A 56,847-nucleotide genomic window follows, 5' to 3' on the forward strand; every position below is an offset into this window, starting at 1 on the left:
CAGGAACTTGCAGCGCGCAAGTCCGCTCGCAAATCGGCCTGCGCCAAAACTTAGCCCCGGTCCGGGAAATACTCCACGGATCGGGGCTTTTATCAACCTTTGGACCGCACACACAAAAGTTACCGTTCAAAAAGTCGCCGCATATTGTTTGGATGAGTTGAATCACGGTTATAACCCGACTAATACAGGAAATAATGCAGGAGGTAGGAGAGCCTTAGAATAATTTTCGGCAGTGGATTAAAATTACGTTATGGAAATGTAACACGTGTGGTGATACAATAAGAGTCAAAATGATATTCTCAACATTCCTAACTGCCAGAAATGCTTATGCCTTCGGGCAGAAAGGGCGCAAGATGCCTTCATTATCGAAGCTAATTTGGAAAGATTTGAGGAGGACGAATCATGACAACCGAACATAATCAAACGATTGACAACTTGTCTATCGCGACCATCCGGACCTTGGCGATCGACGCCATCGAGAAAGCCAATTCCGGTCACCCGGGTATGCCGATGGGCTCCGCGCCAATGGGCTATCAGCTGTTCGCGAAGACGATGAACCATAACCCTGACCAGCCGGCGTGGATTAACCGCGACCGTTTTGTCCTGTCTGCAGGACACGGCTCGATGTTGCTCTACAGCTTGCTTCACCTGAGCGGATATGACGTAACGATTGACGATCTGAAGCAATTCCGTCAATGGGGCAGCAGAACGCCGGGCCATCCGGAGTTTGGTCATACAGCAGGCGTTGACGCAACGACAGGTCCGCTGGGACAAGGTGTAGCGATGGCCGTGGGGATGGCGATGGCAGAAGCGCATCTGGGTGCTACCTACAATAAAGATGATTTCAATGTGATTGATCACTATACGTACGCAATCTGCGGTGACGGCGACATGATGGAGGGCGTGGCTTCCGAAGCGGCTTCTCTGGCCGGACACCTCAAGCTTGGCAAGCTGATCATGCTCTATGATTCCAACGACATCTCCCTTGATGGCGAATTGAATCTTGCGCTCTCCGAGAACGTAGCGAAGCGCTTTGAAGCGTATGGCTGGCAAGTGTTGCGCGTTGAAGACGGCAATGATCTGCCTGCGATTCAGCAAGCGATTGAAGAAGCACAAGCGGATGCCGACCATCCGACGCTGATCGAAGTCAAGACCGTAATCGGTTACGGAAGCCCGAACAAGCAAGGGAAGGGCGGCCACGGCGGTACGCACGGTTCCCCGCTTGGAGCTGATGAAGCGAAGCTGACGAAGGATTACTACAAGTGGGTATATGAAGAGGATTTCTATGTGCCTGAGGAAGTACGCGAGCATTTCGGCCAAGTGAAGGCGCGCGGCGTGTCCGCATACGAGGCTTGGGTCGATCAATTCGCTAAATATAAAGAAGCCTTCCCAGAGCTGGCTGCGCAATTCGAGCGCGGCGAATCCGGCGAGCTGCAAGAGGGATGGGACCAAGACCTTCCAACTTACAGCGTAGAGGATAAGGCTGTCTCCACGCGTGTGGCGTCCGGTAAAGCGCTCAACGGTCTTACGGCAAACGTGCCGCAACTGCTGGGCGGCTCTGCTGACCTGGAAAGCTCCACGATGACACACTTGAACGGTTTGCCGAACTTCACGGCGAATAGCTACGAAGGCCGTAACGTGTACTATGGCGTGCGCGAATTCGCGATGGCTGGTGCCATGAACGGGATTGCGCTGCATGGTGGCTTGAAGATCTTCGGAGGTACGTTCTTCGTATTTACCGACTACCTGCGTCCGGCGATCCGTCTGGCGGCGATCATGAAGCTTCCGGTTACTTATGTGCTGACCATGACAGCATCGCTGTCGGGGAAGATGGTCCTACGCATGAGCCGATCGAACAACTGGCTTCCCTGCGCATTATTCCGGATCTGACAGTGATCCGTCCGGCCGATGCGAATGAAGCGTCCGCGGCTTGGGCCTATGCGATCGAGAACACGGACCGCCCGGTGGCGCTCGTGTTGACACGTCAGAACCTGCCGATCTTGGCGGGTACGGCCGAGCTTGCTCGCGAAGGTATTAAGCGCGGTGCTTATGTCGTGGCTGACGCAGCAGAAGGCAAGGTTCAGGCACAGATCATTGCAACAGGCTCCGAGGTACAGCTCGCCGTGAAGGCTCAGAAAGCACTGGCTGAAGAAGGAATTGCCGTCCGCGTGATCAGCATGCCTAGTTGGGATCTGTTTGACGCTCAAGAGAAGGGCTACAAGGACTCTGTCCTGCTTCCCGACGTCAAAGCACGTTTGGCGATTGAAATGGCTCATCCGTTCGGCTGGGAGCGTTATGTCGGCGACCAAGGCGATATTCTTGGCATTACGACGTTTGGTGCCTCCGCTCCGGGAGACCGGGTTATCGCCGAGTACGGCTTCACGGTTGAGAATGTCGTTAGCCGCGTAAAAGCACTGCTCTAAGAGATTAACCCTATATAGATTGTCCGGCACCCGCTTGATGCGGGTGTCGTTATATATCCAGCTACATATTTAGAGGGGGAGTGTTCTACGATGTCGCAGTTCAAGAATGCAACGATCACCAAAGCAGCTAACGTTTATTATGAAGGGAAGGTCACCAGCCGAACGGTTGTGCTGGAAGACGGCCAGAAGGTAACACTTGGCATTATGCTGCCAGGCAGCTATGAATTTGGAACCGATGGTCCGGAGATTATGGAGATCCTGTCCGGCGATCTGCGCGTGCTGTTGCCAGGCGAGCAGGAATGGCAGGAGATTCAGGGCAGTGCAACTTTTGATGTACCAGGTAACTCCAGTTTCAAATTAGAAATACGAACCGTTACGGACTACTGCTGCTCTTATCCTACTTCATAAAAACTCACGCTTTGTGGGAGGACAAAATGGGAGCGGCATGACCAAAGAGCCCGAAGCATACACCTCGGGCCTATCTACACATATCCATGCGATGATTTGAGGAACTTATGATTGATTGCTGCCGGTGCCGATCTTTTGGCCGATCCAGGCTTCATAGCATTTCACGACAGCGGAGAGGTCTTCTTCGCCATAACCTTCACTGGCTCCGGCCTGAAACAGGCTTTTGGCCAGATTCAGCATCGGGGACGGCATGCCGATTCCATCGGTGAGCGAGGAGGCGAGCTTGAGATCTTTCAGCATGAGGGCGAGTGAGAACTGATTGCTGAAGTCGCCGTCGATCATTTTGCGACCTTTCAATTCAGCAGCTTTACTTCCGGCTGATCCAAGCTGTACGAGTTCCAGAAAGTTATCAGCCGGGATGCCGGATTTAGCCGCGATGGCAAAGCCCTCGGCCAGCGCCAGGTTATTAATGCCGACAATCGTATTATGCGCAAGCTTGGCGACGGCACCGCTGCCGTTAGGACCCATGTGGATCACTTTTTTGCCGAGTGTATCGAATACGTCCGCTTGCGCCTCGATAACGGCCGCATCTCCGCCTACCATGAATACCAAGGTTCCGTCGATGGCAGCAGGTTTGCTGCCGGTCACCGGCGCATCGAGGAATGAAGCGTCTAGAGCGTTGACGGCCGAAGCGATTTCTTTCACGAGACTTTCGGAGATGGTGCTGCAGTCGATCACGGTCATGCCGCTGGTCAATGAGCCGAATAGTCCCTTCTCTCCGTAGAATACATCGCGAATCGATTGGTCATTGCTTACCATCGTAATGACAAGGTCTGCACCTTCGGCTGCTTCACGCGGACTGTCGGCGATGGAAGCACCTTGTTCAGCAAGCGGACGGCATTTCTCAGGCGTCCGGTTGTACACGGTTACGTCATAATCCTGCTTGAGCAGGTTGGAAGCCATCGGAGCACCCATGGTGCCCAGGCCGATAAAACCGATCTTCTTCATATCATATCACCTTCACTGTGGATTCCTGATCGACTCTATCTTAGCATGGGTTGATGAAACGCATCTAGTAATAAGGATGAGATTGGAAAATGAAGGGCGAAGTGTATGAAGAATGCATGACAGATCGTTCCATAAGCTTGCGGACGTTATGAAATTAAAGTATTCTAATTCTAAATTTCTCAGGAGGTTACACGGATGACGAACAAGATCAAGTTTGATTACAGTAAAGCACTGACTTTTGTCCAGCAACATGAAATCGATTATTTTGCTGAGCCGATTCGTACGGCTCACGAGCAGTTACATAAAGGAACAGGTGCAGGCTCCGATTATCTCGGATGGATTGATCTGCCTACTGCATATGACCGGGAAGAATTCTCCCGTATTCAAAAAGCTGCCGCCAAAATTCAAAGCGATTCCGATGTATTGATCGTGATCGGCATCGGTGGTTCTTATCTCGGGGCACGCGCCGCGATCGAGATGCTGTCCCATTCCTTCTATAACGAATTGCCGAAGGACAAGCGCAAGACGCCGGAAATCTATTTTGCAGGCAACAATATCAGTTCGACGTATGTGACCCATTTGCTCGATCTGATCGAAGGCAAAGATTTTTCGGTTAATGTTATCTCGAAATCTGGTACGACGACGGAGCCGGCAATCGCATTCCGTATCTTTCGTGCGGAACTGGAGAAGAAATACGGCAAGGAAGAGGCTCGCAAACGGATCTATGCCACGACCGACCAAGAGAAGGGTGCACTCAAGAAGCTGGCCACGGAAGAAGGGTACGAGTCCTTTATTATCCCTGACGATGTGGGCGGACGTTATTCCGTGTTGACTGCGGTAGGCTTACTTCCGATCGCTACAGCCGGCATTAACATTGAAGAGATGATGCAAGGGGCGGCAGATGCTTCCAAGGAATACAGCAACCCGAACGTAGCGGAGAACGAGGCCTATCAGTATGCGGCTGTTCGCAACGCGCTTTATCGCAAGGGCAAGGGCATCGAGATTCTCGTCAACTACGAGCCTTCCCTGCATTTCGTATCGGAGTGGTGGAAGCAGTTGTACGGCGAGAGCGAAGGCAAGGATTACAAAGGAATCTATCCAGCTTCCGTCGATTTCTCTACCGATCTGCATTCGATGGGACAATTCATTCAGGAAGGTACGCGCAACATCTTCGAGACGGTCATTCAAGTCGAGAATGTGGCGGACCATATTTCAGTGGAATCCGATCCGGATGACCTGGACGGATTGAACTTCCTGACCGGGAAAACATTGGATTTTGTTAACAAAAAGGCTTTCCAAGGCACGATGCTGGCCCATACCGACGGTCAAGTACCGAATTTGATTGTGACAATTCCAGATTTCACTCCCTATTCGTTCGGATATCTGGTATACTTTTTCGAAAAGGCCTGCGGTATCAGCGGCTATCTGCTAGGTGTCAACCCGTTTGATCAACCGGGCGTAGAGGCGTACAAGAAGAACATGTTCGCTCTGCTCGGCAAACCGGGATTCGAGGAAGAGAAGGCGAAGCTGGAAGCAAGACTTTCCGAATAACGACGCTTTGATTAGGATTTGACGTAAGACGCTGAAGGAAGCAGTTCACCGGCAGGCAATGCGCCGGGGACTGCTTTCTTGATAATTAGTTATGCTAGGTGGTTGTCATTTCATGTTGGATCGTTACCAAACGGTAAGACAGGCGGGCTCGAAGGAAATCGTAATTAAGAAATCGAGATTCATCGGCCATGTCATGCCTGTTACGACCGAGGAAGAAGCTGTTGCTTTTATTGAAGACATCAAGAAGAAACATTGGAATGCGACACACAATTGTTCCGCTTATATGATCGGCGAGCGGGATGAGATTCAGAAGCAGTCGGATGACGGTGAGCCGAGCGGAACGGCTGGCAAGCCGATTCTGGAGGTTATTCGCAATCAAGGGCGTAAGAACGTCGCCATTGTAGTTACAAGGTATTTTGGCGGTATCATGCTGGGAGCAGGTGGACTGATTCGTGCTTATACGGACGGGGCAGTTGCAGCTATTGAGTCGGGTGAACCGATAACCAAGGTATTACACCGGCAGATCTTGGTGGAACTGGATTATACATGGCTGGGCAAGGTGGAGAACGAGCTTAGAAATCGCAACATACGCATGGGAGAGACCATCTTCGCCGACACCGTAACTTTGATTTGCTTGCCGTTTGATCATGATGCGGAGAGCTTCACGTCTTGGATGGTGGATTTGACGCAGGGGCAGTCCTTGATCACGGAGGGAGAGCGGCTTTATTTTATTGAAGGGGAATAAAATAATATGGCAAGAAGAGCAGTTGAACGCGAGTTGTCGAGGGAGCGGATACTAGAAGCAGCCAGGCATTTGTTTATAACCAAAGGCTATCGGGCCATTTCGATGCGAAGCATCGGACAGCATCTGGGTTATAGTCATGGCTCCTTGTACTATCATTTTAAGGAAAAGGCGGAGCTATTCTACGCCATCGTCATGAAGGATTTCAATGATCTGAATGATTTGCTGTTGGAGGTCTCGTTGAAGCCCTCCTGTGACGGAGTATCGAAGCTGGAGCAGCTAATGATGGAATTCGTCCGATTCGGAATGGATAATCCTTACCAGTACGAGATCATGTTCATGATCCGGGACGAAGAGCTGCTATCCTACTGTCGCTCTGAGCAGGGGCGCTGTTTTGAAATGTTTGCTATGCTGGTGCGTCAATATTTGCTGGAGGAGAACTACAGCGAAGAAGAACGGCGTACTGTTCCGTTGACCTTGTTTTTGTCGTTACATGGATTCATATCCTATTATATTCAAGATAGAATCGGATTTGATGAGATTAAACCTGCCGCTCTTACCCATATTAAAGTGTTGAGCCGGAGCCTGTACAGCAAAGTATGATTCGTAAGGCTTCATCGTTACTGGAGCGATCATAAAGCAGACGTCGATAGACGTTTTTATTTATCCATTCATGCTTCATTTCATTACAACGATCTAGCGTTGAAACGTCAAAATATACATCTTATACACATGGGCAGACCGTCACAAGCCCCTAGCATGTGACGGTCTGTTTTTTGTTGCCTCTTATCAGATAAGGCCATCCCATGTACAGCGAAGTATCTAGCCCTCCATAATCTTCACATGGTATTGGCGCTGTCTTGGACCGTCAAATTCACAGAAGTAGATCCCCTGCCATCTTCCGAGCAGGAGATGTCCATTATGAATGATGACGGTTTGTGACGGACCGCATGTAATGGATTTCAGATGGGATGCCGTGTTTCCCTCGCATGCCGATATTTGGGGTGCTCCCATGGGTATGCTTCGTCCAGCGACATCAATACGTCCCGTTTCACATCCGGGTCGGCGTTCTCATTGATTGCGATGCCGGCCGTTGTATGCGGACAGTAGATCAGCACGGTTCCCTGCTGGACGCCGCACTCTTTAACATAAGAGGCAATCTCTCTCGTTATGTCTCTCATCTCATCTCGGGTTTGCGTTTTTAATTCTCCGGTGTACAGCATGTTTGATTCCTCCTCAATTTTTTCCCATTTCTATTATTTTACCCGATTAATTGCAAAAGATGGATTGACGACTAGATTCAGCATTTGGTAAAGTATGTGATAAGTTAAGTAAAACCAAGTATACAAATAGGAAATATAAAGATGGTTTGTTGTGGAGGAGTCGACCGGATTACCATCCGGAGGCGGGAGGGATATCAAGATGACAGCTTTGATTCGTCATAAAGGTTGGACATGGGGTTTTCGGAGCACGGTATTGCTTTATTTTCTTGCCTTAATCGTACTTCCAATCTTCGGAGTTTACGTACAGTCGTTCTCGGCCGGTTGGTCTTACTTCGCGGAGAGCGTGCTGGACCCGATTGCGTGGAAGGCGGTATTACTGACCATCAGGTTGGGTCTGATCTCGACGGTTATGAATGTACTGATTGGTACGATGATTGCCTGGGTGTTGGTACGGTACCGATTTCCTGGCAGAACGCTGCTGAATAGTCTCGTCGACCTGCCGTTTGCACTGCCCACGGCCGTGGGCGGTCTGATGATTATGCTGCTTCTCGGACCGGGAAGCATGCTTGGAGGACTGGCAGAGCGGCTGGGATTCGAAATCGTATTTCATCAACCAGCGATTGTAATTGCGATGTTGTTCGTTACGTTTCCGTTCGTCATACGTGCCGTGCAGCCGCTGCTGGAGGAACTGGATCCTCTGGAGGAGGAAGCAGCCTATACCATGGGAGCATCCCGGGTCAGAACCTTCTTCAAAGTGATTCTTCCTTCGATGCTGCCTGGTATTATCAGCGGCGGTATGCTCGCCTTCTCCAGGGCACTTGCCGAATTCGGTGCCGTAGTACTGGTGGCTGGCAATATCCCGGGCAGAACGCTGATTGCTTCGGTCTTTATCTTCGGTGAAGTTGAGAGCGACAACCCGGCCGGAGCAGCAGCGGTATCCATTCTATTGCTTACGCTCTCGTTCCTGATACTGTGGGTGATTAATGCCGTACAGCAGAGGGGGAGACGAGCATGAGACGGTTATGGATCGGGTTAACCTTTGCGGTATTTCTCGTGCTGCTGATCATCCCGTTGTCTCGGATCGCTATCGGGGCATTCGAGCTTGGACTGGATGGTTTTCTTGAGGGGCTGCTTAGGCCCGAAGCGCTGCATGCGCTCATGATGACCGGACTGATTGTGGTATGCGTGACGGCATTAAATACTTTTTTTGGCATTATGATGGCTTTATATTTGGTACGGGCGAACTGGCTCAGCCGCAAAATCAAAGGGGTTCTCAATAGCATTGTTGATTTGCCCTATGCTGTGTCTCCGGTCATTGGCGGATTGATGATTGTACTTCTGCTAGGGCCAGATAGCATTATCGGCGGTTTTTTTGAAGGCATCGGGTTCAAGGTGGTCTACGCGTTTCCAGGTATGGTGATTGCAACCTTGTTCGTTACATTTCCACTGATGGTGCGAGAAATCATGCCTGTCTTGCAGGAGATCGGCAACGACCAGGAGCAGGCGGCGGCGACACTCGGCGCTTATGGATGGACTACGTTTCGTAAAGTAACCTGGCCTTCGATCCGCTGGGCTGTCGTCTATGGATTGGTGCTAACCGTGGCTCGTTCTCTCGGCGAGTTCGGGGCGGTGTTGGTCGTGTCAGGCAACATCATGAACAAGACGCAGACGGCGACAACGCTTGTATATCAGGACGTGGAGAACTTTAATGTGGCTGCAGCTAACGGCGTTGCTTTGGTACTGGCCGCTTTCTCCGTGGGGCTGTTGCTGATAATGGAATGGGCCAAAAAAAGAAAGGAAGTGCATTGATATGCATATAGAAGTGCGTGATTTGAACAAACATTTTGGCAATTTCCATGCGGTGAAGGATGTCAGCTTTCAGATTGAGAAGGGGCACTTGATCGGCCTGCTTGGTCCGAGCGGCGGCGGCAAAACTTCGATCCTTCGCATGCTGGCGGGACTAGAGAATCCGGATTCCGGGCAGATTTCCTTTCATGGACAGGTGGTGAATGATCTGCCGCCGCAAGAGCGGGGGATCGGATTCGTATTCCAGAACTATGCGTTGTTTAAACATATGACCGTGTTTGATAATATCGCCTTCGGTTTGAAGGTGAAGAAGGCTGCCAAATCCAAGATTAAGGATCGTGTGATGGAATTGGTGGAGCTGACCGGGTTAAAAGGCTTCGAGAACCGTTATCCGCATCAACTGTCCGGCGGTCAGCGGCAGCGTGTCGCGTTTGCCAGGGCGCTAGCGCCCGAGCCGCAGCTGCTCTTGCTGGATGAGCCGTTTGCTGCGATCGATGCAAAGATTCGGCAGGAGCTGCGCTCCTGGCTTCGCGAGCTGATCGAGCGGGTGGGGATTACTTCTATTTTTGTAACGCATGATCAGGATGAGGCGATTGAAGTAGCGGATGAAATCATGATTATTAATCAGGGAAGCGTCGAGCAGAAGGGAACGCCGTGGGATATTTACAAGGAGCCCAAGACCTCGTTCGTTGCTTCATTCATCGGTGAATCGACCGTCATATCAAGCGCAGCGGATCTGAAGGGGTTTGACTCGGCTGCCAGCCAAGCGAATACACGTGCATTGATTCGTCCTGAATATATTGAGATCGGCGCGGAGCATGAATTCAGCGTACTGTCCGCGACGGAGACGGGTGTTGTACGGCATCTGCATTTTCGGGGCAGTGAATGGTTGATTGAAGTCGATGTAAAAGGCCATAAGCTGATCACTTACCGTTCGCTGGAGAAAGAGACGCTTCAGCCTGGTCAAGAAATTCGGGTGCTGGTTCACCGGGCGTATCTATTTAATGATGAGCATAGCTGGATTGAGGAGAATGCACTCAAGGTAGATCCGATGCCGATCATGATCTGAATGTATATTGAAGAAGGGAAGGATGCTCATGCCTGTTCATAGCCCAAACCGAGTTTCATTGCTGCTGATATGCATGGCGCTTCTCTTCGGGCTCGTGCTCTCTGGCTGTTCCGATGAAGAAGAGGCGCAACATGTATCCGCCCAGCCCGGGGAACGGACGCTGGTCCTAGGTGCTTATAGTGTGGTGAAGGATGCAATGAAAGAGATCATCCCGGCGTTCCAGGCGGAGTGGAAGCAGCAGACCGGCGAGACGATTCACTTCCAGGAATCCTATGAGGCTTCGGGCACGCAAGCACGGGCAATCGCCGGTGGTTTCGAAGCGGATGTCACGCTGTTAGCGATGGAGGGGGATATCGATAAGCTGGTCAGAGGAGGATTGGTGGATGCGGAGTGGACCGTTCAGCCTTATGGCGGCATGATTACCCGTTCGATCGTCGTTCTGGGTACGCGTGAGGGCAACCCCAAAGGCATCCGGGATTTTGAGGATCTTACGAGACTGACGTTAAGGTGCTCTACCCTAATCCGAAAACATCCGGCGGTGCGCAGTGGGATATCAATGCGATCTATGGCGCAGGTTTGAAAATGTCGGAAGAGCGGGGGCAGCGCGATCCCGGATTTGCCAAGTCTTTTCTTGAGGATGTGCACCGCAACATCGAATCGCTGGATAAGAGCGGCCGCGCTTCGATGGCCGCCTTCGAATACGGCGTAGGTGACGTGATTGTGACGTATGAGAATGAACTGCTTGCCCGGATTGCCCAAGGCGTTGCGTATGATATCGTTGTGCCCGAACATACGATGCTGATCGAGAATCCGGCGGCGGTCGTGAAGCGTTATGCGCAGAAGCATGGTACGGAGGACGTGTCAGCAGCCTTCGTGGAGTTCTTGCGAACGCCGGAAGCTCAAGAGATGTTCGTGAAATACGGATTTCGTCCGGTTGAAGAGACGGTGCAGGAACAAACCAAGGGGCAATTCACCATTCCTCCGGGTCTATTCGATATCACGTATCTTGGAGGCTGGGACGAGGTAAGGGAAACGTTGTATTCCAGACGCGGAGTCTGGTACCAAGTGCTGGCGGGAATTTAAGCCATTAGATTCATATGAGCGATTCAGGAGGAAGTGCCTCTCGAATCGGCTCATTGTTATTGGGTTGAAGAATGGCCGTGCAGATGCTCCCATTCTTCTCTGAGAACGCCCATCCGGATAGAATCGTAATACACACCGTCATAGTAACGGCACTTGCGCATGCGGCCTTCGAGCTGCAGTCCGACTTTCTCTGCACAACGCATCATTCTTGGATTGCCAGACCAGGTCGTGATGCCAACCCGGGCAATGTCGAGTTGCCGGAACAAGCAGGTGATCCACAACGTGAGCGCCTCCGTACCATATCCGCCGCTCCAGTGCGCCGAGTCATAAATGATAATGCCGGCTTCCAGCCAACGTGAGGGTTCATGCTCCCAGTAGAACGTGACGATCCCGATTGTCTTGCCGTTGGCTTCAATCAGGAGATCGGTTGGAAAGCTGTCGGTTTCAAAGTCTCTGTCCCATTGGATGGCGAATACCTCGTATGTAACAGACTGCAGGGGAAAGTATGGTGCATCGTATTGTTTCCATTCGGGATTGTCCTGTTCATAAACCAGGTTGTACAGCACCGGTGTATCCTCCGGTGTTCTTGAGCGCAGCGTGACTTTATTTCCTGTAAGTGTAATGTTCTGCATGACGTTAAGGTGTCCTTTCATTGTCGCTGGTAGCGAAGTAGAAATCATGATCCCGGCGTTTCTCAATTGTAGCGCTCATCCTGCAGATTGCCAATTTAATCAGACTCATTCATCCAGGTATTGAAACATTATGCGAATATGAGGCGTCTGAAGTCAATAAACCATGTTTGCGGCGAAAGGGGAGTCTCGCTATGAAAAAATGGTCATTGATCATTGGTGTATGTCTATTGATGGGATTGACGGCTTGCGGTCAGGGAGAGGGAGAAGTGCAGCCGGCGGATTCGAAAGGGATTGAACACCGGGGGAACTCGAAGCCGAAGTCGGTTGTGAAGGAATTGACGGACAAAGAACGCCAGCAGGTGCTGTCCAAGGTGAATAGCGGAATGGTACAAGCCCAGAACAGCTTTGGGCTACGACTGCATGAAGCATTGCATCAAGAGCTTGAAGAAGACAATCTAATCATATCTCCGTATAGCATTACGCAGGCGCTGGCGCTTGCCTATAATGGAGCAGCGGGGGATACTGCCTCGGAAATGGCCGCGGTGCTGGGCTGGGAGGAGCAAGACATCGCGAGTGTGAATGACGGCAATCAGCAATTGAAGCTACTGCTTGAACGCGGGAGCGGTGTCGTATTGAATGCAGCCAATTCGGTGTGGTACAACCGAGGGATTCAGATGAAACCCGCCTATTTGGATGTGATGAAGAATCATTATGCCGCCGCCGCCCAGGCGACTGATATGGAAAGCGAAGAGGCCAAGGACGCGATCAACAAGTGGGTGGAGAACAATACGGGCGGCATGATCCCGATGATCTATGATAAGCCGCCAGGCGGCGTTGCGGCGTTGATCAACGCGATTTATTTTAACGGAGGCTGGAGCAACGAATTCAATGCGGCCGATACGACGGATCAGGATTTTACGTTAATGGATGGCAGGAAGAAGAATGTCCGCATGATGAAACAGGAACGGAAATATGACTACAAGGAGGGAGAATCCTGGCAAGCCGTACGTATACCTTATGGAGATGGCCGTATGCACATGCTGGTCATTTTGCCGAAGGAGTCCTCATCGCTGAATGAACTGCATCAACAGCTCTGGCAAGATACTTCGTTGTGGAAGGACGACTTTGGCTATGAGACGGTCCAGCTCGAGTTACCCAAGTTCAAGGTGGAGCAAACTTTCGAGCTTCCGGACGCATTGAAAAGCCTGGGCATGGTGAAGGCGTTCAGCGAAACAGAGGCCGACTTCAGCGACATGGCCAATGACGGCGATGAATTCTACGTCAATTATATCAAGCACAAAACCGTGGTTGACGTGAGCGAGAAGGGGACGGAGGCTGCTGCGGTCACAGCCGTTGGCGTTGATACTACGTCGATGCCTTTAGAGCCGATTCAGATGCAGATCAACCGTCCATTTTTCTTCGCCATTGAAGATCGGGACACGGGTACCTGGTTATTTATGGGGTCGGTGATGAATCCCTAGCATATAATAGATCAACACGTTATTGGCATAATTTCCACCCAAATATAGGCAACTTTGTTATAATGGTCGAATAAGACTAAAAATGTATAACAGAGGAGAACAGGATGTGCCTATGTCCATACCGAAGCCGAATTTATTCATAGGCTCCTCCAGAGAAGCGATCAAATATGCACGGGCGGTCCATGAGCAGATCAAACGAACAGCGCAAGTCACGCCTTGGTATGGCGGAACGTTCGGGGCCAACCTGTATACGATGGAGGCTCTGGAGAAGCAGCTGGCGTCCAGTGATTTTGGTGTGTTCGTCTTTTCCCCGGACGATGTGGCGTTAATTCGAGGCAAGCACGTATTCGTGACGCGAGATAATACGCTATTTGAGATGGGGCTGTTCTGGGGCAAACTCGGGCGACGAAGGGTATTCTGCATTATACCGGATCAAGTAGAGCCTGACAGCCATTCCCTGCAGGACGTTATCGTGAAGGAGTACCATCTATTGTCTGACCTGCAAGGCATTACGCTACTGGAATATGAGCTGCGCAGCGACAATGATTACAAATCTGCAGTGGACGTTGCTTGCGGTCATATCATGAACGCCATTGAGGCCGAGGGCGATTACCACAATCCGGCGGCGGTGATCGAGCAGAAGGAAGCAGAGCTGCGGCGGAAGCAGAGCGTGCTTCATTTCTTCTGGGAATATAATCGCAACGTGAACGTGATTGACGAGACCGAGAAATATCATGCTCTCAGCGAAGCGGTGCGTAACTCCCTTCTCCCGCCAGCCGCTGGCGACTATCGCGTGACGGGGGCGGCTTTTTGGAAACGAAGAGGAGATGAAGGCATTGCCCAGATTGGGGGTAATGTAGGTAGAGGAAGATTTTTTTCGTTTGACGGGAAAGGCGAAGCTTCACCTAGCAACCAGTCCATCTATGTCATGGATGTTTATCATAGCGGGAAATGGGCATTTTATCACGAAGAGGAAGTTGCGCAGGTGTATGTGTTCTGCTATCCTTTAGGTGTGAATCATGTGCTGTCGGTGCATTTTACGGGACATAAGATTCTTACGGATGAAGACCTCGCGGAGATTGTGGAACAGAATCGGGAGTTGCTTCGTACGATCAGGCATTTAGTCGGAGGGGATTCGCCATGAACAGGAATGATAAGAAGAGAACTTCAGGACATACACAAGGTTCCAGCCAAAGTGGTAGCTGGGTGGTTCGTGGGCCGATACCGATGATGAATACACCTAAATCCCGTAAGCGTTCGGTGCGACGTCAGAGCAAGAATAACGTATATATCGGTCCTTCCGTTGAAGGCGTCGACAAGAAATATGTGAAAGTCATCAGCGGTGCTGTTGACGATAATAAGCCCTCATTCGCTTAATAAACCTAGTGATATGAATATTGCTGTACGTATAGCATGGCATGATATGAGACCGTTCGGTAGGATTGCGACCCGGACGGTCTTTCGTATAGTTTGGAACATGAGAGAGATGGAGGGATTGGTTTGAGTAGGGACGTATTAACCTTCTTGGGAACTGGAGATGCGATGGGTGTGCCAAGAGTATACTGCGATTGCGAGGTCTGCACAGAGGCACGAAACACCGGGATGAATCGGAGATTTCGTTCTGCTGTATACGTGGAGAGCCTGCATCGTGATGGTGATCATGGGGTCCATTCCTTCATGATTGATTGCGGGCCGGATTGGCGTACGATGATGGAAGGACGAGGGCAACGCAAGCTGAGCGATATGCTCGTCACACACGCCCACTTCGATCATATCGGCGGTTTGCCAGAATGGGCGGATGCATGCCGCTGGTTGGGGGAGAAGGGGCGATTGTACGCTCCGGCCGAGGTGTTGGAGCAGATTGTCCGTCAGTACCGTGGCTTGGCCGACAGATGGACATGATCGCCGTGGATGATGGTTTGAACCTCGCGGGTTGGGACATTACCTGCTGGAAGGTGAATCATGGGAAGAATGGTTTTTCCTATGCTTACCGATTCGAGAAGGAAACCTTCGTCTGGGCCTATAATTCCGACTCGATCAACTTGAATGAGCAGGAGAAGCAGCCGCTGTATGGACTCGATCTGCTGGTGCTCGGGACAAGCTTCGTTCACGAAACGGCCAGATTCGAATCTCGCTCGGTATACGATATGAAGGAGGCGGCGGAATTACTGGCCGAGGTGAAACCGCGCCAGACCGTCTACACCCACATGTCTCACGCCGTGGATGTTCGAGCTGATCTGGCACTGCCAGAGGGCGTAAGCCTGGCAATAACCGGGGCTCAGGTGAGTCTCGCCAAGTGAGAGGAGAATTTGGTTGATGCTCTGAGAGCCTTAGTCCGGTCGCTCGGCAGCGCCTTCATGGATCATGCCGTATCGATCCGGATAAACAAGCTTGAATCCTGCGTTTTGGTACATCTTGATGCCATTCAGATCGGTCATGACCGCAATCTCGGCTTTAGTTGTTGAAGTCGAAGCGTTCTCGTATAGAGCTGATAAAAGCTTTTCCAGCATCTGGTCGGAGATATCCCGCGCTGAAGAGGTCACGATATGATCCACGATGTGATAATAGAGAGCACCGTCGCCTACGACTCTTGCCATGGCGATCAACTCGTTCTGGTCGTTTCGAACGAGAATCGACAAGAGCGTATGGGAAAGCGCGCGCTCAACAAGCGATTCATCGACTGTAGTCCGCCCAGCCTTGGCTTGTAGATGGATATATTCCTGAATGGTTGGAAGTTCGAACGTTATCTTCATGTTTTATCCTCGCCTTTCTTCGAATGATTTCTAGGCAAATCAATTCCTGTACAAACCCAATATACAACATGCATGCAAGTGACAAGGTTCCTGTCTAAGGGAAGCTGTTATTTTGAGACATACATAATACAACCTTACAACATCACTTTAAGGTTAGAAATTAAGGTTTGACGGGTATCTCATGCTTCTGCTAAAGTAGGTTCTCGACCGATTCGAAGGAGGGGACATATGCAATATTACAAGCCTATCGAAATCGCCAAGGAGCTGCATATCAGTACAAGTGCGCTTCGGCATTATGAATCTTGGGGTGTAGTCCCCGCACCGGAGCGTGACAAGAACGGATATCGGTTATACACTCGGTACATCTGGCTTATTTTCGTTGCTTGCGGGCTATGTTTCCGGGGTTTGGCTATGCCGTAACCTATGAGGTGGTTCGTCACGTTCAGAACCATGAGCTCGATCGTGCACTCTGGCTCGTAAATGGAGAACAGGTCAAGCTTCAGCAGGAGAAGAGCGTGTCGGATGATACGCTGGCGCTGCTCGAGAACCCTGCGCTCGAGTTATTGCAGGACAAGCGAATGAAACCTCGGATGACGATTGGTGAAGTTGCTCAAATCACGAATGTGGAGACTTCAGCCATCCGGCACTGGGAGAAGGAAGGACTCATTACACCGGAGCGCAATGCGGAGAACGGTTACCGTCTGTATACACCTGATCATATAAGGCAAATATTATTGATTCGCTCCTTGCGTAGGACGGTATTCTATTTGCACAAAATCAAAGAGGTCATGCAAGCCCTACAGTTCCAAAGCATCGCACAGGCGAAGAAGGTTGTCAGGGAGGCATTGTCCGTCATTCATCACCGAAATCGCCAGCAATACAACGGGGTTCATAAACTAATGGAGCTGTGCATCGAGGTAGGAGCAATCGAGAGCGAGTCGGCATCTATGCTGGCGCCGATTCATACGTTCGACCCGGATCGTGAATGCTAGTGGATGCCTCCTAGATTACCAGTGAAAGAAATTCCTGCAAATATACAGGAATGAGTGGGTCAAGTATGCGATAAATACAAAAAGCCTGCAAAAGTGCAGGCTTTTAACTCAAATGAAGGCTGATCGGACGAAAAGGTAATCAATACCTGCACATTCGCATCCTTTTACGTAACAGTCCCTTGATTGTGATAAGCGGACATTCTGGACTGAGGCGGGTTTACTCCGCCTTCAGCACGAATTTCTCAATGACGTGCTTCACACCATCCTCGTTGTTGCTCAGCGTAACGTAATCGGCGATGGCCTTAAGCGGTTCGATGGCATTGCCCATCGCCACGCCAAGACCGGCCGCCTCCAGCATTTCATGATCATTCCAAGAGTCGCCCACAGCAATCGTCTCTTTCAGATCACAGTTGAAATGATTCGCTAGGAAGGTAAGCGCATGCCCTTTGGTCCCTTCTTTATGCATAAACTCCAGGAATTGCGGTTTTGATTTTGTAATATGGACATCCTCGCCGAGCAGGTCGCGGAAGATCGGAATCAATTCATCTAGATAATCGGGATCGTCAATGATAAGCATCTTCGGCGTCGGCTTCTGCACGAGTGTCATGAAGTCGGGCTCTACGTAGTATGGCGTGCGATTCAGTGCACAATAATCGATCAGCTTCTGATTCTCTTCACGCGCGTACAATTTATCTTCGATGTAGGTCTGCAGATGAAGATTATGCTCCACGCAATATTCATAGAGCTTAATTGCGGCATCAATGGGAACGAAGCGTTCGTACAGCACCTTTTCGTCCAGCAGATTTTTGATTAGTGCGCCTTGATAGGTAATGATCGGAACATTGAGTCCGGTCTGACGCGCGATCGCTTGGGCAGAGGCGTAGGCACGACCTGTTGCCAGGGTGACAACAATATCTTGAGCTACCGCTTGTTCAAGCGCCTGCTGAACGCCGGGCGTCACTTCCTTGTCATCGTTAATCAGTGTGTCGTCGATGTCAATCGCCATCAATTTGTAAGTGGCCATGGGGCTTCTCTCCTTTTTGTCTCTTGCATCTATGTCTCTATCTCTATTGTACCTTCTGTAGCGCAGACTTCAAGAAAGCGGACGGAATTAAACGCCATGGGCGGAAGCATGCGTCTCACATGCTGCACGATCTCAAAGGTGCTGCCCCACATCATGGCAACCAGCAGCAGGCAGAGATCGGCAATTTTTGAGCGGTTCACGCAGTCGTCTTCCTTTCGTAAGCAGGCAAGCAAGTGAACAAGCTGTATCCCATAAATCGGCAAGGAACAATCGTTTTTCAAATGCAAAGTGGAAAGGCTAGACAAAAAGAGGATGATTTTGCTATACTTATGAACCGAACGTATATTCTCATTCGTATGAGCTTTCCGAATACATACCGACATAGACTCCGTAAGTTCTACCGGGGATTCTATCGTCAAGAAAGGAAGATCGCCATCATGATGGGGAGAGCTCATTTGATTATTGGTACGGGGGTTACCTTGTCCGTGATGGGCATGAGCGGGATACCGGTCACTTTGCCTGCTGTAGCGGTGGCTATGGTCAGCTCGCTGCTGCCCGACATCGACGAACCGAACTCCCTGCTTGTCCGCAAGGTGATCCCTTCAGGTTTCCTGCGGTTGTTGCAACTGATGATGATCGGTGCCGCCATCTTTGTCGTCTTCTTCGGCAAGGAGCATGCCCCCTGGAACTTCGCTCTGGCAGGTTTGATTGGGGTTGTCTCATACTTGCCGAGCAGAACGCTGCGTCACATCGTAATGTTCTTGATCGGGCTTGGGCTGATCTCATTCGGTCAGGCGTTCAGCCCGTGGAACATTATCGCCGGGAGCGTGCTGATTGTTGCGTCGCTCGTCACGCACCGCGGCTTTACGCACACGATATATGCGGCGGCAGGATGGACGGGTCTGCTCTACTTTGCCTCCCAAGGGAAGGCGTCGGCCGAGAGTCTGTGGTTTGCCGGAGGGGTGTCCTACTCCATCCATTTGCTCGCTGATGCTCTGACAAATCGCGGCATCCGACCGTTGCCTCCATTTCCGTGGAGAATCAAACTGAAAGTGATGAGTACGGGCAGCAAGTGGGGGCGTATGGTGGAGAATATATGCATACTGCTGACGCTCGTTCTTGTATGGTACGTGTTTATGGCAGGTTAAGGGTATCGCGCATAAAGCCTCCTGCGGTTGTGACGTTCACAGCCGCAGGAGGCTTTATGCTGTTCCGGTGCTATTCTTCGAGGAAAATCAGGCTGATTAAATCGTCGAATTCAAGATTCCCGAAGTAATGTTTCACGTTGATCTCGGACAAGGCGGTTCGGACCGCATGCTCCTCGTAACGTTTGCCGCGGAGCAGGTTCTCAATATCAGCTACATCGCCTACGCCGAAGAAGTCGCCATAAATTTTGATCTCACTAATAAGTCCTTCTTGAATATCCATGCGAATATCAATGATGCCCACCGGAAACTTCTTGGCATGTTTGACGTTGCTCGCAGGAGATAAACCATAGTTCCAATCCCAGTTCTGATAACGCTCTTTCGAGATTTGACGGATAACCTCCCAATCTTTCTCCTCTAGTACATACTGAGGCACTTGGTCTGCTTCCATGCCAAAGATGGACCGCAGCAGCTCCGCGCGGAACTGTTCGATGGTCATATCCGTCCCGAGCAATTCCTTGATGTTGGCCACGCGGCTGCGAACCGACTTCGTGCTCTTGGATTTGAACTTCTCCGGATTGGCATTCAGCGAAGCTTGTACATCTTCCAGGTTCAGATCAAACATCAGCGTCCCATGGCTGAACATGCGTCCTCTGGTGGAGAATTGAGCGTTCCCGGAGATCTTCTTCTCACCGACTTGCAGGTCGTTGCGTCCGCTAAGTTCGGCAGGCACCCCCATCTTTTGCAGGAAATCAATGACGGGCTGGGTGAACTTCAGAAAGTTATGGAACGATTGTCCGTCATCCTTGGTGATGAAGCTGAAGTTCAGATTGCCGAGATCGTGGTACACGGCACCGCCGCCAGATAACCGCCGTACGATCTGTATGTTGTTGTCCCGTACATATTCCTGATTAATCTCTTCGATCGTATTCTGATGCTTACCGATGATGATGGAGGGCTGGTTAATGTAGAACAGCAGGTAACTCTCATCGGGTGACAAATGTTTCAAGGCATATTCTTCAATGGCCAGATTAATGGAGGGATCGTGAATCCCTTGATTATCGATAAACAGCATACTAATCCTCCGTTGTCGCGTGCGTAATATAGTGCTTTCGAAGACTATTGTAAACCAAATGCTAACCAAAAGACAAAGCATTGCGTGTTGACGATTGAAGGAAGGTAGCGACATAATGATGGCAATAGACTGATTAGGTATCCAATAGCGGATGGACAAGGGTAAGCGGCACAGAACGGGGGAATGATCAGTGACATATAAGGACGAATCTCGAATCGAGGTGTATGGACACGGAGGAGATATCGAGACGGCGGAGGCAACCTTCGGAAGGAGGGCGGCGTCCTTTCTGGATTTCAGTGCAAATATTAATCCACTCGGTCCACCAGCGGACGTCATTACGGTATTGCAAGAGAGTTTGCCGGCGGTGATCCGCTACCCGGACCCGGGACATCGCCGATTCAAGGACCTGCTGTCTACACGAATCGGGATTGCCCGGGAACGGCTGATGGCGGGGAACGGGGCGGCTGAGTGCATGGCATTGCTGCTGCTAGGACTGTCGCCGAAGGTGGTTGGCGTCGTAGACCCTTGCTTCTCGGAGTATCGTGAGCTGTCGTTTAAGTTCGGTGCGGATGTACGCTCGATCACGGGCCATTCGGGCCAGGATTGGCGTGCGGGCAGGGATCAAGTGATTGAGCTGGTACAAGCGTGCGACCTTCTTTTTCTCGGCCAGCCGAACAACCCGAACGGCGTGCAGTATGACCTGGACGATATCCGGGCCATTGCAGAAGCCGCTGAACGTAAGAAGACATGGCTGGTGCTGGATGAGGCTTTTATTGATTTCATTCCGCCGGAGCACAGACACACATTGCTGCCGGAACTGCATCGCTATCGTCAGACCGTCATTATTCGATCCATGACGAAATTTTATGCTATTCCCGGATTGAGACTGGGATATACGGTGGGCCATCCCGATGTAATCCGGGCGATGGCGGCAAAGCAGGTGTCGTGGAGCGTCAATGGCCTCGCCTTGCTAGCGGGTGAAGCCTGCTTAGGAAGCGGAGAAGCGTATGAGCGACGGACGCAGGAACTGATTCGAACGCAGCGGGAGCAATTGGCGGAAGGCCTGCGAGCAGCGGGATTCGTGGTTGCGCCCAGTGAGGTGAATTATCTGCTGGTCGAAGTACCGTATCCTTGGTCGGCAGCTGCGTTCCAGCAAGAGCTGGGCACCAGAGGCGTTCTGATTCGAAGCTGTGCCATGTACCCAGGTCTAGGGCCGCAGCATATTCGGGTTGCGGTGAAGGACGCGGAAGCGAACGCGACGCTGCTTGCGGTGGTACATGAAGTAATGGATGGAGTATAGGAAGAGCGGGGGAGAGAAGCATGGCGTTGCCTTTTTTGAATAATGAACATGATGCTTATATTTCAACGATGTGGCCGGGGCTGGCCATTTCTTGGGAATCGAAGAGCGAATATCCTCACATCAGCATGACGTTGCCGGAGCGAGTGGTAGCGCTCAGCAGCGCAATTCATGGCGGAGGTTACGCCCGCCTGGACCGGATCGTGAATCGCTATGTTGACCGTCATTATGATTGCAGTGAACCTCTGACCGATATGCATCGATTCATGGAGAGTCATGGTTATCGACCGGAGTCGTCGGCAGGCTGATGACTGCGGTGAAGCTTCGATACGCCTCCATATGGGAAGAGGGCAGCAGTGAAGCTTCTATCGTGTGCTGCACGACGGCAGGTGTCGGGAATGCAGCAAGGGCGGGTCAGCAACGAACGACGTTTGCGGCTTATGAGCCGGGCACGATTAACATCGTGCTTCTGGTCCATGGACGGATGACGGCTGGCTGCATGGTGAATGCCATCTTGACGGCAACGGAAGCGAAAGCGGCCGCGCTCGCGGATCTTGATGTGAAGGATCATGAAACCGGGGCAATGGCGACGGGGACCACGACCGATGCGATCGTGCTTGGTGTCAGCGGCCATGATCATTATGGGGTTAATCATCACTATGCCGGCACGGCAACCGATTTGGGCGGAATGATCGGACGCCTCGTGTACGGCAGCGTGAAGGAGAGCATTCTTAGTTCGCAACGAGAGGAGCGGGCGTTGTGACGGCGATCTGGGTCATATGGGCAGCCGTGCTTGTGGATCTGCTGATTGGAGATCCGAGATGGCTGCCGCATCCTGTCATTGGCATGGGTAAAGCGATACGGGCCATTGAGAAGAGGATTACCGCACGCGTTCGGACGCCCCTCGGACTGAAGCGGGCGGGCATCTTGCTGCCGCTCATCGTGGCCGGCGGTTCATTTGCGCTGGTATGGCTGCTGCTGATATGGTGCGCGATGATCCATCCTTGGCTTGCCATCGCGGTAGAGATCGTTTTAATTGCTACGACGATCGCGATCAAAGGACTGCGTGATGCCGGACTCGAGGTGTACCGTTATTTGCGAGATGGCAGCAAGGAACAGGCGAGGCGCTCCCTTAGCATGATTGTCGGCAGGGATACCGAGCATTTGGACGAACCGGAGATCGTGAGGGGGACGGTCGAGACGGTCGCCGAGAACATCGTGGACGCCGTTGTCTCGCCATTATTCTATGCTTTGATTGGTGGCGCCCCGCTCGCTATGGCTTATCGGGCCGTGAACACGCTGGATTCGATGGTCGGATATAAGAATGAGAAATACGAGCATCTGGGCTGGGCATCTGCCCGCTTGGACGATGCAGCCAACTGGATCCCGGCGCGTCTGACGGCTGGTCTGCTGGTTCTATCGGCAGCCTTGTTCTCGCTGCGCTGGCGAGAAGCGATCCAGATGGTTCGCCGCGATGCGCGAAAGCATCCAAGTCCTAACAGCGGATTTCCTGAATCCGCTGTCGCTGGCGCCCTCGGTATTCGTCTTGGTGGCGAGAACTCCTACCAAGCATCACCTCTTTCCGTGCTTATATGGGGGAGCCCATTCGTCGGCTTGAGACAGGAGATATTCGTAAAACGGCAAGCTTGCTGCTATCCGCGTCGCTCCTGTTTACACTTCTTGGAACGACTATACTCATGCTGGTGGTTACCGTGGGAGGTGCAAGATGAAGCTCATCCTTGATCTTGTTCGCCATGGAAAAACGCAATGGAACGTAGAACGACGTTACCTCGGTCATGAGGAGCAGGGCGTATTGACGGAAGGACTGGCAGAGCTTGCTTCGCTTCGAGAGCACGTACGGGCGGTTCGATATGCTGCCATATACTGCAGTGATCTGCTGCGATGCAGCAAACGCTGCATTATTTGCTGGCCGATACGAGGATGAGCATGGAAGATCTGCACGATAATCGCGTCAGTTACCATCTGGATCGCGTCCATTATGATTCCAACCTCAGAGAGCTTGATTTCGGCGACTGGGAAGGGCGTACTTACGATGAGCTGAAGGAGGTATCCGCTTATCGTCAGTGGATCGATGATCCTGCCGCGATGACACCACCCAACGGAGAGAGCTGGAATGCCTTCCAGAGCCGGATTCGGGGTTTCCTTGAGTCTGTAGCCGATGAAACGGGGGCGAGGCAGAAAAGGTGCTCGAATGTACAAGGAATCGATGCTGAAGTATCCAAGGTGTTGGTCGTTACACATGGTGGGGTCATTCGGCAAATCGCTGCGCTGACGCTGCCTGATACCGCATTTTGGGAACTATCAGTCCCGCCAGGTGAACGGCTCAGGCTGAGACTGTCTTGGGACGGAACACGCTTGCTGTCCGAACTTGTGAGATCAGAGTGAATCGGCGTATCGTTCCTGCTTCGTACAAAGTCTCAAAACTTTCAGTTGTAAGGCGTTACGTTATCCCCTATAATCTTGAGCAGAGAAACTATGCTTGGCTTAATATGAATCTATGAATATATTTTGCGAGGGTCCCGAGTGAGCAGAGCGTTAGCGCCTGCTGCCGGGTTAATAGGGAAGCCGGTGGAAGTCCGGCACGGTCCCGCCACTGTGAAACAGGAATTTCTCCTCATTGCCACTGGGCTATTTTGGTCTGGGAAGGCGGAGAAATATGCAACGGCCTGTAAGTCAGGAGACCTGCCCTTTGCGAATGAATGTCGGTCCTTCGAGGAGAGGATTACGTTTGCCGGACCCGTGCGGGAGTTGTGTTGCTTGCTCTTTATATCTGCAAGACTGCCCGAAGAATTCCCATGGTATCCTTAAGATGAACGTAAACCCCTGAATCCTTACAGAACAAGGAATCAGGGTTTTTTTGACTTCTGAGTTGAACCGATTCGAGATACAGAGCCAGGCTCTCAAGAGATGTATAGGGGGATAAACGAGATGAAAGCAATGATGAAATCATGGTCCGTACTGTTATTTACTATCATGATGGCCTTGACCTTGGCCGGATGTGGTGGTGATGAAGCTGCACCGAAGGATGTCAACCCTGGCACACCTGCGCAGCAGGAGGAAGAACAGAATACCCAGACACCGCCAGCTGATTCAGATGACGAACTGAAGACAACATACCCACTTACGGTGACCGATGCAAGGGGAACGGAGATTACATTCGAACAAGCTCCAACGAAGGTAGCCTCCATCTCGCCATCCGAGACCGAGAAGCTGTTCGCGCTTGGACTGGATGAGGAGATTGTTGGGGTGTCGGATAACGATGATTATCCAGAAGCGGCCAAGGACAAGCCGAAGCTCGGCGGGTATCAGGTGAATGAGGAAGCGATCATCGCGGCGGCGGCGGACGTGGTCTTTGCAGCTTCGATGAATGCCCAGAGTGCAGAGGAGCTAAGTGCACTCGGGGTTACCTTGTTCGTCAATGATCCCAAAACGATTCAGGACGTCATGGACAATATCGAGCTTATCGGGCAGATCACCGATCGTCAAAAGGAAGCCAAAGCCGTCGTGGAACAGATGAAGCAGGAACTTGCTAGTGTAACAGAGGCTGTACAGTCGTTGAAGGATGAAGAGAAAAAGACCGTGTACATCGAATTCTCGCCTGGCTGGACCGTAGGCAAGGGCGAGTTCATGGATGAAGTCATCGCATTGGCCGGCGGCACGAATGCAGCCGGTGATCAGGAAGGCTGGTTTGAGATCAGTGAGGAGAACATCATTGCTGTGAATCCGGATGTCATTCTGTACACTGATGATGTTGTAGATGAAGCAACGAATAAGACGCTGGGCGAGATGATCAAGGAACGTGGCGGCTGGGATCAGATCGATGCGATTAAGAATGATCAAGTGATCGCGGTGAACGCCAATTTGCTTAGCCGTCCAGGACCGAGAATTACGCAAGGCTTGATTGAAGTAGCCAAAGCCGTGTATCCACAGTTGATGAATCCATGAGTAAAAAGCTAGCAGGGTTCGGTACGGCAGGCGTTATCCTATTACTGTTAACCTTGGTTGTCAGTCTCGGAATCGGCTCCGTCCACCTGCCAGTTCCCGAAATCGGGGCGATGCTGCTGCATCAGTTGCCCTGGATCGGCGATTCCATTCTCCCGAACTGGGAGATTTCTTCAGAACAAATCATAATGAAAGTCAGATTGCCGCGCATCTTGCTTGGCATGCTGGTCGGCGCTTCCTTGGCTGTAGCCGGTGCAGCTTTCCAAGGCGTGCTGCGGAATCCGCTCGCCGATCCGTTCACGCTAGGTGTATCCTCTGGCGCAGCGCTAGGGGCGGCATCCCTGATTTTTTTTGGGATGCAATATTCATTCGCCGGGGGATACACTTTGCCATTGGTCGCTTTCCTGACGGGAGCGGCTACGCTGTGGCTCGTGCTGCTATTGGCGAAGGATCAAGGGAAATTACCGATTCACGGACTGATCTTGTCCGGGGTCGTGATGCAGTCGTTCCTTGGAGCTATCGTGTCGTTCCTGACGGTCATGTCTAAGGATACGGTGAATCAAATACTCTATTGGACGATGGGAAGTTTGAGCTTGCGTGGATGGTCGTATACGGCCATCCTTTTCCCGTATTTTGTCATCGGATTTCTGTATATATGGAGTCGCTCCCGTGCTTTGAATCTGCTGTCTCTCGGGGAGAGGCAGGCTGCACATATGGGGCTTAACGTCGATCGTCTGAAGACGAGTGTGCTGGTTGTGGCTACACTGCTGGCAGCGGCAGCCGTATCGGTTTCGGGTGTCATTGGATTCGTAGGACTTGTCGTTCCCCATATGATTCGGTTGATAACAGGCTCGGATTATCGTGTCATTGTACCGTTATCCGCAATCGGCGGCGCGATCTTCATGGTCTGGTGCGACACCGCGGCACGCTCCGTGCTTGCCCCGACCGAAATTCCGCTGGGTGTCGTTACCGCCTTCATCGGCGCACCATTCTTCGCATATCTCCTGTACAGGAACAAAAAACGGCGCAGGGAGGGTCTGACGTGATCACAGCCAGGACTTAAGCAAACGATATGGACAGCAGTCCGTGCTGTCAGGCATTGATCTGCAGGTTGCGCAAGGTGAATGGTGGGGCATCATCGGTCCGAACGGCAGCGGCAAATCGACACTCATGCAGTTGTTATCCGGCGTTGAGAACGCTACAAGTGGTGTGGTATCGCTCCAAGGCCGCGATCTTCGCAGCTATAGCAGAAAGGCATTAGCCCGAATGGTTGCGGTATTGCAGCAGGAAGGTCTGGACCCTATCGACTTTACGGTAAGGGAAGTACTGGAGATGGGACGGTTTCCGTTCCTGAATTGGCTGGGGCGTGAAGACAAGGATTCGGCGCCGCTCATCGACGCTATCATGAATAAGCTGGAACTGGCGGAGTTTCAGGCGCGGCGACTCGATGAACTTAGCGGGGGCCAGCGACAGCGGGTGGCGCTCGGCAAGGTGATGGTACAGGAACCGTCTTTGCTTATGTTGGATGAGCCGACCACGTATCTGGATATTCGGTATCAGCTTCAGTTCATGGATATGGTGGCCGAGTGGAGGAAGACATCCGGAATCACGGTCATCAGTGTGCTGCACGATCTGAATCTCGCGGCTCAATTCTGTGATAAGCTGCTCGTTCTGCATCAAGGGGAACTGGCAGGTGTGGGCAGACCGGAGGAGGTGCTGACGGAGAGTTACATTCGCCGTATTTTCCGAGTGGAGCCTTCTATCGTTGCACACCCCGAGAACGGTGCACCGCAAGTGCTGCTGACAGCCAACAGCCATTGGTCCTGAATTTATACTCTGGCTTGTCTCTGACCGGAAGTTAAGGGTAAAATTTAGCTGAGTCGAGATTGGAGTGAGCATGCATGACGGAATGGTGGATGGATCGTATACATGGATTAACAGAAGGCATCCAGCCTCTTCATAAGGAAGCACAAACAGCGGCAGCGGCATACTTGGATACATTGACGAAGCCGCCGGGAAGCTTGGGCAAGCTGGAATCGCTAGCGATACAGCTGGCAGGAATTACGGGGCTGGTACAGCCGCGGCTGAGCCGGAAATCTGTCGTTGTTATGGCCGGCGACCACGGTGTTTGCGAGGAGGGCATAAGTAGGTTTCCCTCCGAGGTGACGCCACAGATGGTCATGAATTTCCTGAACGGAGGTGCTGCGGTAAACGTGCTGTCACGTCAGGCCGGGGCCGATGTCCATTGCGTGGATATTGGGGTTGCCTCTGAGCTGAAGCATGATAACCTCTGGGCGCGAAATATCGCGCGGGGAACGGCCAACATGGCCCACGGACCGGCCATGACGAAGGAGCAGGCGGCTCTGTCGATATGTACAGGCGCTGATGTAGCAGCGGAACTGGTCGCCAAGGGCACGCAGATATTCATCACCGGAGAGATGGGGATCGGGAACACGACGTCTAGCGCGGCCATCTTCGCCGTACTGTCCGGGCGACGGCCCGCGGAAGTTGTAGGTCGCGGAACGGGTGTGACGGATGAACGTCTCTTACATAAGATTGCCGTCGTTGAACAGGCGATAGAGATCAATCAACCCGATGCAAACGATCCTCTGGATGTGTTGGCTAAGGTAGGCGGATATGAAATCGGGGGATTGGCTGGTCTGATCCTTGGGGCAGCAGCACACGGATGCCCGGTTGTGATCGACGGTTTCATATCCAGTGCTGCAGCGTTGATAGCTGGCGCTTTATGCCCTGCCTCGCTGCCGTACATGATTGCCTCGCACGTATCTCATGAGCAAGCCCACGTGCTGCTGCTGCAAGAACTTGGTCTGCAGCCGATGCTGCAAATGGATATGCGACTTGGTGAGGGTACGGGTGGTGTGTTATGCCTCCATCTCGTTGAAGCGGCATGCCGAATCATGAATGAGATGGCGACCTTTGAGAGCGCCGGCATTAGTGGAGGGACGGAATAGGTATGAACGATGGAAGTGTACTGATAACGGGCGGAGCAAGGAGCGGCAAGAGTACCTTCGCCGAGAAACTGTGCATGAAGCGTGCCGATTCAGCGGTGTATATCGCAACGGCCCAGGCATACGATGACGAGATGAGGGAGCGCATTCGAATTCATCAGGATAGACGCCACGACTCCGAATACGGGTGGAAGACCGTGGAAGAGCCGCTCGCTCTGCCGGAACTGCTGGATACCTTGGGGCAGTCTCCTGCTGGGGCTCCTGCGCTTGTCGTGGATTGCCTCACATTGTGGCTGACCAACGTTCTGCTTCAAGTGGAACCTGAGGGAACTCAGATCATGGAGGAGCGGCTGAGCCTTGCTATTGGACGATTGGCGCGGGCTGTTGAGACGTATCCGGGAGTGGTGATGCTTGTGACCAACGAAGTTGGATCTGGGATCGTCCCGGAGTATCCGCTCGGCCGGATTTACCGTGACTGGGCAGGAGTTATGAATCAGCGGCTGGCTCAGATCTGCGGTGAGGTGTTCTTGGTCACGGCAGGGATTCCCTTGGAAATTAAGAGCGGGGAGTATGACCTATGAGCAAGATGATCGAAGCGGCCGCGGCCGCTTTTCAATTTCTGTCGAGATTACCGGTTAGACGGGAAATCCCGTTTACGCCGGATGTTCAGCAGCGAAGCGTTATCTTTTATCCAATCGTAGGTGCTGTGATCGGTTTTATCGTCGTTGGTCTAGGTCATGGTCTGCAGTTTGTACTTCCTTCCTTTCCGAATGCGGTGATTCTGCTTACGGTGTGGGTAGCGCTTACTGGCGGACTTCATCTGGACGGCTGGATGGATAGTGCGGACGCGCTTCTGAGCCACCGTTCGCGGGAGCGGATGCTGGAGATCATGAAGGACAGCCGGGTCGGCGCGATGGGTGTCATCGCCTGTGTACTGTTGCTGTTACTGAAAGCCTCATTAATGGTGTCGCTATGGGAGCTGTCCAGCGGGACCTGGAAGCCGGAAGTGTGGCTGTTTATACTCGCTCCCATATGGAGTCGCTGGTTTATGGTGCACGCGATGACTGCCTGGCCGATGGCCCGGGGCAATGAAGGGCTAGCCTCCTTATTCTATGGCCTGTCCTCCAGGCGAAGAAGGGCGGCAGGCGCTGTCGCTGCGTTCTTGACCCTGCTTATTGTCAGTCTGCTCGGTTTAACCATGCCTGCTTCGCAGCTTTGGACGATCGGACTGCCCGCGCTGATTCTGACGCCATTCATCGCATGGGGTGTCGGTACTATCGTGGCTGGCAGAATGACTGCCAGGCTCGGTGGATTAACCGGCGATACGTACGGGGCGCTTAATGAGCTTATTGAGACGGTTGTTCTCATTTTTGTGGTTCTGCTCTTGAAATTGGCGGGATAAGTATAGTAGAGGTAATCCGATCAGCATAAATTCGTTCTCGAAATGAGTATGTGCGCTAAAACATTCTGCATTAGGAGTAATAAAGACCGTCCCGGACCGACGATTACGGCCAAGGGACGGTCTTCTATATACTCAGAAGAAGTTATCGTATGTTCTGGATGAGAATTGCGGCGGCATTGATCAGGCATACCGTAGCCAGAATAACGCTTACGCCGTAAATGGCACATTGCACTTTGGTCGTAAGTTTCACTTGATGGGCGTCTTTGTGGCCGAACACCATCAGAATTGCCAGGACTATTGCGATCGTTATTACCGAATAGAAGGGCAAATCTCCAACAGTAATCAAGTCCTTCAGAATCATCGTCTCGCGGCCCCTCTTTCTTAAGGCGGATTACGCCCCATGCCACTTCATCATCATCCAACCACGGTTAGTTGTTTCGGGAAAGAAGTGAGCACCTCAACCCCTGTCTCCGTGACAACGACATCATCCTCGATCCTCACCCCGCCGACACCTTGTAAATATACGCCAGGCTCAATCGTAAAGGCCGCGCCGGGCAAGAGCAGGTCCTCGTTCAGACCGTGCACGGAAGGATATTCATGTACATCCATGCCAAGCCCGTGGCCGAGCCGGTGAACGAACGCATGACCGTAGCCTGCATCGTCGATCACTTGCCTTGCTGCCCGGTCAATGGAACCGTACGTCACGCCGGGTTTAACAGCCGTTATGCCTGCCATATTGGCAGCAAGGACGGTCTCGTAGATACGGACGGCCTCGGGCTTAAGATCGCCAACGGCAAAGGTGCGCGTAATGTCGGAAGCATAACCGCCGGCGTAAACTCCAAGATCGAACATCAGGAGATCTCCGCTTTCGATTTTGCGCGATCCTGGATTTCCGTGCGGCAGCGCGGTATTGGGGCCGGATAATACCATCGTTGAGAAGGAGGGGGCATCCGCACCCAGCTTTTTCATCAGATATTCCAGTTCCGCTACAAGCTCAATCTCTGTGACACCGACTTTCACCTGAGTCAATCCCTGCTTCAGCACCTCTTCCACAAGTCGTACCGCATGGCGCATGATCTTCACTTCATCTTCGGATTTGCGCACCCTTAATTCCCGTAGTACGGTGCCCACGTCCTCATATCGCGCCATATCAAGATGTGCCTGCAATTGTTCAAAACGGGTTACGGTAAGCTGTTCCTTCTCAACGGCTATCGTACCTGCTGAACGTTCGATAAGTTGCTGCAGCAACGAGTATGGATTATCTGTATCCTGATGGGTCAGAATGTTCTTCACGGTCGAAGTTGACCTAGCGGCATCCGCATCCAGTGCCGGCACGATCAGGGCTGGCTCATGTACGGTGGACAGCAGCAGACCGAGGAATCGTTCGTGCGGGTCGCTGGCGAATCCGCTTAGATAGTATACGTGTTTCGGATCGGTAATCAAGACATGGTCCCATCCTTCACGTTCCATGGATTGCTGCACCTGATTCAATCGTTGATTCATTATTATTCCATCCTCTCTACCATCATGAACGCTCATCATGGTCCATAAGGTTAGGGTATCGTTTTCAAATCCAGATGTAAAGTTTTGCTTTATTGTTGACCGAGATCGAGGAAGGGGATACATGGCCGCGCGCTATGGTACGCTCCATTCTGTACTGCTGTATCTGGATTCCATACTTCCTTCGCGTCCGCAACACCTTCGTGAACTAGCGTTTCTTCAGAAAAATAGAAGCGTTTTTCCGTCACCTCTTGTAGAATAAATCTAATATGAACCAGGGATGGTCATTCATTACTTGGGATCATCATCATGTATCTGTTCGGAGGTATGACATGGAAGCGCAAGGCTATCGTATTGATTATGCTGTCAACGAGGATTTACCGGCAATTGTAGACATTTATAACTCAACGATCTCCAGCAGAAAAGTAACAGCCGACCTGGAGCCTGTAACCGTTGAGAGCCGTATCCGCTGGTTTGAAGAACACAGCAACGACTTTCGTCCACTGTGGGTCATGCGCAAAGGGGATCAGATTGCCGCCTGGATGAGCCTGCAGTCTTTCTACGGGCGTCCGGCTTATAACGGAACAGCTGAAATCAGCATCTATGTGAGTGAGCATTTCCGAGGCGTGGGGGCTGGCAGTCAATTAATAACGAAGGCGTTGGAGGAATGTCCTCGTCTTGGTGTGAGCAATCTGGTCGGGTTCGTATTCGGTCATAACGAGCCGAGCCTCAAGCTTTTGCAAAAGTTTGGCTTCGAGCAGTGGGGACTGCTTCCAGGCGTTGCTGAACTGGATGGAATTAAGCGAGATCTGGTCATCATCGGCCGTTCGATCAAGTGATACTTCAATCATTATAAACAGCAGTGAAGGATGGCGGAAAATGCCATCCTTTTTGTTATATAACGAAGACTTTGTAAGTCATGAGTATCAGTTTTTATACGAACAGCTAAAAAACTATGAGTATTTGGTCATAATCCGCAATCGATTCTTGCAACAATGCGCAAGAATCAATATAGTAATAATGACGGTATTTTTTCCCAATCCAAGGAGTTAATCAAATGAAGGTAATTCTCGTAGATGACGAACCTTTAGCTTTGAAATACTTAGAACAACAACTATTAAAACTGGATACCATACCTATTGATTGTATAGGCACCTATTCGAGTCCCTATGAGGGCAGACAGGCCATCCTGCACCAGGATGTGGATATTGTTTTTTTGGATATCAGTTTGCCGGAGCTCAACGGGATCGAGCTGGCGGAGCAACTGCTTGAACAGAAGCCTCAGCTCGGAATTGTGTTTGTGACGGGGCATCAGGAGTATGCTGTGACGGCTTTTGAATTAAATGCGGTGGATTATATCGTGAAACCGGTTCAGCTTGATCGCCTGGCCAAGACGATGGAGCGGTTGCGTGGTCGCATCACTGTGAAGCCAGAAACTCAAGCTGCAGGGCATCGCAAGATTCATATGACCATGTTCCGTCAGGTGATGGTGCAGCTCCATGAGGGAGGCCAATATACATTGCTACACTGGCGGACCGCGCGAGCCCAAGAGACTTTTATCTATCTGCTGCAGCATCGAGGACATCTCGTTCGCAAATACGCACTCATTGACATGTTGTGGCCTGATTACGATATGGATAAAGCATTTCCTCAGTTGTATACGGCCATTTATCATATTCGCAAAACATTAGAGCCCTATGGGCATAGATTTCAGATTACTAACACAACTGAGGGATACATTCTCAATGTTGAGAATGTTGTACTGGATATTGAAGACTGGGAGCGGTGGTTCACCACTAACACAACGATAATGCCGTCCAATATCGATCGACATCATGAGGTTATGAAACTGTACACCGGAGACTATCTGCAAGAATATGATTACTGGTGGGCCGAAGGAGAACGACAGCGGTATAAGGAACTCTGGCTCGCGGCTTCGCTGGCGATCGCTGAATGGTATGTTCAGCAGAAACGATTAGATGAGGCTCTTCTGTGCTATTCCTCAATCCAGCGCAATCATCCCCTGGAAGAAAAAGCTTATTATGCGCTGATGACTATTTATAGTGGGATGGATAACCGCTCTCAGGTTCATCGGCACTATCATCTCTTGGCTGACGCATTAATGAATGAGATGGGCGAAAGTCCCAGCTCTTATATAACGAGTTGGTACGATGAATGGAGTAATGACACTCAGCCATCAAGGAGCCAATCGTTGTGAATGGAACAATTATAACGCGTGTGGCGGATAACGAGAGCCATGCGCATTTTTTTTGGCTGGCATTGCGTTGTTCAGAAATTGTAGAGGGCGCCAGGCTATACTGGTCCAATGGATTTCATTCATTGGGAGGTATGGCGATCAAGATGAGACTCATTCGGAGATTTAAAGAATCTTTATTGCATAAACCGGTGGTTCTGGAGCTCAGCACGCTGCAGGAAATCGAGCTTGATGTAAGAACCGAAATCCCCTGCTGTCGGGGGTTCTATATTAATGTAGGAAGCAAACGTATCGGCATCGTTGCAACCGATGAAGGGCCTGTCTTACTGTGCAATCAGGATAAATTCTTGTTGAAGAAGGATGCCTTCCGATTTATTTTGCAGCAGAATGAGGAGATCAACACATTTACTTTCATGTGGAAGGACGGCGTCAAGATACAGATTCCGTATGTGCGTTCGTTGATACGAAGCAATGGACAATGGATAGATGATTACATATTCGATTTTTTTGCATGGTTATATGAGGCGGCAGAGAGTCATCGATTCTTTGCTTATTATACGGTGCCGGGAATATCCATTACCGAATTGTTCCCTGATCAGACGATTCATCGGGTGGAGAACAAGTTACTGTTCGCGTGATTATGAGCTCAATGTTTCATGGCAGAGCAGCGAATAGGCAACTCCTATTAGCTCCATTGCATTTCTATCTTGGACGCGGATCCTGGGTTTGGGTTAGGATATAGAGACAATGGAATTTATCACGTAAGGGTGGACCTCATGATCTCTTCTTTCTTGGCTACAATCTACAGCGTCTTTTTGCCTATATCACTGCCTGTAATCGGAGGAGCGCTGCTTAAACTATTTAAACGGATGGAGACGAAGGCGCTCTCGGCCTTATCGTTATATGTCATGAGCCCTGCGCTTATTTTCGAGACGCTGGCTAGCGCCTCGATTACCTCGAATGAAGTGACGGTTACCATCGTGTTCTGTTTGCTGAATGTTGTTGCGTTATGGGTGCTGAGCGCTGCGACGGGCCGGATGCTGGGTTTATCCCAGACGGAGAAATCGGGCCTGGCATTAACCACGATATTCACGAACAGCGTCAATTACGGTCTTCCGCTGATCCTGCTGGCGTTCGGGCAGCTGGGCCTCGATAAAGCATCGGTATATGTTATCGTTCAGATTATTATTATGAATACGCTTGGCGTGTATCTGGCGGCCAGATCTCATTTTTCGGCCGTAAAGGCTGTTAAGTCGGTGTTTATGCTTCCTTCGGTATACGCTGCGATTCTTGCTGTGCTGTTTCGTTCGCTGGATTACCATCTTCCGCAAGCACTGGAGACAGGGGTGTCGATGTTAGCGGCGGCATATGCACCTTTGGCGCTGGTCATTCTCGGAGCTCAGATGGTGAGCGTAAGGAGGGTGATGGCGTTCTATCGGTGAGCCGCCGCGGCTTCTGGTCCGGGATGGCAATGCGGATGCTAATCGCGCCACTCGTAGCCTGGCTACTGCTCACACTTCTCTCCATTGAAGGCACCTTATTTGCGGTTATCCTGGTACTCTCAGCGATGCCAGCGGCGGTGAATGCCGTAATTCTGGCCGAAGAGTACGATGCGGCTCCGAAGCTCGTGTCGAAGTGTATTTTGTGGACGACGTTGGCCTCATTCCTCGTGCTTCCTGTATTAATCGGTATGCTGTCATAAGCCTCATGGCGTAATACGCCGTTGTGGTTCAATCTCCCGTCGGTAGTGTAAAAGGTAGTAAGCGCCGAGAGAACCATCATTTGCAGATTCGTAAATGAGATGGAGGTGGAGATGATGAGTAGACAGCGGCATGATAACGATGTCGAGATCGAGACACGCAATGTGGAGGAACGGAACGATTCCAGTCTGGTAGCCTCAACTTTGATTAAGTATGTGGCATATCTGATTATCTTTTTTGGATTGTTGTACTTCCTTATCCGGTACGTATTCCCGATGTTCTAAACAATAAAAATCCTCTCACTCATGCGTGCATGAATGAGAGGGTTTTTTGGTTACATTGTCAAGACACTTAGTGTGCGGTTGGAATCATAAGCTCCTGCAGCGTAGTTTCTTCGTCCAACCAGTTGCCAATCAACGTCTGGATGTAGTTTATATCCGATTGATGGGGTTCATAGTAGTAATCGCCTCGAATGATCAGATCGCTTCCCTTAAGCATATAATTCTCAAAAGAGGGCGGGGAGTCGTTAAACATTAGAGTTTCGACCAAGTTCAAAATGAAATCAGAGTTTAGGTCCATTGTCAGGTTACTGCCGCCGATTTGAATCAGTTCCGGAATTTTGGTGATATTCTTCAGTTCAAATACTCGGTCCATCAAAGAACTGAGGAAAATACGTTGACGCGCGGTGCGATTGAAATCCGAGTCCTCGCGATATCTGACGTAGTTCAACGCATCCGTACCATCATATATCGGCTTGTTGGGCTCAATTCTCAGCGGAATATGATGGGACTGCTTGTTCTCAATGACTTTATTGATCGGGAGTTTGACACCGTCCAGCGCATCAACGATATCAATCAAACCGTAGAAATTGATGGTTGCATAATAATCGACAGCATGTTGAAACAAATGCTCAACCGTATCAATAGCCATCTTCGCTCCGCCGTGGGCATAGGCTGAATTAATTCTGGAAGTCACGTCTCGTCCAATGATTTCGGTGTATGTATCTCGGGGAATGGAGACCAATAGTATTTTATTGAGGTCTGGACGGATAACCGAATAGATCATGGTGTCAGAGCGGGTAATCTCATTCTTCCGTTGGTCAACGCCCAGTAACAAGAGAGAGAATGGCCGTGTAGCTTTTGCTACAGGATCAGCTGCATCAGGATTGCCTACAGGTTTGTATGATTGATCGAGTGTATGTTTAACGTCCTTGGCAAAAAACATTTGAAAGGCCATCCAGGCCAGTTCTTTTCGAAATACATACCCGAGTCCGCCGACCAGAAGAACAAGGGCCAAGGAGATTCCCAGCCACTTGAGTTTGGAGGTGGGCTCTGAATGTTTTTGCTTACGAGGACGTCTGAGTGACGATAATGAGTCTAGGTCTGGCCGTGGTGTTTGCTCCATATATTCCCTCCCCAACATATAATAAGTTAATTCTACCAAGACATGCTGATAATTATAGTCGAATATTTATAGAAATCAACAATAATTTACATTATATTACATAATTAATAGACAAGAGGTGAATATGTTCGAGACAATTGACTTTAGCATTTAATGTAACTATGATGGTTACATGCTAGTCATTATCGTGAGGATTTTGACCGTCAGGAGGGATTACGTGAACATCAGTAGCCGATTCGCTGTGGCTATTCATATACTTGCTATGCTGGAATTAAATAAGAAGGGGATAAGCACCTCGGATCATATCGCGGAGAGCGTCAGCACGAACCCGGTGGTCATTCGAAGAATTGTCGGTATGCTTAGTAAGTCAGGCCTGGTTGAAGTTAAGCCCGGCGTAGCGGGCGCTAAACTCTCCAAGCCTCCTGCCGAGATCACGCTGCTTCAAATATACCAAGCCGTTCAAGTCGTGCAAGAAGACGCCTTGTTTGGTATGCATGAGCAGCCGGATTCGCAATGTACGGTCGGGAAGCATATTCAAGCCTCGATCTTTCCGGTCTTCTCGGCAGCGCAAAAAGCAATGGAGAATACGCTTCAAGAGGTTACTTTACAACATATCGTAGAAGATATTTGCGCCTCGGCCCGGCAACAAACTTAGCGTTTATATATATCGCTGCTCGTAACGTCAATCCGCATAAGAAGGGTTGGCGTTTTTTAATACGCTGCAACAGCTTAAATTCGTGATTTGTGAATTACTGGATTTGACAAGTTGATTGTCCTGTAACTATAATGATTACAAGTAAGGTGTAACTGCAATGATTACAAGTTGGATTTTCTCAAATATAAGTTATTCACGAATTCCATTCATCTAACGATAAGGAGTGAGAGAGATGAAAGCTATTATCCATCCTTCAATTAAACTGGGCCCGGTCTCGTTACGTATCAGTAATTTGGCGCGTTCTGCCCGTTTTTATACGGAAGTCGTCGGGCTGAAGATGCTGAGGCAGCATGGGCGGGTTGCCGAACTGTCAGCTGATGGCCGACAACCACTGCTCCGATTGGAAGAAGTGCCTGATCTGGCTAAACCTCAGTCTCGCACAGCCGGTCTGTACCATTTTGCCATCCTTGTTCCCGATCGGGAGGCGCTTGGGCTTGCGCTTCAGAACCTGATTGCGCATAACCTGCCGGTTGGTCAAGGCGATCATCTGGTCAGTGAGGCTTTATATATTCAAGATCCTGACGGAAACGGCATCGAGATTTATGCGGATCGACCCCGTGATTCCTGGAAGCGTGACGCCAAGGGTGAGTATGTCATGACAACAGATCCGGTGGATATAGAAAGTTTGCTTGCTTTAGCGAAGGAAAAGGAATGGGAGGGTTTACCGGAAGGTACGATCATCGGCCATGTTCATTTCCATGTATCGGATCTGTACGATGCCCGGAAATTTTACTGCGACGTGCTCGGATTTGAGCTGACGGCCCATTATGGTGGAGCCGCACTGTTTATCTCAGCAGGAGGGTATCACCATCATATCGGATTGAACGTGTGGGCCGGATTAGGAGTGCCGAATACGCCGCGAACGGCAGCTGGAATGGAGGAATATTCCATCATACTGCCGAATGACGAGGAGTTGGAATCCGTAACGGGTCGGATCCGCGAAGCCGGCCTGGCGCTGGAACAGCGCGATGGCGTATGGGCTGTACAAGATCCATCGGATATTTGGGTACGATTGGTTGTAGCATAAATCGCAGCAGGAGAGCTTGATCTCATTCATTGAGGTCAGGCTTTTTTTTTGACGAAAGAGGAAATAAGTGAATACGACAGAAATAAAACCCCGACCAATCCCAAGGTAAGATGTAAGAAACCTACCACTGATTCAGTTGTTCCAGCGAGCGAAGGATATGGTCTATCAGATTCGGCAGGTCCTCCATCTGTTCTTCATTGATTTTACGTGGAAACTTAAGCTCAGCGGTACAATGAAATTTTGCAGGAACCTGGTCATAGATATAGCGGACCGTTTGCATCGGCGGCAGTTGCGGCTCCCAAACCCGCTCCAGGATCGCTTGGATCTGCGGACAATCGCTGGCCGCATCGGTTATTTCCTTGTGGAAGCGAATCGTTAAATCGCAACCTGGCTGCTGCTCCGGCGTCTCCAGAATTTCGTCCGCGAGATCGCGTACACCCGCGTGGAGATTTATTTCTGCGGCTGCCTTGTTGGAGTGCGTGAGCTCGAACGACAGAGTAAAGCTTCTGGACATGACCGCCATATCCAGCAGATCCGTCCGACCGTTGACCAGGATCGTTCCATCGAGGTTGTCGAGGTCATACACGTGGTTCTCGATCCCCACCTTCAAATTTTCGAATATCGTTGGGTCAAACATATCTGGCACTTCCTTTAGCTCATGGTGAGATGGATTTCATTGAGGATACTATAGCATATTTTTTATACAGAAAATAATGAGTTAGACCATTGACCCTCTATGCGAATACATGTTAGGATAAACAACGTTTACAGTAAAATAAAATTTACGGGTAAAAAATATGGAGGTGTTAAAATTAAAATGACGGGTGTTTTCAAGATTACAACCCACGAACAACTTAAAGCGATAGCCGACCCTCTTCGCACGAAGATCCTGATGAATCTCGTGAAGGATGCCTACACCGGACAGCAACTGGCTGAGATGCTGGCCATTACACGGAATAATATTTATTTTCATCTCAAGGAGCTTGAGAAGCACGGTGTTATCCATATCGTCCGCAAGGAAGAGAAGAACGGAATCGTTCAGAAATATTATCGCGCTGTCGCGAGCCGTTTCATTCCGGAGGATCACTTACTCCCAAGCCTGGATCTAGTGGAGACTTCGCGGCAGGTATTTATGGAGACGCTCGATGTTACCAGGGCAAAGATCGAGCATGCACCGACATCTTCGTTTGCTTTGGAGAGCGCGAATGAGCATCATCGCAAAAATCTGGCCTCGACTTATCGGTTTCATGCAACGCAGGAGAGTTTCCATGCATTTATCGAGGAGTTCAAGCAACTCTTGGACAAACACTTCCAGTTGGAACCAGCGGGAGGATGCAATATGCCTCTATCGGCTGAAGAAAAGAGCTACTATATGTCTTTAATTGCATTTCAAGATGATCATGAGGATATAACCATTCGATAATTCATAATGGGGAGGACATACATATGGAGCATAATCAACCGAACGTTGTTATCGAGGATGCCTGGTTTACCGTATCAAAGCTGGACGACACTACATTTGCGATCAGCGAATATGGTCACTGGGAGAAGGTGCATTCATTTTTGTTAATTGGCGATGAGCGAGCGGCGTTGATCGATACGGGACTCGGCATCGACAACATGAAGCGGATGACAGATCAACTGACGGACTTGCCGATCATGGTCCTGACTACGCATGTTCACGCGGACCATATCGGCAGTCATGGACAATATGAGAATATTTATGTGCATGAGGCGGAGGAGGATTGGCTTGTCAGCGGCATCAAGAAGCTCTCTATAGAACAGATCCGCAAGGATATATCACGGGATATTACAAGACCCGTTCCGGCCTCCTTCAACCCGGCAACGTATACTCCTTATCAAGGGCAGCCGACCGGTCTTCTTCGGGATGGAGACCTCATCAAGCTTGGCGGTCGAAGTCTGGTCGTCTACCACACGCCAGGTCATTCTCCTGGCCATATCGCGTTGTTTGACACAAGCCGAGGATATTTGTTCACAGGGGATTTGCTGTACGATGAGACGCCGGTCTATGCATTTTATCCGACAACGAGCCCGAAGGATCTGGTGAATTCACTGGAGCGGATAGCGGATATTGATGGGGTGAAGCGGATCTTCGGCGCCCATAATACGATCGGACTGGATCCAGAACTGCTGGTCGTAGTGCAAGCAGCCGTGCAGGAACTCCGGGAGAAGGACCTGATTCGGTTTGGGACGGGAATTCACCGGTTTGACGGGTTTTCGGTTCAATTTTAATACATACGGATGCAAGCTAAAGCCGCCTTCATTACAGATCTGCGATCTTGAAGAATGGCAACATACAAAAATCAGGCCATTTGATTTAAAAAACAGAGTTTATCCGATGTTGCCCCCACATTTCTTGAAACACAAAATGGTGGTGCCAGGGATTGGATTACCTCCCCAACATCACCATTGTTCGAATAGACAGCCTTTTTACTCCTTCAGTCAGTAACTTCGATCCATGTTTTTACCGTAATAAATCTCATCCATCTCAAGTTTGATGCGCTCGGTTATTTCCTGCTGCTCTTCATCGGTCAGCTTATCCTTTGTGTAACCGAACAGATAGTTGTCCAGATCAAACTGTTTCAGCTTGCACTTGGTGTGAAATATGTTTTCCTTGTATACGTTGACGTCGATCATATCAAACAGTTCCTTGGCTTCGTCCGGAATATAATTTTGGATGGAGCTGATTTCATGGTCGATAAATAACTTATGTCCATGAATATCACGCGTGAATCCGCGGATTCTGTAGTCGATTGTCATGATATCTGTATCAAACGAATGAATCAGATAATTTAGCGCTTTGAGCGGTGAAATTTCTCCACAAGTGGATACATCAATGTCGGCCCGGAAGGTGCTGATGCCTTCGTCAGGATGAAACTCTGGATAGGTGTGGACCGTAATATGGCTTTTATCGAGCTGAAGAACGACGTTGTCGGGCAGAGGGCCTGGCGATTCATCGTACGATTCTTCGGGCACCTCAACAACAGGACCTTCGGAGACTAGCACCGTTACGCTGGCACCTTGCGGAATGTAATCTTGCTTCGCGATATTGAGCACATGGGCGCCAATGATGTCGGCAACCTGGCTGAGAATTTTGGTGAGCCGATCCGCATTATATTGCTCGTCGATATATTCGAGATATGCTTCTCGTTCTTCTTTTGTTTTGGTATAACAGACATCGTACATATTAAAGCTAAGCGATTTGGTCAGGTTGTTGAATCCGTGCAGGGTAATGCGCTGTTCCGGTGTAAGATCCATATGAATTTCCCCTTGTGTAGTTAGTGTATCAGTTCGAGCACCTATTATTTCCGAAACCTGTAATTCCTAATCTATCGATCTGACGCGTTCAGAGGTTGACATTAATATGTTCTTACCCGTATCGGATTAAACCGTAACAGAGAATTTCAAGGAAAGCACGGGGACAGGTCCACAGCAAAAAATAAAAGATACCCTGCTACAAGCAGCGTATCCTATGGGTGCATTATCACATTGTATAGAACAACGGTTACTCCGTAAATTCAAGCAGTTCAATCACATTGCCGAACGGGTCCCGAATTGCGCTGTACAGACCGGGAGGGCAAGGCTGCGGCGTATCAAATATCACCTCAACGCCCTGCGATTTATAATTCGATATCGCAGCGCTTACATCAGCGGTTTCGATTCCGATAATAACCTGCGCCTCATGCGGGTACTCGGTTTTGGTTACGCGGCCGCATTTTTGCAGGATAAGGGAGAGGCCCTCATTTTTCAAACTGATGATCTCTTCATCATATATTTTAGAAATTTCAAATCCCAGGATGTCGCAATAAAACTGCTTGGCTTGATCCATATCACTCACATTAATCGATAGAACGCATAAATTTGGCATATACAGCCACTCCTCTGGTTTAATTGATTTCACAGACTCATTATAAAGGGACGCGCTATCCGGAAATTCTTCTACTTTGCGCTGTCATTCCGATCCTTCTCGAACAATAGCAGAGGCAGATTGACAACAATAGGGGGATCGAAGGGCAAAGGCTCCCGTAAGGTAATCTTCACTGAAAGCTCGGTGGTCTCTTCAATATGAACGGGGGTATCGAGCTTGCCGCGCAAGGATTTGTTCAGCAGAAAATAATCCCGGGGATTCAGGCTCCAGGGAATGCCGGCTGCCAGCACATAATACGTGCCTGCTGGGATGCGGGTCAGTATGCAGGACCGGTTTCTAAGATTAACAGCCGTACCGGTTATAGGCTTCTGATCGGGAACGGGCCTTGGGAACAGCCCGACATAGATCATGCCGCGGAACGTTTCGGGAGCTTCAATCTGGCAATGGATTCGGGGGAGGACGTTCTGTTCTTCCTCTGTCCAATGCAGTGGTTTGTTCTCATATTGATTGACATATTGATGCAGGGATTCGGATGTGGATCGGAATCGTTTGGGAGAGAGACCGACAAACTGCTTAAACCGGGTATTGAAGGTGCCCGGACTGGATAAACCGATATTCATTCCGATTTTGACAAGCAGGGAGGGCCGTTTAAGCAGTTCGCTTTTACCGGATTCCACCCGCAGCGCAGACAGGTATTGCCTGACCGAGATGCCGGTTACCCGCTTAAATACTCTGGAGAAATGGAAGGGGCTATACCCCGCGAGATCGGCAAGCTGCTGGGTTGTCATAGGCTCATCCAGATGTCCCTTCATATATTCAATGGTTTGCTGTACGGTACCTCTATGTTCATCATTCATTAGGGATCACCAACTTGGTGTTTTTATATTTGGTTATTAACGTAAAGGCAACTTGTATCCACAATTATCAAGTTCTTGATATCGAACGCAATTTCCTGCTTGATTCGGTTGCCCATTCTCACAAAGGCCGTTAAACTTAAAGAATGACGTTTTTCTAATGGAAAACCAAGGTGAAATAAGGAGTTTTTATCCATGAATGTGGAAACAAATGATAGAGAATCCATGAATATGGACACCGCGCGTGTTCATCTGCAGAAATATTACGGTTATCCTGATTTTCGGGATGGTCAGAAGAAAATCGTAGAGAGCTTGCTTGTAGGTCGGGATACGTTAGGCATTATGCCAACCGGGGGCGGAAAGTCGATCTGCTATCAAATCCCTGCCCTCATGTGGTCCGGTTTGACGCTCGTGATATCGCCATTGATATCCTTGATGAAGGATCAGGTCGATGCGCTAACGACAGCGGGGATCTCCGCAGCCTTTATCAACAGTACGCTCAGCGGCAAAGAAGTGAACGAGCGGATACGCTCGGCTAAACGCGGGGACTTGAAGCTGTTATACGTGGCTCCGGAGCGGCTTGAGCTCGATTGGTTTCGCGATGAAATGGCCGGGTTGGATATTTCGATTATCGCGGTGGATGAAGCGCACTGCGTATCGCAGTGGGGGCATGATTTTCGAACGAGCTATCTCTCTGTGGCTCCATTCGTCCATGGCTTGCCGAGCCGTCCTGTCGTAGCCGCTTTTACGGCTACAGCGACGCCTGAGGTCATGGAGGATATGCAGCGTCTGCTGCGTCTGGAGCAACCACAGGTATTCGTAACAGGGCTTGGTCGTGACAATTTGGAAATGTCGGTCCTTCGCGGGGAGAACAAGCGCGAATATGTGCTCGATTACGCGGCCTCCCATACGCACCAGCCAGGTATCATCTATGCGGCAACACGTAAAGAGGTAGATGATCTGAGCCAGAGATTGCAGGCGAAGGGGCTGCTGGCCGGACGTTACCACGCCGGCATGAGCGATGCCGAAAGGGCCGACAGTCAGGAAGCATTTCTCTATGATGATATCCGGGTGATTGTGGCAACGAATGCTTTTGGTATGGGAATCGACAAATCGAACGTCCGCTATGTCATCCACTACAATATGCCGAAAAATATGGAGTCTTACATCCAGGAGGCAGGTCGTGCCGGGCGAGACGGCGAGCCGAGTCAATGTATTCTGTTATTCAGTGCCCAAGATATCATGACCCAGAAATTTCTGATCGAACAAAATCCCCAGGAAAGCGAACGGAAGCATAACGAATACCGTAAGCTGCAGCAGATGATCGATTACTGTTATACCACCCGATGTCTGCGAAGCGCCATGTTGGATTATTTCGGCGAAGAGCATGAAGACAAGCCATGCGGCACGTGCAGCTCCTGTACCGATGATCGCGAGTTGGTGGACATCACCGTTGATGCTCAGAAGATATTCTCTTGCATCCACCGGATGCGTGAACGGTTCGGGGTATCGATGGTCGCTTCGGTACTGAAGGGATCCCGCGCCAAAAAAGTAATCGAGTACGGGTTTGACCGACTGCCTACATACGGCGTCATGTCCAGCAAGACGGAGAAGGAGATATCCGAGACGATCAATGTGCTCATATCGGAGGGATTTCTTGCCCTGACGGAAGGGCAATATCCGGTTGTTCGCTTGCAGAGTGGGGCAGCCGATGTATTGAAGGGGCAGCGGGAAGTGATGCAGCGCGTGCCAAGGCCTGCCAAAACAGCTGGCCAGCAGCGGAGCGGCAGTCGCCGTGATTATTCGCCGTCCGCGGTTAACGAGACGGTATTCGAACAGCTTCGTCTCATTCGGCGGGAGTTGGCGAGCAAGGAACATGTGCCGTCCTACATCATTTTTAATGATGCTACCCTGCGCGAGATGAGCGTTGTCTGTCCGCAGACCGAGGATGAGATGCTGAATGTCAAAGGGGTCGGGGAAGTGAAGTTCCGCAAATACGGCCGCCCATTCCTTGATTTTTTCCTCAAGGGAGCAGGGGAACCGGACGAGGCGGATGATCTGTATCCTTTTGAGTGAGCTAACACAAGGTCGTAACTATTAATTCTAGAAGGAAAGTGGACGAAATCATGAAGGTCATATTATCAACGTTAAACGCAAAATATATCCATACATCATTGGCGATACGCTGCTTGAAGGCATACAGCGAGAAAGACTTTGATATTGAACTCACGGAATATACGATCAAGGATCCGGTCATGAACATCGTCTCCGATCTGTTCCAGCGCAAGCCGGATGTCATCGGCTTCTCCTGTTATATATGGAACATCGAAGAGACCATCAAAGTGATCGATATCGTGAAGAAGATTATGCCGGAGGTTACGATCATTCTCGGTGGACCGGAGGTATCGTACGACACGGATTATTGGATGAACCGGCTGCTGAACGTCGACTTTATCGTCATGGGTGAGGGGGAAGAGACATTTCATCATCTGCTCCAGACGATTGAAGGAGATCGCAAGTTTCATTTCGTGTATGGGGTCGCCTACCGCAAGCAGAATGAAGTCATCGTGAACCCGGGCAGACCGAAGAGTGTGCTGGCAGAGCTACCTTCACCGCATCGCTTCGCGGAGGATATACCGCATCTGGGCAAACGAGTAGTCTATTTCGAGACAAGCCGCGGTTGTCCCTTCAGCTGTCAGTTCTGTTTATCCAGCATTGAGGTAGGGGTGCGTTACTACGACATCGAGCGGACGAAATCCGACATTCTTTACCTGATTGACCAGGGGGCCAAATTAATTAAATTCGTGGACCGGACGTTTAATATCAAACGCGACTATGCCCTGGAAATGTTCGAGTTCTTGATCGAGAATCACGGCGGCTGCGTGTTCCAGTTCGAGATTACGGCGGATATCATGCGCCCCGAAGTGCTGGATTATCTTGCTCAAAATGCTCCTCCGGGAATATTCCGATTCGAGATCGGGGTCCAATCTACGAACGATCCGACCAATGAGTTGGTGAAGCGCCGTCAGAACTTCACCAAATTATCCCGCACGGTGACGATGATTAAGGACAGCGGCAAGATTGACCAGCATCTGGACCTCATTGCCGGTTTGCCGGAGGAGAATTATGATACCTTCCGCAAAACGTTCAACGATGTGTTTGCGCTTGGACCGGAGGAGCTCCAGCTTGGATTCCTGAAGATGCTTCGGGGAACAGGCCTGCGAATCGACGCAGATAAATATAAATATACGTATATGGACCATGCTCCATATGAAATATTAGGTAGCGATGTCCTTCCCTTCTCGGATATCGTCCGCTTGAAGCGGCTTGAGGATGTGCTCGAGAAATATTGGAACGCGCATCGGATGGATCATACGCTGCACTATCTGATGAAGCACGAGTTCTCATCGCCCTTCGACTTCTTCCAAGAATTTGGCGACTATTGGGAAGGGCAGGGCTGGCAGAAGATCGGCCATCAGCTTGAGGATCTGTTCACCCGTCTGACCGCATTCCTGGAGTTTCGGCAGACGCCGCGTATGGATGTGATCTCCGGGTTGATGAAATTCGACTATTTCCTTGGTCACAAATACAAGCCGCGCAAAATCTGGTGGGAGCATACCCAGGACAAAGCCCAGTGGAATGCGAGTGTGCGCAGAATTATAGAAGAACCGTCGGTGCTCTCCGGAGGATTTGCTGAGATGGGTGTCACTGAGCGTGATCTTCAGAAGCATGCGATGATTGAATCGCTGCCATTTGATCTGGACGACGTCATTCAAGGCGGCAGCGGCAAAACGAATGGAACAGAGGGAGAAACTCCGACGGCAACCACGCTGCTGGTCATGTATCAGCAGGACGACACAGGTCAGCCGCGCTACTTCACGATGCCAGCGGGTTAGCGGGTGGCTGCAGGTACACAACATAGGGCTGTCCCAGAAGTAAGGTTCAATTGCTCTTGCAGACAGCTCGAATCGAATAATGACGGCGCTAAGGGATACCTCCCTGCGCCGTCATTTTTGTGTATCGATCACTTGGCCGATTATTGATGAGCGAAGCTGGTCCTATAGCAGAAAACGCCTGAATCCCCCACAGCAACAACAAGTAGGGCATCTCTGCAAGATCTAGGATCTTTGAGACACCCTGCTTAAATAACTATAATACGTGCGCTTTCTCAGGAGGTGTGTCGTCTGCCTTCTGCGTATGACGTTCCAGCCAGTCCAGCAGGTGGGCTGCTACCTCGTCACGGTTAATCTCATGCAGCATTTCGTGCCTGCCGCCAGGATACAGGCGGTATTCCAGATCCTGAACGCCGTATTTGCGGTATAGCTCAATTAAGCGCCGAACGCCTTTCCCGCGTTGACCGACAGGGTCGTCCTCGCCGGAAAAGATGTAGACCGGCTTATCCTTCTGCAGGCATCTCATCAATTTAGGCTTATGAATTTGCGTTAAGAGCTGGAAAAAGTCACGGAAAAAACGGGCGCTGCACACTTGACCGCAGTAAGGATCATGGATGTACTTATCGACTTCGGCTTCATCGCGCGAGAGCCAATCGAAGGGCGTGCGGATGATGCCGAAGCCTTTGCTGTATGGTCCGAACACGATGGCATTCAGCATCAGGCTGCGGTGAGTATCGCCCTTCAATAGGATCTGGGCAGCAGCCAGGTTGATACCGAAGGGCAGCATGCCTTGCGGTCCATTGGAGCCTGACAGAATGAAGCCATCGAATTGATCACCGTCTGAACACATCATTTTTTGGGTCAAAAAAGAGCCCATACTATGTCCCATCAAGTAATGTGGGAGCCCGGCGTAACGCTCGCGGAGCACAGAGGCCAAGGCCAACTGATCCTCAATCATGCCTTCAAAGCCGTTAGCGCCGGCATCGCCCAGGAGCTCTATCTTTTCGACGGTTTTGCCATGACCGCGATGATCATTGCAGTATACAGCGTAGCCGTGTTCAGTCAGCAGGGCAGCAAGCTCCTCGTAACGATAGCCGGCTTCGCACATGCCGTGGGCGATTTGCAGGACCGCGCGGACATTCGTATTCGGATCGGGCAGCCACTCATACACAAACACATGCATGCCCTGCGAGTTGAGCATCGTAAACGTATCGGTTTTCATATGTTGGTTCAGCACCTCCATAAAAACAAATGGTTTACATATTAATACCCATTTTAGTTAAGGAAGATAAGATCTTAGAACGGTGGATTCTCCATCCAGTGTATACGCGCCCAGATTGGCCGGCAGCAAGAAGCATTGACCCGAGCTGTACGAGATGGATCCTCCGTCCCAAGCTAAGGTGCCCTCACCGTCGCAGACCACCAGGATGGTAAAGCTGTCGCTGGCTGTGGATAGCGACCAGGATCCTTGAACGAGCCCTTTTTCTACGACAAAATAAGGGGATCTGGCAAGTTCAAGCCATTGTCCAGCCACGGCGTTGTCCGTACTCATGGCTGTTGCGCCAGAACCTTCATAGGCGGTTACGTTCAAAGAATGCTCGATATGCAGCTCGCGCGGCTGGCCGTCCAGGCCCGGACGATTATAATCGTAGATCCGGTAGGTAGTATCCGAGTTTTGCTGGATTTCCGCAACCACTACGCCTGCGCAGAGCGCGTGTACTGTACCGGCAGGAATATAGAAGCTGTCGCCGGCCTTAACGGGCAGTTCCTGCAGTTGATCCATTACCGTGCCATTCTCCATAGCATCCTGCAGAGTCTCGCGGGTAACCCCCTCGCGCAGTCCATAGATAATCTTCGCACCAGGTTTAGCGTCCAGTACATACCACATTTCGGTCTTGCCCAGCTCGCCAGAAGGAAGTCCTTCATAATCGTCGGTGGGATGAACTTGAACCGAGAGATCGTCATTGCAATCCAGCAGCTTAATTAAAAGCGGGAACCGGCCATTCACTTCCGAGAAACCTTTGCTGCCGAACCACTCCAGACCGAACTGTTCACGAATTTGGTCCAGTCCTTGGCCCGCTAACTCGCCGTTGGCCACGCGGGATGTGCCGTTTGGATGATCCGCAATCATCCAGCCCTCGCCGATATGCCCTTCCGGAATGTTCAAGCCGAATTGGGTAAGCGCTCGGCCACCCCATACGCGTTCTTTGAATTCAGGTTGAAATAATAAAGGATATGGTTGTGTCATTACATGTTCAACTGCCTTTCACTACGTTTTTTTTCGTTCGATTGCGATTAGATAAGGTGCTTCGGAACGCTGGAGTCCGCGGTACATCACGGTTTGAACCGAGGATGATGGCAGACTCGCAGTCCATGATTCAACAGCGGCCGCTTCGCGCTCGCCACCTGCGTGCCCCGGGTAGAGAACAATCGTAACAACGCCCCCGGGACGAAGCAAGCCAATGGCTGTTTCGAGTGCAATCAGCGTGCTGTCTGTTTCGGTAATGACTCGCTTATCCGCGATATCTGCGGGCAGATAACCGAGATTGAACATAACCGCGCTCACCTGGCCGTGTTCATGCTCTGGTATTAGCGTCTTCATGTCGGCGTGGCTGCCGAGCAGCAGCGACACTTGGGCGAGATTCGTTAATGAAGCTCGGTCCAAGCGCTCTTGAGTAAGTCGCAGCGCCTCATCTTGAATATCCAGCGCATATACTTGGCCCGATCGGCCGGCACGCTGGGCAAGCAGCAAGGTGTCAGCCCCTGTGCCGGCGGTTGCGTCAATCGCGATATCACCGGGATGTACTCTGTCCATAATTAGCTTATGTGCAAAGCTAAGTACCGAAAGGAAACCCATCAGGACACCCCCCACAGTTTACCTTGCCACGTATCCCGCCGCTTTAACTCGCATCGATGCCGTTGAGCACTTCCCATTTCCGCAGACTCCACATCGGACCGATTAAGAGATCGCGCGGGGCATCTCCGGTTAACCGGTGAACGATCATGTCAGGCGGGAGGAATTCCAGACTATCCACGATGAGCCTTATGTATTCGTCTTGTTCCAGGAAGCGAAGCAGTCCGGCTTCGTACTGTTTCACCATTGGCGTTTTGCGCATCAGGTGAAGCAGGTGGATCTTGACGCCCTGCACATCCATTTGGGCAACGGCTTTGCCCGTCGCCAGCATCATGTCACGATCTTCTTGCGGCAGGCCGTAAATGACATGGGTGCAGACCCGAATGTTATGCTTGCGCAGCTTCTCAACCGCTTCAAGATAGCATTCGGTGTCATGGGCGCGGTTGATCAGTTCAGAGGTCGAGTCATGTATGGTCTGAAGCCCCATCTCGACCCAGAGGTAGGTTCGCTCGTTCAGTTCGGCTAAATATTCCACAACATCATCGGGCAGGCAGTCTGGACGGGTGGCAATCGATAGGCCGACCACGCCCGGTTGCTGCAGGATGACTTCGTAATATTCCCGCAGCTCCTCAACGGGTGCATAGGTGTTGGTATATGCCTGGAAATACCCGATGTACTGGGCGTTGGGCCACTTTTGATGCTGTCGGTCACGAATCGTATTGAACTGCGTGACGAGATCGTCTCGTCTGCGTCCGGCAAAATCGCCTGAGCCGCGAGCGCTGCAGAATGTACACCCGCCTTTGGCAATGGTGCCGTCGCGATTGGGACAAGTGAACCCGGCGTCCAGCATGACCTTAAACACCTTGTTCTGGAACTGTTCGCGCATTTCATAATTCCATGTATGAAATCGTTTATCGCCCCATAGCTGCGGTACCGGAATAATTGGTGTGTTCATGTGTTCTCCTTTATAACGGTTTAGCTGCGTAATTCAAAGTATACCGTTTTTATCTGCAATTTGCTTAAGCCGTCCGATACCATTATTGTAACAAAAACAACCCTATTTCGTCATAGGGGGGTCTTACTGCCTATTTACAGCGTTGTTACTTGAACGGAGCACACGTTATTTGGTATATTTAAAGTAGATAAATAAAGATTGGTTTCAACCAATTTTGGTATGGGTAAATAACGGATAGAATTCATATTTGTGTGACGTCATGGATACAATAAAACCGTGAGGTGATGACGAATGAATTCATCGACAGTTAACAATGAAGGAAGAGACAAAATCGCTGTGGAGCTTACCCCGAACGAAGCATTAGCACTGACCGGCGTGGAGTTCAACTCCAATCGGGACGTGAAGGCTTCGGCACGTCGCAAGATTCGGGCCGCCTTTGAGAAGACGTTTGATTTTACGCCGGACGAAAGGTAGAATGTTCTCAGTTTAACCATCGCGGAACCCCAATTCCAAATATAAGAGAGGGGAACCTCATTCTTTGCGCTGGAGCAGAGAATCAGGTTCCTTTTTCTATGGCTGCTCTTTACATTTACGTCGAACTTCGTCACAATAATGCAGTATCCTAAGATTATTCTAAATTTATTGGAAAAGTGCTGTGGAGGTATGTCATGCGTTTACGCGGGAGAAAAGGTATACGGGAAAATCTGGAGCAACAGGAAGACCTGGTCGTTTTGGACCCCGGTCAATATAGAGGGAAGTGGGCCGAACTGTTCGGCAATGATCTTCCGATTCATGTGGAATTCGGTATGGGCAAAGGTCAATTTATCAGTCAGATGAGTTATAAGCACCAGCAGGTCAACTTTATCGGCGTTGATATGTATGACGAACTGATTCGCCGTGCGAGCGAGAAGGGACGTCTGGCTTGGTCGGAAGAAGAAGTCGAGACGCCGCCGAACCTGAAGCTGGCCTTGTTTAATATTGAGAATGCGGAGCAGGTATTTGCTCCAGGCGAAATTGAGCGGATCTATCTGAATTTCAGTGATCCATGGCCGAAAGCCAAGCATGCTCGTCGCAGGCTCACGCATCCTCGCTTTCTGAACAAATATACACAGATTCTTAATGAGCGAGGCCAAATTCATCTGAAGACCGACTCGGTGACGTTGTTCGAATTCTCTCTGAATTCGTTCGCAGACTATGGTTTGCAGATGACGAACATTTCGCTCGATTTGCACCGGGATGGGCTCAATGAAGAGCATGTCATGACAGAATATGAGACGAAGTTCGTCGGTCAGGGCATGCAGATCCATCGCTGTGAGGTTATGCTTGGTAAGCAGGCGCTAGAAGAATATAGCAAAGATCGGCTTGAGAAATACGGCAATTAAGACTATGAACAGGGTCCTTACTCTATGATAGCGTTTACAACTATTATAATAGAAGAAACGCGTCAAAAAAGGTGTACTCCATCATGAGGAGTACACCTTTTCGTTTTCCAGCATTTCCATGATGCTCCGTGCGCTTTGCATCGGATGAAATCTCTCAATATTCTCCAAATTCCGCAATCGTTGTTCCTGAATCTGCTCATAACGATGGAGCAGCTTGTTCATCCAGCTACCGATAACTTCCAAAGAATGGATAGCTCGCCAAGTCCTTGTGCTGTGAAGTATTGGCAATTCTCTTCTTCCTGTCCCGGAAGCGTTGATGGAATAACATCGGGATTCCTTTGGCCAACCCTTCCGTACAGGTCATGCCGCCTGGCTTGGTGACCAGTAGGTCGGATACCTCCATCAGCTTATCGATCTCGCGCGTAAACCCCAGAATATGAATATGTTTGTGCTGGAAACGCGGGTTTTGTTCCATGGCTTCACGCGCTTCCTCGTTATGGCCCAGGCAGAAAATGATCTGTACATCCTTTCGCCATCTTGTCAGGTAGTCATGTACGACTTCGTCATTCATGATGCCCCATCCACCGCCCATGACCAGTACGGTCGGCATTTCGGTCAAACCGAACCGTTCCCTGATTTCGTTCTTGCCCGGGTGTGTCCAGAAGTCGGGATGGATCGGAATACCGGTCACTTGGATTTTAGCCTGGGATACCCCGCGGTTCAGCAGTTTGCGCTTCACTTCCGGGGTGGATACGAAATAACGGTCGACCTCAGGGCTAATCCATGTATCATGAGCATCGTAATCGGTAATAACGGTACACAGAGGCACATTGGTGCCTAGCCGTTTTAATCGCGAGATGACGGCGCTTGGTATGAAATGGGTACAGACGATAATATCGGGACGAAGCTGGCGGACCACATTCTTCGTGCTTGTATAGAACATGCGGTGCAGTGCCAGTGCCGTGAATCGGTTGAACGATTTCTGATGTCGGTACATATAGCCGACCAGCCTTGGTCTGGTTGTAATGGTTTTGCGATAGGCTGATATGATCATCGGAGCGATTTTGGGATTCAAGAAACTCCCGAGCTCTAGCACTTTGGTCTGTATGTTAGGCGATAATTGACGCAGACTGCTGGAGAGTGCGTGAGCAGCCTGTGTATGGCCTGCACCAAAGCCTTCCGATAAGAGCAGGACTCTTTTTTTAGCCACTAATGTTCACCCGTTCTGCAGCTTTATTCTTTAACTTTAACATATCGGCTTCGGGAAAAGAAATCAACGGTTTGCGGATCAAAAACAAGGGACTTTGGTCCTGGAAGCAATGCGCGACAACGGCAAGCAAACGGACGGGAAATACTACTTAAGGGGCTCGTTAGCAGCGCGGATTATGTAGAAAATCAGGGCCCGCAGTCTTTTGACTTGACCTTAAGTTGTCGCTACAATGATTCAAACAGTCGCCAAAAAGTTTATTTAGAGAGAGAGTGTTTAAACCAAAACTTTTTGGATGCCTGTACCGTTTATTCATTTGACGGAGGATCGTCGAAGAAAAAAATGGGCGGCCAAAGAAATAAAAAGTAAGAAAACAGATGAAAATAAGATCTATAGCCGTTTGAAACGAAGCTTGCTGGCAAACTTAGCAGAAGCTGAGCTCTTTTACGAAGTTTTTCCGTAAATTAGAGCTTTCCACGGTTTTGACAAAAGATTCAAAAGTGTGGAAAATCGTGTATGACGTGCGAACAGCCCCGCGGCACCGAGGCTATTGTAGACCGTTACACAAGTTACAGGGTCATGCATCAACATCAAAAATTAGAGAGAAATAAACACACAACACATTCTCGGGTTATTAAAAAGGGGGTAACGGAGAATCATGACAGACGCCATCTTTATCGCGCTCCAGGTGTTATTGGCCGCGGTGGGTGTGTACCAGTTCGTATTCTCTTTGTTTGGACTGATTAAGAGAAAAAAGAAAGAACACCATGCACCGAATAAATCTTTTGCAGTGCTCGTCGCTGCACATAACGAAGAACAGGTTGTCGGAGCCTTAATGGAGAACCTGAAGCAACTGAATTATCCGAAGCATCTGTACGAAGTATTTGTCATCTGCGACAACTGTACAGACCGTACAGCGGAGATCGTCCGTGCCCATGGGATGAACGCTGCGTGCGTACGAATCAGAATCTGCGAGGCAAGGGCTACGCCATCGAATGGATGCTCAAGGAACTTTGGGCGCTGCCGCGCCAGTTCGATGCGATCGTGATGTTTGACGCAGATAATCTCGCCGATCCGGACTTCCTGGTCGAGATGAACAACGATCTCTGCTCTGGAGCGAAGGTTATCCAAGGATATATCGATACCAAGAATCCGGAGGATTCCTGGATCACTGCTTCTTACGGCGTATCCTACTGGTACATTAACCGTCTATGGCAGTTGTCTCGCAACAACCTGAACATGGCCAACTTTCTTGGCGGAACAGGAATGTGCTTCGAGACCAATCTCTTGAAAGAGATGGGGTGGGGAGCTACGAGTCTCGTCGAGGACTTGGAGTTCACGATGCGCAGCGTTATGCGCGGAGTGTATCCGAAATTCAACTATAACGCCAAGGTATTCGATGAGAAACCGCTGACGTTCAAGCTTCTGCCAGACAACGACTGCGGTGGATGCAAGGGCACTTTACCGTTGCTCGTCGATATTTCTTCCCATTGCTGTGGCGTGCCATTAAAGAACGCAGCATCGTGAAGCTGGATCTGGCACTGTATGGCGTCAACGTCTACATCGTGCTGCTGACATTCTTGTTGACCGCGGTTCTGTGGATCGACAGTTCCTTCTTCAATGGACCGAACATCGCGAATTTGTATGGCTACCTGCCGTTGTGGCTCAGCTTCACCGCGATAGCCGCCAACATCTTCACGTTTATGATCGCCATGGCACTGGAGAAAGTGAAATACAAAAAAGTATACTTGTACCTTGTGCTGTTCCCAATCTATCTCCTGTCGTGGTACCCGATCACGGTATACGCCTTCTTCACGCAGAACAATAAGCAGTGGAGTCATACGGAACATACCCGGGTTGTCCGATTGGAAGAGGTTCAGAGCAAACAAGGCTAATCAAATAAAAGTAAATAGCTGTTGACATGGGACGGTATACTTGATATACTGTCCTAGTCTGTTAAACAGAATATCTGATTGCAAGTAGAAGCGCCGCTTCTCACCTGACCGACATGCGTTGGCTGGTTTGATCACGAAATCAATGAATGGATTCAATTTCATTTGTGAGATGAGTATCAAATAGGGATGACGGTGAACGATCCGTTGTCCCTTTATTTTTTTGCAAACAGGAATTACAAGTAATCTGGAGGTGGAGGACTATCAGTAAGGAACATATGATCAATGACGAGATTCGGGCCAGGGAAGTACGTTTGGTTGGCGCTGAAGGTGAACAAATCGGGATTAAGCCGATTCGTGAAGCACTGCAGATGGCGATTGATCTCAATCTGGATCTGGTGAACGTAGCCCCTCAGGCGAAGCCGCCGGTCTGTCGCATCATGGACTACGGTAAATTCCGCTATGAGCAGCAGAAGAAAGAGAAGGAAGCACGTAAGAACCAGAAGATCGTGGACATCAAGGAAGTTTGGTTCCGCGCGAACATTGAGGAGCATGACTATCAAACCAAGCTTCGCAATGTGGTTAAGTTTCTGAAAGACGGCGATAAAGTGAAATGCTCCGTGCGTTTCCGCGGTCGTGAAATCACCCATGCGAACATTGGCCAGAAGATCCTGGAGCGTGTGAAAACAGAGGTCGCGGATCTTTGCGTCATCGAGCGTCAACCGAAGCTCGAAGGCCGTAGCATGATTATGATTTTGGCTCCTAAAGCCTAAGAGAAATTAGAGGAGGAAGTTACTACAATGCCTAAAATGAAAACACACAGCAGCCTTAAAGGCCGCTTCAAAATCACCGGTACTGGTAAAGTAAAACGCTACAAAGCATACAAAAACCATTTGCTTTCCCACAAATCCAAGCGTGCGAAGCGCGTATTGTCGAACAGCCCTGTTATGGCTCCTGGGGATGTTAAGCGTCTGAAGCAAGGTTTGGCTAACTTGAAATAGTAAACAACAATTATTGGGAGGTCTTTTGATATGGCACGAGTTAAAGGCGGATTTGTCGTTCGTCGTCGACATAAAAAAGTATTGAAGCTTGCGAAAGGTTATTTTGGTTCGAAACACCGCATTTTTAAAACAGCTAACGAGCAGGTTATGAAATCCCTCGTTTATGCATACCGGGATCGTCGTACTACGAAACGTAATTTCCGCAAATTGTGGATCGTTCGTATTAATGCGGCAGCTCGTCTGAACGGTCTTTCCTACAGCAAATTGATGCATGGTCTGAAGCTTGCTGGCGTGGACATTAACCGTAAAATGC

51 protein-coding genes, 11 pseudogenes, 1 riboswitch and 1 other annotated feature (1 of these 64 only partly in view) are annotated in these 56,847 nt (G+C 50.3%); of the genes and pseudogenes, 43 read left to right on the top strand and 19 right to left on the bottom strand.

Features of this window, described 5'->3' with window-relative positions:
- Positions 1-402: 402 nt before the first annotated feature.
- Both tkt and JCM10914_RS07250 read left to right on the top strand, forming a co-directional pair.
- A pseudogene (gene tkt, locus JCM10914_RS07245) lies at positions 403-2,423 on the top strand (transketolase).
- 90 nt (positions 2,424-2,513) lie between these two features.
- Positions 2,514-2,831 (top strand): pyrimidine/purine nucleoside phosphorylase, encoded by a 318-nt coding sequence (locus JCM10914_RS07250; RefSeq protein WP_023959078.1) that lies wholly within the window; start codon positions 2,514-2,516, stop codon positions 2,829-2,831.
- A gap of 105 nt (positions 2,832-2,936) precedes the next feature.
- Here JCM10914_RS07250 and JCM10914_RS07255 read toward each other — a convergent pair whose 3' ends face one another.
- Positions 2,937-3,839: an NAD(P)-dependent oxidoreductase gene (locus tag JCM10914_RS07255; protein WP_023959080.1), complete on the bottom strand. Its 903-nt coding sequence runs from the start codon at positions 3,837-3,839 to the stop codon at positions 2,937-2,939.
- Between the two features lie 195 nt (positions 3,840-4,034).
- On the opposite strand from JCM10914_RS07255, the gene JCM10914_RS07260 reads away from it, so the two are divergent.
- The 3 genes from JCM10914_RS07260 (at position 4,035) to JCM10914_RS07270 (ending at position 6,735) form a co-directional block, all read left to right on the top strand.
- Positions 4,035-5,390, top strand: coding sequence for a glucose-6-phosphate isomerase (locus JCM10914_RS07260; protein WP_023959082.1), 1,356 nt, complete (start codon positions 4,035-4,037; stop codon positions 5,388-5,390).
- A gap of 112 nt (positions 5,391-5,502) precedes the next feature.
- Entirely contained in the window at positions 5,503-6,135 is a 633-nt protein-coding gene (locus JCM10914_RS07265) for a YigZ family protein (protein ID WP_023959084.1), read from the top strand.
- A gap of 6 nt (positions 6,136-6,141) precedes the next feature.
- Positions 6,142-6,735, top strand: coding sequence for a TetR/AcrR family transcriptional regulator (locus JCM10914_RS07270; RefSeq protein ID WP_023959086.1), 594 nt, complete (start codon positions 6,142-6,144; stop codon positions 6,733-6,735).
- 219 nt (positions 6,736-6,954) lie between these two features.
- On the opposite strand, the pseudogene JCM10914_RS07275 reads toward JCM10914_RS07270, so the two are convergent.
- Positions 6,955-7,355: pseudogene (locus JCM10914_RS07275) on the bottom strand (secondary thiamine-phosphate synthase enzyme YjbQ).
- A gap of 199 nt (positions 7,356-7,554) precedes the next feature.
- Between JCM10914_RS07275 and cysT the strand changes: the two are divergent.
- The 4 genes and pseudogenes from cysT (at position 7,555) to JCM10914_RS07295 (ending at position 11,313) form a co-directional block, all read left to right on the top strand.
- Positions 7,555-8,370, top strand: coding sequence for a sulfate ABC transporter permease subunit CysT (gene cysT, locus JCM10914_RS07280; protein WP_023959090.1), 816 nt, complete (start codon positions 7,555-7,557; stop codon positions 8,368-8,370).
- Positions 8,367-9,164: a sulfate ABC transporter permease subunit gene (locus tag JCM10914_RS07285; RefSeq protein ID WP_023959092.1), complete on the top strand. Its 798-nt coding sequence runs from the start codon at positions 8,367-8,369 to the stop codon at positions 9,162-9,164. The genes cysT and JCM10914_RS07285 overlap by 4 nt, the downstream gene beginning before the upstream one ends.
- A gap of 1 nt (position 9,165) precedes the next feature.
- Positions 9,166-10,230 (top strand): sulfate/molybdate ABC transporter ATP-binding protein, encoded by a 1,065-nt coding sequence (locus JCM10914_RS07290; protein WP_023959094.1) that lies wholly within the window; start codon positions 9,166-9,168, stop codon positions 10,228-10,230.
- Positions 10,231-10,258: 28 nt separating this feature from the next.
- Positions 10,259-11,313: pseudogene (locus JCM10914_RS07295) on the top strand (sulfate ABC transporter substrate-binding protein).
- Between the two features lie 56 nt (positions 11,314-11,369).
- On the opposite strand, the gene JCM10914_RS07300 reads toward JCM10914_RS07295, so the two are convergent.
- On the bottom strand, positions 11,370-11,945 hold the full coding sequence (locus JCM10914_RS07300) for a GNAT family N-acetyltransferase (protein ID WP_023959097.1): 576 nt from the start codon (positions 11,943-11,945) through the stop codon (positions 11,370-11,372).
- A 191-nt stretch (positions 11,946-12,136) separates the two neighbouring features.
- Here JCM10914_RS07300 and JCM10914_RS07305 point away from each other — a divergent pair, with 191 nt between their 5' ends.
- From JCM10914_RS07305 to JCM10914_RS07320, 4 genes and pseudogenes are all read left to right on the top strand, one after another.
- On the top strand, positions 12,137-13,426 hold the full coding sequence (locus JCM10914_RS07305; protein ID WP_023959098.1) for a serpin family protein: 1,290 nt from the start codon (positions 12,137-12,139) through the stop codon (positions 13,424-13,426).
- A 112-nt stretch (positions 13,427-13,538) separates the two neighbouring features.
- Positions 13,539-14,570, top strand: coding sequence for a TIR domain-containing protein (locus tag JCM10914_RS07310; RefSeq protein ID WP_023959099.1), 1,032 nt, complete (start codon positions 13,539-13,541; stop codon positions 14,568-14,570).
- Positions 14,567-14,803 (top strand): hypothetical protein, encoded by a 237-nt coding sequence (locus JCM10914_RS07315; RefSeq protein WP_023959100.1) that lies wholly within the window; start codon positions 14,567-14,569, stop codon positions 14,801-14,803. Before JCM10914_RS07310 ends, JCM10914_RS07315 begins: the two co-directional genes overlap by 4 nt.
- Before the next feature lie 165 nt (positions 14,804-14,968).
- A pseudogene (locus tag JCM10914_RS07320) lies at positions 14,969-15,726 on the top strand (MBL fold metallo-hydrolase).
- 30 nt (positions 15,727-15,756) lie between these two features.
- Here the strand turns inward: JCM10914_RS07320 and JCM10914_RS07325 are convergent.
- The gene (locus tag JCM10914_RS07325; protein WP_023959103.1) at positions 15,757-16,179 is read right to left on the bottom strand and encodes a hypothetical protein; all 423 of its coding nucleotides are present in this window, start codon (positions 16,177-16,179) and stop codon (positions 15,757-15,759) included.
- 228 nt (positions 16,180-16,407) lie between these two features.
- Between JCM10914_RS07325 and JCM10914_RS07330 the strand changes: the two are divergent.
- A pseudogene (locus JCM10914_RS07330) lies at positions 16,408-17,171 on the top strand (TioE family transcriptional regulator).
- A 217-nt stretch (positions 17,172-17,388) separates the two neighbouring features.
- On the opposite strand, the gene JCM10914_RS07335 reads toward JCM10914_RS07330, so the two are convergent.
- Both JCM10914_RS07335 and JCM10914_RS28790 read right to left on the bottom strand, forming a co-directional pair.
- The gene (locus JCM10914_RS07335; protein WP_023959109.1) at positions 17,389-18,195 is read right to left on the bottom strand and encodes a Cof-type HAD-IIB family hydrolase; all 807 of its coding nucleotides are present in this window, start codon (positions 18,193-18,195) and stop codon (positions 17,389-17,391) included.
- Between the two features lie 29 nt (positions 18,196-18,224).
- Complete coding sequence (locus JCM10914_RS28790) at positions 18,225-18,395, bottom strand: hypothetical protein (protein WP_023959111.1); 171 nt, start codon at positions 18,393-18,395, stop codon at positions 18,225-18,227.
- A gap of 237 nt (positions 18,396-18,632) precedes the next feature.
- Here JCM10914_RS28790 and JCM10914_RS07340 point away from each other — a divergent pair, with 237 nt between their 5' ends.
- Positions 18,633-19,343 (top strand): metal-dependent hydrolase, encoded by a 711-nt coding sequence (locus JCM10914_RS07340; protein WP_036717400.1) that lies wholly within the window; start codon positions 18,633-18,635, stop codon positions 19,341-19,343.
- 70 nt (positions 19,344-19,413) lie between these two features.
- Here the strand turns inward: JCM10914_RS07340 and JCM10914_RS07345 are convergent, their stop codons facing one another.
- The gene (locus JCM10914_RS07345) at positions 19,414-20,415 is read right to left on the bottom strand and encodes a lipoate--protein ligase (protein ID WP_023959115.1); all 1,002 of its coding nucleotides are present in this window, start codon (positions 20,413-20,415) and stop codon (positions 19,414-19,416) included.
- Between the two features lie 190 nt (positions 20,416-20,605).
- Here JCM10914_RS07345 and cobD point away from each other — a divergent pair, with 190 nt between their 5' ends.
- The 11 genes and pseudogenes from cobD to cobS all read left to right on the top strand — a co-directional run bounded on the left by cobD (position 20,606) and on the right by cobS (position 30,046).
- Entirely contained in the window at positions 20,606-21,715 is a 1,110-nt protein-coding gene (gene cobD, locus JCM10914_RS07350) for a threonine-phosphate decarboxylase CobD (RefSeq protein ID WP_023959117.1), read from the top strand.
- Between the two features lie 125 nt (positions 21,716-21,840).
- Positions 21,841-22,475 (top strand): annotated as a pseudogene (locus tag JCM10914_RS07355) (adenosylcobinamide amidohydrolase).
- Positions 22,472-23,442, top strand: a pseudogene (gene cbiB, locus JCM10914_RS07360) (adenosylcobinamide-phosphate synthase CbiB). The pseudogenes JCM10914_RS07355 and cbiB overlap by 4 nt, the downstream one beginning before the upstream one ends.
- The gene (locus tag JCM10914_RS31275) at positions 23,439-23,657 is read left to right on the top strand and encodes a histidine phosphatase family protein (protein ID WP_023959125.1); all 219 of its coding nucleotides are present in this window, start codon (positions 23,439-23,441) and stop codon (positions 23,655-23,657) included. The pseudogene cbiB and the gene JCM10914_RS31275 overlap by 4 nt, the downstream one beginning before the upstream one ends.
- A gap of 2 nt (positions 23,658-23,659) precedes the next feature.
- A complete protein-coding gene (locus tag JCM10914_RS07365; protein WP_023959126.1) occupies positions 23,660-24,118 on the top strand; it encodes a histidine phosphatase family protein in 459 nt (152 codons plus the stop codon).
- Positions 24,119-24,230: 112 nt separating this feature from the next.
- Positions 24,231-24,438, top strand: a riboswitch (cobalamin riboswitch).
- A 223-nt stretch (positions 24,439-24,661) separates the two neighbouring features.
- The gene (locus JCM10914_RS07375; protein WP_023959128.1) at positions 24,662-25,678 is read left to right on the top strand and encodes an ABC transporter substrate-binding protein; all 1,017 of its coding nucleotides are present in this window, start codon (positions 24,662-24,664) and stop codon (positions 25,676-25,678) included.
- On the top strand, positions 25,675-26,721 hold the full coding sequence (locus tag JCM10914_RS07380; protein WP_023959130.1) for an iron ABC transporter permease: 1,047 nt from the start codon (positions 25,675-25,677) through the stop codon (positions 26,719-26,721). The genes JCM10914_RS07375 and JCM10914_RS07380 overlap by 4 nt, the downstream gene beginning before the upstream one ends.
- A gap of 40 nt (positions 26,722-26,761) precedes the next feature.
- Complete coding sequence (locus tag JCM10914_RS07385) at positions 26,762-27,502, top strand: ABC transporter ATP-binding protein (RefSeq protein ID WP_023959132.1); 741 nt, start codon at positions 26,762-26,764, stop codon at positions 27,500-27,502.
- Between the two features lie 74 nt (positions 27,503-27,576).
- On the top strand, positions 27,577-28,647 hold the full coding sequence (gene cobT / locus JCM10914_RS07390; RefSeq protein ID WP_023959134.1) for a nicotinate-nucleotide--dimethylbenzimidazole phosphoribosyltransferase: 1,071 nt from the start codon (positions 27,577-27,579) through the stop codon (positions 28,645-28,647).
- 2 nt (positions 28,648-28,649) lie between these two features.
- Positions 28,650-29,225 carry a bifunctional adenosylcobinamide kinase/adenosylcobinamide-phosphate guanylyltransferase gene (gene cobU / locus JCM10914_RS07395; protein WP_023959136.1) on the top strand — a complete coding sequence of 192 codons (576 nt, stop codon included), beginning with the start codon at positions 28,650-28,652 and terminating at the stop codon, positions 29,223-29,225.
- Positions 29,222-30,046 (top strand): adenosylcobinamide-GDP ribazoletransferase, encoded by an 825-nt coding sequence (cobS, locus tag JCM10914_RS07400; RefSeq protein ID WP_023959138.1) that lies wholly within the window; start codon positions 29,222-29,224, stop codon positions 30,044-30,046. Before cobU ends, cobS begins: the two co-directional genes overlap by 4 nt.
- Before the next feature lie 142 nt (positions 30,047-30,188).
- Here the strand turns inward: cobS and JCM10914_RS07405 are convergent, their stop codons facing one another.
- Complete coding sequence (locus tag JCM10914_RS07405) at positions 30,189-30,407, bottom strand: hypothetical protein (protein WP_023959140.1); 219 nt, start codon at positions 30,405-30,407, stop codon at positions 30,189-30,191.
- A 53-nt stretch (positions 30,408-30,460) separates the two neighbouring features.
- The gene (locus JCM10914_RS07410) at positions 30,461-31,549 is read right to left on the bottom strand and encodes a Xaa-Pro peptidase family protein (RefSeq protein WP_023959142.1); all 1,089 of its coding nucleotides are present in this window, start codon (positions 31,547-31,549) and stop codon (positions 30,461-30,463) included.
- Between the two features lie 329 nt (positions 31,550-31,878).
- Here JCM10914_RS07410 and JCM10914_RS07415 point away from each other — a divergent pair, with 329 nt between their 5' ends.
- The 5 genes and pseudogenes from JCM10914_RS07415 to JCM10914_RS28800 all read left to right on the top strand — a co-directional run bounded on the left by JCM10914_RS07415 (position 31,879) and on the right by JCM10914_RS28800 (position 35,745).
- Positions 31,879-32,385: a GNAT family N-acetyltransferase gene (locus tag JCM10914_RS07415; RefSeq protein ID WP_023959144.1), complete on the top strand. Its 507-nt coding sequence runs from the start codon at positions 31,879-31,881 to the stop codon at positions 32,383-32,385.
- 218 nt (positions 32,386-32,603) lie between these two features.
- Positions 32,604-33,764: a response regulator gene (locus JCM10914_RS07420; protein WP_023959146.1), complete on the top strand. Its 1,161-nt coding sequence runs from the start codon at positions 32,604-32,606 to the stop codon at positions 33,762-33,764.
- Positions 33,761-34,399, top strand: coding sequence for a hypothetical protein (locus JCM10914_RS07425; protein ID WP_231638555.1), 639 nt, complete (start codon positions 33,761-33,763; stop codon positions 34,397-34,399). Before JCM10914_RS07420 ends, JCM10914_RS07425 begins: the two co-directional genes overlap by 4 nt.
- A gap of 138 nt (positions 34,400-34,537) precedes the next feature.
- Positions 34,538-35,463, top strand: a pseudogene (locus tag JCM10914_RS07430) (AEC family transporter).
- 111 nt (positions 35,464-35,574) lie between these two features.
- Positions 35,575-35,745 (top strand): hypothetical protein, encoded by a 171-nt coding sequence (locus JCM10914_RS28800; protein WP_023959154.1) that lies wholly within the window; start codon positions 35,575-35,577, stop codon positions 35,743-35,745.
- A gap of 67 nt (positions 35,746-35,812) precedes the next feature.
- Here the strand turns inward: JCM10914_RS28800 and JCM10914_RS07435 are convergent, their stop codons facing one another.
- Positions 35,813-36,865, bottom strand: a complete 1,053-nt coding sequence (locus tag JCM10914_RS07435) for an LCP family protein (RefSeq protein WP_023959156.1) — start codon at positions 36,863-36,865, stop codon at positions 35,813-35,815.
- 217 nt (positions 36,866-37,082) lie between these two features.
- On the opposite strand from JCM10914_RS07435, the gene JCM10914_RS07440 reads away from it, so the two are divergent.
- Together JCM10914_RS07440 and JCM10914_RS07445 are read left to right on the top strand one after the other, a co-directional pair.
- Entirely contained in the window at positions 37,083-37,520 is a 438-nt protein-coding gene (locus JCM10914_RS07440; RefSeq protein ID WP_023959158.1) for an Rrf2 family transcriptional regulator, read from the top strand.
- Between the two features lie 232 nt (positions 37,521-37,752).
- Positions 37,753-38,607 (top strand): VOC family protein, encoded by an 855-nt coding sequence (locus tag JCM10914_RS07445; RefSeq protein WP_023959159.1) that lies wholly within the window; start codon positions 37,753-37,755, stop codon positions 38,605-38,607.
- Between the two features lie 121 nt (positions 38,608-38,728).
- On the opposite strand, the gene JCM10914_RS07450 is transcribed toward JCM10914_RS07445, so the two are convergent.
- Complete coding sequence (locus tag JCM10914_RS07450; RefSeq protein ID WP_023959161.1) at positions 38,729-39,244, bottom strand: hypothetical protein; 516 nt, start codon at positions 39,242-39,244, stop codon at positions 38,729-38,731.
- A 180-nt stretch (positions 39,245-39,424) separates the two neighbouring features.
- Between JCM10914_RS07450 and JCM10914_RS07455 the strand changes: the two genes are divergently transcribed.
- Together JCM10914_RS07455 and JCM10914_RS07460 are read left to right on the top strand one after the other, a co-directional pair.
- Positions 39,425-40,030 carry a winged helix-turn-helix domain-containing protein gene (locus tag JCM10914_RS07455; protein WP_023959164.1) on the top strand — a complete coding sequence of 202 codons (606 nt, stop codon included), beginning with the start codon at positions 39,425-39,427 and terminating at the stop codon, positions 40,028-40,030.
- Between the two features lie 23 nt (positions 40,031-40,053).
- Entirely contained in the window at positions 40,054-40,860 is an 807-nt protein-coding gene (locus tag JCM10914_RS07460) for an MBL fold metallo-hydrolase (protein WP_023959166.1), read from the top strand.
- 210 nt (positions 40,861-41,070) lie between these two features.
- Here the strand turns inward: JCM10914_RS07460 and speD are convergent, their stop codons facing one another.
- The 3 genes from speD to JCM10914_RS07475 all read right to left on the bottom strand — a co-directional run bounded on the left by speD (position 41,071) and on the right by JCM10914_RS07475 (position 43,353).
- Positions 41,071-41,886, bottom strand: coding sequence for an adenosylmethionine decarboxylase (speD, locus tag JCM10914_RS07465; RefSeq protein WP_023959168.1), 816 nt, complete (start codon positions 41,884-41,886; stop codon positions 41,071-41,073).
- Positions 41,887-42,133: 247 nt separating this feature from the next.
- The gene (locus tag JCM10914_RS07470) at positions 42,134-42,496 is read right to left on the bottom strand and encodes a VOC family protein (RefSeq protein ID WP_023959170.1); all 363 of its coding nucleotides are present in this window, start codon (positions 42,494-42,496) and stop codon (positions 42,134-42,136) included.
- Between the two features lie 71 nt (positions 42,497-42,567).
- Entirely contained in the window at positions 42,568-43,353 is a 786-nt protein-coding gene (locus JCM10914_RS07475) for an AraC family transcriptional regulator (RefSeq protein ID WP_023959172.1), read from the bottom strand.
- A gap of 192 nt (positions 43,354-43,545) precedes the next feature.
- Here JCM10914_RS07475 and recQ point away from each other — a divergent pair, with 192 nt between their 5' ends.
- Positions 43,546-45,426: a DNA helicase RecQ gene (recQ, locus tag JCM10914_RS07480; RefSeq protein WP_023959174.1), complete on the top strand. Its 1,881-nt coding sequence runs from the start codon at positions 43,546-43,548 to the stop codon at positions 45,424-45,426.
- Between the two features lie 50 nt (positions 45,427-45,476).
- Positions 45,477-47,246: a B12-binding domain-containing radical SAM protein gene (locus tag JCM10914_RS07485; RefSeq protein ID WP_036717329.1), complete on the top strand. Its 1,770-nt coding sequence runs from the start codon at positions 45,477-45,479 to the stop codon at positions 47,244-47,246.
- A 253-nt stretch (positions 47,247-47,499) separates the two neighbouring features.
- Here the strand turns inward: JCM10914_RS07485 and JCM10914_RS07490 are convergent, their stop codons facing one another.
- The 4 genes and pseudogenes from JCM10914_RS07490 to JCM10914_RS07505 all read right to left on the bottom strand — a co-directional run bounded on the left by JCM10914_RS07490 (position 47,500) and on the right by JCM10914_RS07505 (position 51,052).
- Positions 47,500-48,465: an alpha/beta fold hydrolase gene (locus tag JCM10914_RS07490; RefSeq protein ID WP_036717332.1), complete on the bottom strand. Its 966-nt coding sequence runs from the start codon at positions 48,463-48,465 to the stop codon at positions 47,500-47,502.
- 57 nt (positions 48,466-48,522) lie between these two features.
- Positions 48,523-49,491, bottom strand: a complete 969-nt coding sequence (locus JCM10914_RS07495) for a type I phosphomannose isomerase catalytic subunit (RefSeq protein ID WP_023959180.1) — start codon at positions 49,489-49,491, stop codon at positions 48,523-48,525.
- 21 nt (positions 49,492-49,512) lie between these two features.
- Positions 49,513-50,100 carry a class I SAM-dependent methyltransferase gene (locus tag JCM10914_RS07500; protein WP_023959182.1) on the bottom strand — a complete coding sequence of 196 codons (588 nt, stop codon included), beginning with the start codon at positions 50,098-50,100 and terminating at the stop codon, positions 49,513-49,515.
- Positions 50,100-51,052: pseudogene (locus JCM10914_RS07505) on the bottom strand (TIGR01212 family radical SAM protein). Before JCM10914_RS07505 ends, JCM10914_RS07500 begins: the two are co-directional and overlap by 1 nt.
- A 291-nt stretch (positions 51,053-51,343) precedes the next feature.
- Here JCM10914_RS07505 and JCM10914_RS07510 point away from each other — a divergent pair.
- Entirely contained in the window at positions 51,344-51,526 is a 183-nt protein-coding gene (locus JCM10914_RS07510; protein WP_023959186.1) for a hypothetical protein, read from the top strand.
- Positions 51,527-51,720: 194 nt separating this feature from the next.
- Positions 51,721-52,434, top strand: a complete 714-nt coding sequence (gene trmB / locus JCM10914_RS07515; RefSeq protein ID WP_023959188.1) for a tRNA (guanosine(46)-N7)-methyltransferase TrmB — start codon at positions 51,721-51,723, stop codon at positions 52,432-52,434.
- A gap of 81 nt (positions 52,435-52,515) precedes the next feature.
- Here the strand turns inward: trmB and JCM10914_RS07520 are convergent.
- Positions 52,516-53,644, bottom strand: a pseudogene (locus tag JCM10914_RS07520) (glycosyltransferase).
- Positions 53,645-54,299: 655 nt separating this feature from the next.
- Here JCM10914_RS07520 and JCM10914_RS07525 point away from each other — a divergent pair.
- From JCM10914_RS07525 to rplT, 4 genes and pseudogenes are all read left to right on the top strand, one after another.
- Positions 54,300-55,536 (top strand): annotated as a pseudogene (locus JCM10914_RS07525) (glycosyltransferase family 2 protein).
- A 76-nt stretch (positions 55,537-55,612) separates the two neighbouring features.
- Positions 55,613-55,761, top strand: a sequence feature (ribosomal protein L20 leader region).
- 50 nt (positions 55,762-55,811) lie between these two features.
- Entirely contained in the window at positions 55,812-56,306 is a 495-nt protein-coding gene (gene infC, locus JCM10914_RS07530; RefSeq protein ID WP_023959199.1) for a translation initiation factor IF-3, read from the top strand.
- A 27-nt stretch (positions 56,307-56,333) separates the two neighbouring features.
- Positions 56,334-56,534 carry a 50S ribosomal protein L35 gene (rpmI, locus tag JCM10914_RS07535; RefSeq protein ID WP_007127239.1) on the top strand — a complete coding sequence of 67 codons (201 nt, stop codon included), beginning with the start codon at positions 56,334-56,336 and terminating at the stop codon, positions 56,532-56,534.
- A gap of 30 nt (positions 56,535-56,564) precedes the next feature.
- On the top strand, positions 56,565-56,847 hold the 5' portion of the coding sequence (rplT, locus tag JCM10914_RS07540) for a 50S ribosomal protein L20 (protein ID WP_023959201.1). It continues 77 nt past the right edge of the window; 283 of the gene's 360 nt are visible here — the first part of the coding sequence; its start codon is at positions 56,565-56,567; its stop codon lies off the right edge, out of view.

The organism is Paenibacillus sp. JCM 10914 (assembly GCF_001315105.1).
Taxonomy (GTDB): domain Bacteria; phylum Bacillota; class Bacilli; order Paenibacillales; family Paenibacillaceae; genus Paenibacillus_AQ.

What these genes read in the sequence shown, in the direction of transcription:
- JCM10914_RS07250 (WP_023959078.1), top strand. Translation starts at nt 2,514, where the DNA reads ATGTCGCAGTTCAAGAATGCAACGATCACCAAAGCAGCTAACGTTTAT.
- JCM10914_RS07255 (WP_023959080.1), bottom strand. Translation starts at nt 3,839, where the DNA reads ATGAAGAAGATCGGTTTTATCGGCCTGGGCACCATGGGTGCTCCGATG.
- JCM10914_RS07260 (WP_023959082.1), top strand. Translation starts at nt 4,035, where the DNA reads ATGACGAACAAGATCAAGTTTGATTACAGTAAAGCACTGACTTTTGTC.
- JCM10914_RS07265 (WP_023959084.1), top strand. Translation starts at nt 5,503, where the DNA reads ATGTTGGATCGTTACCAAACGGTAAGACAGGCGGGCTCGAAGGAAATC.
- JCM10914_RS07270 (WP_023959086.1), top strand. Translation starts at nt 6,142, where the DNA reads ATGGCAAGAAGAGCAGTTGAACGCGAGTTGTCGAGGGAGCGGATACTA.
- cysT (WP_023959090.1), top strand. Translation starts at nt 7,555, where the DNA reads ATGACAGCTTTGATTCGTCATAAAGGTTGGACATGGGGTTTTCGGAGC.
- JCM10914_RS07285 (WP_023959092.1), top strand. Translation starts at nt 8,367, where the DNA reads ATGAGACGGTTATGGATCGGGTTAACCTTTGCGGTATTTCTCGTGCTG.
- JCM10914_RS07290 (WP_023959094.1), top strand. Translation starts at nt 9,166, where the DNA reads ATGCATATAGAAGTGCGTGATTTGAACAAACATTTTGGCAATTTCCAT.
- JCM10914_RS07300 (WP_023959097.1), bottom strand. Translation starts at nt 11,945, where the DNA reads ATGCAGAACATTACACTTACAGGAAATAAAGTCACGCTGCGCTCAAGA.
- JCM10914_RS07305 (WP_023959098.1), top strand. Translation starts at nt 12,137, where the DNA reads ATGAAAAAATGGTCATTGATCATTGGTGTATGTCTATTGATGGGATTG.
- JCM10914_RS07310 (WP_023959099.1), top strand. Translation starts at nt 13,539, where the DNA reads ATGTCCATACCGAAGCCGAATTTATTCATAGGCTCCTCCAGAGAAGCG.
- JCM10914_RS07315 (WP_023959100.1), top strand. Translation starts at nt 14,567, where the DNA reads ATGAACAGGAATGATAAGAAGAGAACTTCAGGACATACACAAGGTTCC.
- JCM10914_RS07325 (WP_023959103.1), bottom strand. Translation starts at nt 16,179, where the DNA reads ATGAAGATAACGTTCGAACTTCCAACCATTCAGGAATATATCCATCTA.
- JCM10914_RS07335 (WP_023959109.1), bottom strand. Translation starts at nt 18,195, where the DNA reads ATGGCCACTTACAAATTGATGGCGATTGACATCGACGACACACTGATT.
- JCM10914_RS07340 (WP_036717400.1), top strand. Translation starts at nt 18,633, where the DNA reads ATGATGGGGAGAGCTCATTTGATTATTGGTACGGGGGTTACCTTGTCC.
- JCM10914_RS07345 (WP_023959115.1), bottom strand. Translation starts at nt 20,415, where the DNA reads ATGCTGTTTATCGATAATCAAGGGATTCACGATCCCTCCATTAATCTG.
- JCM10914_RS31275 (WP_023959125.1), top strand. Translation starts at nt 23,439, where the DNA reads ATGAAGCTCATCCTTGATCTTGTTCGCCATGGAAAAACGCAATGGAAC.
- JCM10914_RS07365 (WP_023959126.1), top strand. Translation starts at nt 23,660, where the DNA reads ATGGAAGATCTGCACGATAATCGCGTCAGTTACCATCTGGATCGCGTC.
- JCM10914_RS07375 (WP_023959128.1), top strand. Translation starts at nt 24,662, where the DNA reads ATGAAAGCAATGATGAAATCATGGTCCGTACTGTTATTTACTATCATG.
- JCM10914_RS07380 (WP_023959130.1), top strand. Translation starts at nt 25,675, where the DNA reads ATGAGTAAAAAGCTAGCAGGGTTCGGTACGGCAGGCGTTATCCTATTA.
- cobT (WP_023959134.1), top strand. Translation starts at nt 27,577, where the DNA reads ATGACGGAATGGTGGATGGATCGTATACATGGATTAACAGAAGGCATC.
- cobU (WP_023959136.1), top strand. Translation starts at nt 28,650, where the DNA reads ATGAACGATGGAAGTGTACTGATAACGGGCGGAGCAAGGAGCGGCAAG.
- cobS (WP_023959138.1), top strand. Translation starts at nt 29,222, where the DNA reads ATGAGCAAGATGATCGAAGCGGCCGCGGCCGCTTTTCAATTTCTGTCG.
- JCM10914_RS07405 (WP_023959140.1), bottom strand. Translation starts at nt 30,407, where the DNA reads ATGATTCTGAAGGACTTGATTACTGTTGGAGATTTGCCCTTCTATTCG.
- JCM10914_RS07410 (WP_023959142.1), bottom strand. Translation starts at nt 31,549, where the DNA reads ATGAATCAACGATTGAATCAGGTGCAGCAATCCATGGAACGTGAAGGA.
- JCM10914_RS07415 (WP_023959144.1), top strand. Translation starts at nt 31,879, where the DNA reads ATGGAAGCGCAAGGCTATCGTATTGATTATGCTGTCAACGAGGATTTA.
- JCM10914_RS07420 (WP_023959146.1), top strand. Translation starts at nt 32,604, where the DNA reads ATGAAGGTAATTCTCGTAGATGACGAACCTTTAGCTTTGAAATACTTA.
- JCM10914_RS28800 (WP_023959154.1), top strand. Translation starts at nt 35,575, where the DNA reads ATGATGAGTAGACAGCGGCATGATAACGATGTCGAGATCGAGACACGC.
- JCM10914_RS07435 (WP_023959156.1), bottom strand. Translation starts at nt 36,865, where the DNA reads ATGGAGCAAACACCACGGCCAGACCTAGACTCATTATCGTCACTCAGA.
- JCM10914_RS07445 (WP_023959159.1), top strand. Translation starts at nt 37,753, where the DNA reads ATGAAAGCTATTATCCATCCTTCAATTAAACTGGGCCCGGTCTCGTTA.
- JCM10914_RS07450 (WP_023959161.1), bottom strand. Translation starts at nt 39,244, where the DNA reads ATGTTTGACCCAACGATATTCGAAAATTTGAAGGTGGGGATCGAGAAC.
- JCM10914_RS07455 (WP_023959164.1), top strand. Translation starts at nt 39,425, where the DNA reads ATGACGGGTGTTTTCAAGATTACAACCCACGAACAACTTAAAGCGATA.
- JCM10914_RS07460 (WP_023959166.1), top strand. Translation starts at nt 40,054, where the DNA reads ATGGAGCATAATCAACCGAACGTTGTTATCGAGGATGCCTGGTTTACC.
- speD (WP_023959168.1), bottom strand. Translation starts at nt 41,886, where the DNA reads ATGGATCTTACACCGGAACAGCGCATTACCCTGCACGGATTCAACAAC.
- JCM10914_RS07470 (WP_023959170.1), bottom strand. Translation starts at nt 42,496, where the DNA reads ATGCCAAATTTATGCGTTCTATCGATTAATGTGAGTGATATGGATCAA.
- JCM10914_RS07475 (WP_023959172.1), bottom strand. Translation starts at nt 43,353, where the DNA reads ATGAATGATGAACATAGAGGTACCGTACAGCAAACCATTGAATATATG.
- recQ (WP_023959174.1), top strand. Translation starts at nt 43,546, where the DNA reads ATGAATGTGGAAACAAATGATAGAGAATCCATGAATATGGACACCGCG.
- JCM10914_RS07485 (WP_036717329.1), top strand. Translation starts at nt 45,477, where the DNA reads ATGAAGGTCATATTATCAACGTTAAACGCAAAATATATCCATACATCA.
- JCM10914_RS07490 (WP_036717332.1), bottom strand. Translation starts at nt 48,465, where the DNA reads ATGAAAACCGATACGTTTACGATGCTCAACTCGCAGGGCATGCATGTG.
- JCM10914_RS07495 (WP_023959180.1), bottom strand. Translation starts at nt 49,491, where the DNA reads ATGACACAACCATATCCTTTATTATTTCAACCTGAATTCAAAGAACGC.
- JCM10914_RS07500 (WP_023959182.1), bottom strand. Translation starts at nt 50,100, where the DNA reads ATGGGTTTCCTTTCGGTACTTAGCTTTGCACATAAGCTAATTATGGAC.
- JCM10914_RS07510 (WP_023959186.1), top strand. Translation starts at nt 51,344, where the DNA reads ATGAATTCATCGACAGTTAACAATGAAGGAAGAGACAAAATCGCTGTG.
- trmB (WP_023959188.1), top strand. Translation starts at nt 51,721, where the DNA reads ATGCGTTTACGCGGGAGAAAAGGTATACGGGAAAATCTGGAGCAACAG.
- infC (WP_023959199.1), top strand. Translation starts at nt 55,812, where the DNA reads ATGATCAATGACGAGATTCGGGCCAGGGAAGTACGTTTGGTTGGCGCT.
- rpmI (WP_007127239.1), top strand. Translation starts at nt 56,334, where the DNA reads ATGCCTAAAATGAAAACACACAGCAGCCTTAAAGGCCGCTTCAAAATC.